54 protein-coding genes, 1 tRNA gene, 2 pseudogenes and 2 riboswitches are annotated in these 56264 nt (G+C 64.1%); of the genes and pseudogenes, 32 read left to right on the plus strand and 25 right to left on the minus strand.

What is annotated here, in order from left to right; all coding sequences use genetic code 11:
- Window positions 1-64: 64 nt before the first annotated feature.
- The 3 genes from QA639_RS27145 to QA639_RS27155 all read right to left on the minus strand — a co-directional run bounded on the left by QA639_RS27145 (window position 65) and on the right by QA639_RS27155 (window position 1405).
- On the minus strand, window positions 65-214 hold the full coding sequence (locus tag QA639_RS27145) for a hypothetical protein (RefSeq protein ID WP_167350419.1): 150 nt from the start codon (window positions 212-214) through the stop codon (window positions 65-67).
- A 208-nt stretch (window positions 215-422) separates the two neighbouring features.
- Window positions 423-935 (minus strand): hypothetical protein, encoded by a 513-nt coding sequence (locus QA639_RS27150; protein WP_028336120.1) that lies wholly within the window; start codon window positions 933-935, stop codon window positions 423-425.
- Between the two features lie 155 nt (window positions 936-1090).
- Window positions 1091-1405: a hypothetical protein gene (locus QA639_RS27155; RefSeq protein WP_028336119.1), complete on the minus strand. Its 315-nt coding sequence runs from the start codon at window positions 1403-1405 to the stop codon at window positions 1091-1093.
- Window positions 1406-1492: 87 nt separating this feature from the next.
- On the opposite strand from QA639_RS27155, the gene QA639_RS27160 reads away from it, so the two are divergent.
- A complete protein-coding gene (locus tag QA639_RS27160; RefSeq protein ID WP_018272329.1) occupies window positions 1493-1747 on the plus strand; it encodes a hypothetical protein in 255 nt (84 codons plus the stop codon).
- Between the two features lie 4 nt (window positions 1748-1751).
- Here the strand turns inward: QA639_RS27160 and QA639_RS27165 are convergent, their stop codons facing one another.
- The gene (locus QA639_RS27165; RefSeq protein ID WP_028336118.1) at window positions 1752-2282 is read right to left on the minus strand and encodes a gamma carbonic anhydrase family protein; all 531 of its coding nucleotides are present in this window, start codon (window positions 2280-2282) and stop codon (window positions 1752-1754) included.
- 192 nt (window positions 2283-2474) lie between these two features.
- Window positions 2475-2804: a DUF6949 family protein gene (locus QA639_RS27170; protein WP_283087707.1), complete on the minus strand. Its 330-nt coding sequence runs from the start codon at window positions 2802-2804 to the stop codon at window positions 2475-2477.
- A gap of 219 nt (window positions 2805-3023) precedes the next feature.
- Here QA639_RS27170 and QA639_RS27175 point away from each other — a divergent pair, with 219 nt between their 5' ends.
- The 3 genes from QA639_RS27175 (at window position 3024) to QA639_RS27185 (ending at window position 5671) form a co-directional block, all read left to right on the plus strand.
- Complete coding sequence (locus tag QA639_RS27175) at window positions 3024-3734, plus strand: hypothetical protein (RefSeq protein ID WP_028336116.1); 711 nt, start codon at window positions 3024-3026, stop codon at window positions 3732-3734.
- A 413-nt stretch (window positions 3735-4147) separates the two neighbouring features.
- A complete protein-coding gene (locus QA639_RS27180; RefSeq protein ID WP_244482344.1) occupies window positions 4148-4813 on the plus strand; it encodes a 3-keto-alpha-glucoside-1,2-lyase-like domain-containing protein in 666 nt (221 codons plus the stop codon).
- Between the two features lie 111 nt (window positions 4814-4924).
- A complete protein-coding gene (locus tag QA639_RS27185) occupies window positions 4925-5671 on the plus strand; it encodes a sulfite exporter TauE/SafE family protein (protein WP_283087708.1) in 747 nt (248 codons plus the stop codon).
- Between the two features lie 160 nt (window positions 5672-5831).
- Here QA639_RS27185 and QA639_RS27190 read toward each other — a convergent pair whose 3' ends face one another.
- Window positions 5832-6044 (minus strand): DUF3126 family protein, encoded by a 213-nt coding sequence (locus QA639_RS27190; RefSeq protein WP_021077729.1) that lies wholly within the window; start codon window positions 6042-6044, stop codon window positions 5832-5834.
- Window positions 6045-6194: 150 nt separating this feature from the next.
- Window positions 6195-7022: a serine O-acetyltransferase gene (cysE, locus tag QA639_RS27195; RefSeq protein ID WP_283087709.1), complete on the minus strand. Its 828-nt coding sequence runs from the start codon at window positions 7020-7022 to the stop codon at window positions 6195-6197.
- Window positions 7023-7205: 183 nt separating this feature from the next.
- On the opposite strand from cysE, the pseudogene QA639_RS27200 reads away from it, so the two are divergent.
- Window positions 7206-8597, plus strand: a pseudogene (locus QA639_RS27200) (hypothetical protein); the annotation flags it as partial.
- A gap of 3 nt (window positions 8598-8600) precedes the next feature.
- On the opposite strand, the gene QA639_RS27205 reads toward QA639_RS27200, so the two are convergent.
- Window positions 8601-9353: an alpha/beta fold hydrolase gene (locus QA639_RS27205; protein ID WP_283087710.1), complete on the minus strand. Its 753-nt coding sequence runs from the start codon at window positions 9351-9353 to the stop codon at window positions 8601-8603.
- Between the two features lie 57 nt (window positions 9354-9410).
- A complete protein-coding gene (locus tag QA639_RS27210) occupies window positions 9411-10544 on the minus strand; it encodes a hypothetical protein (protein ID WP_283087711.1) in 1134 nt (377 codons plus the stop codon).
- 234 nt (window positions 10545-10778) lie between these two features.
- Between QA639_RS27210 and QA639_RS27215 the strand changes: the two genes are divergently transcribed.
- Together QA639_RS27215 and QA639_RS27220 are read left to right on the plus strand one after the other, a co-directional pair.
- Window positions 10779-11024, plus strand: a complete 246-nt coding sequence (locus QA639_RS27215; RefSeq protein ID WP_283090629.1) for a zinc-finger domain-containing protein — start codon at window positions 10779-10781, stop codon at window positions 11022-11024.
- 7 nt (window positions 11025-11031) lie between these two features.
- Window positions 11032-12234, plus strand: a complete 1203-nt coding sequence (locus QA639_RS27220; protein WP_283087712.1) for an FAD-dependent monooxygenase — start codon at window positions 11032-11034, stop codon at window positions 12232-12234.
- 26 nt (window positions 12235-12260) lie between these two features.
- Here QA639_RS27220 and QA639_RS27225 read toward each other — a convergent pair whose 3' ends face one another.
- Window positions 12261-12695, minus strand: coding sequence for a hypothetical protein (locus tag QA639_RS27225; RefSeq protein WP_028336110.1), 435 nt, complete (start codon window positions 12693-12695; stop codon window positions 12261-12263).
- 224 nt (window positions 12696-12919) lie between these two features.
- Here QA639_RS27225 and QA639_RS27230 point away from each other — a divergent pair.
- The 3 genes from QA639_RS27230 to QA639_RS27240 all read left to right on the plus strand — a co-directional run bounded on the left by QA639_RS27230 (window position 12920) and on the right by QA639_RS27240 (window position 13612).
- Window positions 12920-13006: transfer RNA gene (locus QA639_RS27230), tRNA-Leu, on the plus strand.
- Between the two features lie 192 nt (window positions 13007-13198).
- Window positions 13199-13405, plus strand: coding sequence for a hypothetical protein (locus tag QA639_RS27235; RefSeq protein ID WP_283087713.1), 207 nt, complete (start codon window positions 13199-13201; stop codon window positions 13403-13405).
- Between the two features lie 57 nt (window positions 13406-13462).
- On the plus strand, window positions 13463-13612 hold the full coding sequence (locus tag QA639_RS27240) for a hypothetical protein (RefSeq protein WP_225648183.1): 150 nt from the start codon (window positions 13463-13465) through the stop codon (window positions 13610-13612).
- Between the two features lie 70 nt (window positions 13613-13682).
- On the opposite strand, the gene QA639_RS27245 is transcribed toward QA639_RS27240, so the two are convergent.
- The gene (locus tag QA639_RS27245) at window positions 13683-15302 is read right to left on the minus strand and encodes an ABC transporter substrate-binding protein (RefSeq protein WP_028336108.1); all 1620 of its coding nucleotides are present in this window, start codon (window positions 15300-15302) and stop codon (window positions 13683-13685) included.
- A gap of 265 nt (window positions 15303-15567) precedes the next feature.
- On the opposite strand from QA639_RS27245, the gene QA639_RS27250 reads away from it, so the two are divergent.
- The 10 genes from QA639_RS27250 (at window position 15568) to QA639_RS27295 (ending at window position 28287) form a co-directional block, all read left to right on the plus strand.
- Complete coding sequence (locus QA639_RS27250; RefSeq protein WP_283087714.1) at window positions 15568-16698, plus strand: M20/M25/M40 family metallo-hydrolase; 1131 nt, start codon at window positions 15568-15570, stop codon at window positions 16696-16698.
- 91 nt (window positions 16699-16789) lie between these two features.
- Window positions 16790-16896, plus strand: a riboswitch (glycine riboswitch).
- A gap of 3 nt (window positions 16897-16899) precedes the next feature.
- Window positions 16900-17014, plus strand: a riboswitch (glycine riboswitch).
- 65 nt (window positions 17015-17079) lie between these two features.
- Entirely contained in the window at window positions 17080-18438 is a 1359-nt protein-coding gene (locus QA639_RS27255) for a D-amino acid dehydrogenase (protein ID WP_283087715.1), read from the plus strand.
- A 160-nt stretch (window positions 18439-18598) separates the two neighbouring features.
- Window positions 18599-19540: an ABC transporter permease gene (locus QA639_RS27260; protein WP_028336105.1), complete on the plus strand. Its 942-nt coding sequence runs from the start codon at window positions 18599-18601 to the stop codon at window positions 19538-19540.
- A 3-nt stretch (window positions 19541-19543) separates the two neighbouring features.
- Window positions 19544-20431 carry an ABC transporter permease gene (locus QA639_RS27265; protein WP_028336104.1) on the plus strand — a complete coding sequence of 296 codons (888 nt, stop codon included), beginning with the start codon at window positions 19544-19546 and terminating at the stop codon, window positions 20429-20431.
- 157 nt (window positions 20432-20588) lie between these two features.
- The gene (locus QA639_RS27270; protein ID WP_283087716.1) at window positions 20589-22238 is read left to right on the plus strand and encodes an ABC transporter ATP-binding protein; all 1650 of its coding nucleotides are present in this window, start codon (window positions 20589-20591) and stop codon (window positions 22236-22238) included.
- Window positions 22239-22460: 222 nt separating this feature from the next.
- Window positions 22461-23981 (plus strand): M81 family metallopeptidase, encoded by a 1521-nt coding sequence (locus QA639_RS27275; RefSeq protein ID WP_283087717.1) that lies wholly within the window; start codon window positions 22461-22463, stop codon window positions 23979-23981.
- A gap of 6 nt (window positions 23982-23987) precedes the next feature.
- Window positions 23988-25160, plus strand: coding sequence for a M20 aminoacylase family protein (locus QA639_RS27280; RefSeq protein WP_028336101.1), 1173 nt, complete (start codon window positions 23988-23990; stop codon window positions 25158-25160).
- The gene (locus QA639_RS27285) at window positions 25153-26571 is read left to right on the plus strand and encodes an amidase (protein WP_028336100.1); all 1419 of its coding nucleotides are present in this window, start codon (window positions 25153-25155) and stop codon (window positions 26569-26571) included. The genes QA639_RS27280 and QA639_RS27285 overlap by 8 nt, the downstream gene beginning before the upstream one ends.
- A gap of 142 nt (window positions 26572-26713) precedes the next feature.
- Window positions 26714-27604 carry a crotonase/enoyl-CoA hydratase family protein gene (locus QA639_RS27290; RefSeq protein ID WP_018272348.1) on the plus strand — a complete coding sequence of 297 codons (891 nt, stop codon included), beginning with the start codon at window positions 26714-26716 and terminating at the stop codon, window positions 27602-27604.
- The gene (locus QA639_RS27295) at window positions 27601-28287 is read left to right on the plus strand and encodes an alpha/beta hydrolase (RefSeq protein WP_283087718.1); all 687 of its coding nucleotides are present in this window, start codon (window positions 27601-27603) and stop codon (window positions 28285-28287) included. The genes QA639_RS27290 and QA639_RS27295 overlap by 4 nt, the downstream gene beginning before the upstream one ends.
- 47 nt (window positions 28288-28334) lie before the next feature.
- Here QA639_RS27295 and QA639_RS27300 read toward each other — a convergent pair.
- Window positions 28335-28706, minus strand: a pseudogene (locus QA639_RS27300) (IS5 family transposase); the annotation flags it as partial.
- Window positions 28707-29214: 508 nt separating this feature from the next.
- Here QA639_RS27300 and QA639_RS27305 point away from each other — a divergent pair.
- Both QA639_RS27305 and QA639_RS27310 read left to right on the plus strand, forming a co-directional pair.
- Entirely contained in the window at window positions 29215-30864 is a 1650-nt protein-coding gene (locus QA639_RS27305) for an arylsulfatase (RefSeq protein WP_283090630.1), read from the plus strand.
- A 163-nt stretch (window positions 30865-31027) separates the two neighbouring features.
- Window positions 31028-32704 carry an arylsulfatase gene (locus QA639_RS27310; protein WP_283087719.1) on the plus strand — a complete coding sequence of 559 codons (1677 nt, stop codon included), beginning with the start codon at window positions 31028-31030 and terminating at the stop codon, window positions 32702-32704.
- A 256-nt stretch (window positions 32705-32960) separates the two neighbouring features.
- Here the strand turns inward: QA639_RS27310 and QA639_RS27315 are convergent, their stop codons facing one another.
- The 4 genes from QA639_RS27315 to QA639_RS27330 form a co-directional block, all read right to left on the minus strand.
- Window positions 32961-33887, minus strand: a complete 927-nt coding sequence (locus QA639_RS27315) for a ketopantoate reductase family protein (RefSeq protein ID WP_283087720.1) — start codon at window positions 33885-33887, stop codon at window positions 32961-32963.
- Between the two features lie 126 nt (window positions 33888-34013).
- Window positions 34014-34991: an NADPH:quinone oxidoreductase family protein gene (locus QA639_RS27320; RefSeq protein ID WP_283087721.1), complete on the minus strand. Its 978-nt coding sequence runs from the start codon at window positions 34989-34991 to the stop codon at window positions 34014-34016.
- A complete protein-coding gene (locus QA639_RS27325) occupies window positions 34991-35602 on the minus strand; it encodes a 2-hydroxychromene-2-carboxylate isomerase (protein WP_283087722.1) in 612 nt (203 codons plus the stop codon). The genes QA639_RS27320 and QA639_RS27325 overlap by 1 nt, the downstream gene beginning before the upstream one ends.
- 99 nt (window positions 35603-35701) lie before the next feature.
- Entirely contained in the window at window positions 35702-36406 is a 705-nt protein-coding gene (locus QA639_RS27330; RefSeq protein WP_157346379.1) for a glutathione binding-like protein, read from the minus strand.
- 707 nt (window positions 36407-37113) lie between these two features.
- On the opposite strand from QA639_RS27330, the gene QA639_RS27335 reads away from it, so the two are divergent.
- Window positions 37114-38136, plus strand: coding sequence for a methionine synthase (locus tag QA639_RS27335; RefSeq protein ID WP_157346383.1), 1023 nt, complete (start codon window positions 37114-37116; stop codon window positions 38134-38136).
- A 16-nt stretch (window positions 38137-38152) separates the two neighbouring features.
- Here QA639_RS27335 and QA639_RS27340 read toward each other — a convergent pair whose 3' ends face one another.
- The 3 genes from QA639_RS27340 to QA639_RS27350 all read right to left on the minus strand — a co-directional run bounded on the left by QA639_RS27340 (window position 38153) and on the right by QA639_RS27350 (window position 40231).
- Window positions 38153-38776 (minus strand): hypothetical protein, encoded by a 624-nt coding sequence (locus QA639_RS27340; RefSeq protein ID WP_157346385.1) that lies wholly within the window; start codon window positions 38774-38776, stop codon window positions 38153-38155.
- A 168-nt stretch (window positions 38777-38944) separates the two neighbouring features.
- A complete protein-coding gene (gene gpt, locus QA639_RS27345; RefSeq protein ID WP_028336090.1) occupies window positions 38945-39472 on the minus strand; it encodes a xanthine phosphoribosyltransferase in 528 nt (175 codons plus the stop codon).
- A gap of 6 nt (window positions 39473-39478) precedes the next feature.
- Entirely contained in the window at window positions 39479-40231 is a 753-nt protein-coding gene (locus QA639_RS27350) for a competence/damage-inducible protein A (protein ID WP_028336089.1), read from the minus strand.
- A 225-nt stretch (window positions 40232-40456) separates the two neighbouring features.
- Between QA639_RS27350 and QA639_RS27355 the strand changes: the two genes are divergently transcribed.
- The 4 genes from QA639_RS27355 to QA639_RS27370 all read left to right on the plus strand — a co-directional run bounded on the left by QA639_RS27355 (window position 40457) and on the right by QA639_RS27370 (window position 44631).
- Window positions 40457-41875: a circularly permuted type 2 ATP-grasp protein gene (locus tag QA639_RS27355; RefSeq protein ID WP_157346387.1), complete on the plus strand. Its 1419-nt coding sequence runs from the start codon at window positions 40457-40459 to the stop codon at window positions 41873-41875.
- Window positions 41876-42045: 170 nt separating this feature from the next.
- Window positions 42046-42990 carry an alpha-E domain-containing protein gene (locus tag QA639_RS27360; protein ID WP_018272359.1) on the plus strand — a complete coding sequence of 315 codons (945 nt, stop codon included), beginning with the start codon at window positions 42046-42048 and terminating at the stop codon, window positions 42988-42990.
- Window positions 42991-43175: 185 nt separating this feature from the next.
- On the plus strand, window positions 43176-44018 hold the full coding sequence (locus QA639_RS27365) for a transglutaminase family protein (protein ID WP_157343321.1): 843 nt from the start codon (window positions 43176-43178) through the stop codon (window positions 44016-44018).
- A gap of 187 nt (window positions 44019-44205) precedes the next feature.
- Window positions 44206-44631 carry a carboxymuconolactone decarboxylase family protein gene (locus QA639_RS27370; RefSeq protein ID WP_028336086.1) on the plus strand — a complete coding sequence of 142 codons (426 nt, stop codon included), beginning with the start codon at window positions 44206-44208 and terminating at the stop codon, window positions 44629-44631.
- 30 nt (window positions 44632-44661) lie between these two features.
- On the opposite strand, the gene QA639_RS27375 is transcribed toward QA639_RS27370, so the two are convergent.
- Genes QA639_RS27375 through pdhA form a run of 3 tightly spaced genes read right to left on the minus strand, consistent with a single transcriptional unit; the run spans window position 44662 to window position 47946 of the window.
- Complete coding sequence (locus QA639_RS27375) at window positions 44662-45759, minus strand: dihydrolipoamide acetyltransferase family protein (RefSeq protein WP_157343319.1); 1098 nt, start codon at window positions 45757-45759, stop codon at window positions 44662-44664.
- A 20-nt stretch (window positions 45760-45779) separates the two neighbouring features.
- A complete protein-coding gene (locus tag QA639_RS27380; RefSeq protein ID WP_157343317.1) occupies window positions 45780-46760 on the minus strand; it encodes an alpha-ketoacid dehydrogenase subunit beta in 981 nt (326 codons plus the stop codon).
- Window positions 46753-47946: a pyruvate dehydrogenase (acetyl-transferring) E1 component subunit alpha gene (pdhA, locus tag QA639_RS27385; protein WP_283087723.1), complete on the minus strand. Its 1194-nt coding sequence runs from the start codon at window positions 47944-47946 to the stop codon at window positions 46753-46755. The genes QA639_RS27380 and pdhA overlap by 8 nt, the downstream gene beginning before the upstream one ends.
- 74 nt (window positions 47947-48020) lie before the next feature.
- Here pdhA and QA639_RS27390 point away from each other — a divergent pair, with 74 nt between their 5' ends.
- Together QA639_RS27390 and QA639_RS27395 are read left to right on the plus strand one after the other, a co-directional pair.
- Window positions 48021-48239 (plus strand): hypothetical protein, encoded by a 219-nt coding sequence (locus QA639_RS27390; protein WP_028336082.1) that lies wholly within the window; start codon window positions 48021-48023, stop codon window positions 48237-48239.
- 341 nt (window positions 48240-48580) lie between these two features.
- Complete coding sequence (locus tag QA639_RS27395) at window positions 48581-48874, plus strand: GYD domain-containing protein (protein WP_244978502.1); 294 nt, start codon at window positions 48581-48583, stop codon at window positions 48872-48874.
- 187 nt (window positions 48875-49061) lie between these two features.
- Here the strand turns inward: QA639_RS27395 and QA639_RS27400 are convergent, their stop codons facing one another.
- Window positions 49062-50657 (minus strand): ABC transporter substrate-binding protein, encoded by a 1596-nt coding sequence (locus tag QA639_RS27400; RefSeq protein WP_050385902.1) that lies wholly within the window; start codon window positions 50655-50657, stop codon window positions 49062-49064.
- 293 nt (window positions 50658-50950) lie between these two features.
- On the opposite strand from QA639_RS27400, the gene QA639_RS27405 reads away from it, so the two are divergent.
- Window positions 50951-51712 (plus strand): proteasome-type protease, encoded by a 762-nt coding sequence (locus QA639_RS27405; RefSeq protein WP_157343313.1) that lies wholly within the window; start codon window positions 50951-50953, stop codon window positions 51710-51712.
- A 12-nt stretch (window positions 51713-51724) separates the two neighbouring features.
- Window positions 51725-52486, plus strand: a complete 762-nt coding sequence (locus QA639_RS27410; protein ID WP_157343310.1) for an SDR family oxidoreductase — start codon at window positions 51725-51727, stop codon at window positions 52484-52486.
- Window positions 52487-52852: 366 nt separating this feature from the next.
- Here QA639_RS27410 and QA639_RS27415 read toward each other — a convergent pair whose 3' ends face one another.
- Entirely contained in the window at window positions 52853-54076 is a 1224-nt protein-coding gene (locus QA639_RS27415; protein ID WP_283087724.1) for an MFS transporter, read from the minus strand.
- A gap of 116 nt (window positions 54077-54192) precedes the next feature.
- On the opposite strand from QA639_RS27415, the gene QA639_RS27420 reads away from it, so the two are divergent.
- Window positions 54193-55449: a NupC/NupG family nucleoside CNT transporter gene (locus QA639_RS27420; RefSeq protein WP_157343308.1), complete on the plus strand. Its 1257-nt coding sequence runs from the start codon at window positions 54193-54195 to the stop codon at window positions 55447-55449.
- A 245-nt stretch (window positions 55450-55694) separates the two neighbouring features.
- On the opposite strand, the gene QA639_RS27425 is transcribed toward QA639_RS27420, so the two are convergent.
- Complete coding sequence (locus QA639_RS27425; protein WP_157343306.1) at window positions 55695-56261, minus strand: cupin domain-containing protein; 567 nt, start codon at window positions 56259-56261, stop codon at window positions 55695-55697.
- Between the last annotated feature and the right edge of the window lie 3 nt (window positions 56262-56264).

A 56264-nucleotide genomic window follows, 5' to 3' on the forward strand; every position in this document is an offset into this window, starting at 1 on the left:
ATACGGCGTGCTCGGCTGACGACTCTGGATGCGCAGCACCACCGCGGCCACCGGAATTGCCGCGCTATTCGGTGCGATCGCGTAAGGCGCGACCACCTCGCAGTCGCAGCCGCGCAAGCTTCGGCTCGAGCTCGCGCAGCATGTAGATCAGCGCAACGGCAAGGCTCGCAACAACCACCATGAGCAGCAATGTCAGGTCAGGAATGGTCAGCATCTTTGTTGTCCTCCGGGCCCGGCCTCAATCGCAGCCGGTCCATTTGTCTTCGCGGCGCGCTCACGCACGGACTGCTGCAAGGCGGTGCAAGCTGCATACCAGTGCGGGACCCAGCGCGGCGGCCGGGCATCGAAACGCCGGCCGCGCCGATCATTGCAAGACCATCAGCATGGCGACCGAATGGACCGGCCATGCGTGAGCGAATGGCTCAATTGCAAACCTGCACCGGCCGAACGCGCCAGCCATACGGTGTCATCACGCCGCGGCGCACGACGTAACAGCCTCCGTAACCGTAGCCGTAGCCATCGTCGTAGCCGTAGCCCGCGTAGTACGGATTGCCGTAGTAGCCGTCATAGTAATCGTAGGCGCCATAGCCCAGCCCGAAGCCGACCGCTGCCGCCGCGAGCGGATAGCCCCAGCCGCCCCAGCCACGCCGATAGTAGCCACCGTTCCAGCCGCCACCACGCCAGCCTCCGCCGTGCCAGCCGCGGCCGGCCCAACCGCCGCCGCCGATCGCAGCCGACCGGAAGCCACCGCCTCCGCCCATTGCCCGGAATGCAGCGCCGCCGCCGTGGAAGCCGCCAAATCCGCCACCGCCGCGGAAGCCGCCACCACCATGAAAGCCGCCGCCACCGAAGCCACCGCGTGCCGACGCAGCATCGACGGTGAACAGACCGACCGAGGCCGTCGCCAGCAAGGCAATCATCGTTTTACGCAACATCACCCGTTACTCCTTTTTTCAAAGGCTTTGTTTTCAAGCCTCCTCCGCCGCGTCCCGCGCATGCTAACCCAATCTAGGACCGCGGCTTCCACCGCGCGCCTATGTCGCGCTCACATCTGCGCGACCCGCGTTCATCGAAGCGCGGCCGTCAGAAGTTAACAGCCGCGGCAGATACCTTTCGTACGGCGCTCGACCGCCTTGTTCTCGTCGGCGATGGCCTTGTCGACGCTCTCGGTCGTCGTTGCCGATCCGGTGGTAACGCCTCTGCCGGCGTTGGGGCCGCCGGAGGATTGCGCGGTCCCGGCGCTGTTGGTCCCGGCCGGCGGTGAAGTGGCTTGCGGCGATGTCGGGCTGGCTGACGAAGGGCTGCCGGTCCCGGCGCCGCTCCCGGTACCTTGGGCGACGGTAACCGCCGGCGCCAGCACAATCGCGATTGTCGCGAGCGCGGTGGTGACAGATAGTTTGCGCATGGCAATTCTCCTTTGCGGACGTCAACGAGTCCGCAAAACGCCGGTTCCGACAGGCGTTGGAGCAATACAGTTTGGGAGCAATGCAATTTGCGCAAGCTGATCGAGTTTGACGACGACACTTTCGACAAGCTGAAGCAGCTCGGGCGCGACCGGATGGCGACCTTGCAGGAGCTCGCGGACGAGGCTTTCGCCGACCTGCTCAAGAAGCACGGCATTCCGATCGACCTGAAGGATGCGCTGCGCAAGAGCGCAAGACTTCAGGAAGCAACGAGACCGCAGGACGCAGCGAAGCCTCGCACTACGGCAGCGAACGCCGCGCGCAAGCGCGGCCGCAAGCGCTGAGGCCTCAGCCGATTTTCTTCAGTCCCGCTTTGTATTGCGGACCCCTGATCGCGTAGGACTTCGCCGGCCGCGACAACGCCTCGGCCTGCGCAGCGTCAAGCGTACGCACCACGCGGGCCGGTGCACCGATGATCAGGGAATTTTCCGGAAACTCCTTGCCCTCGGTGATGACGGAGCCGGCACCGACCACGCTGCCGCGCCGGATCCGCGCACCGTTCATCACGATCGATCCCATCCCGATCAGCACGCCGTCTTCCAGCGTGCAACCGTGCACGATCGCATTGTGGCCGATGGTGACGTTGTTGCCGATGCTGAGGGGAAAGCCGGGATCGACGTGCAGGGTGGAATTGTCCTGGACGTTGGAGCCCTCGCCGATTTCGATCCACTCATTGTCGCCGCGCAGCACGGCGCCGAACCAGACGCTCGCGGCGGACTTGAGGCGGACCTTGCCGATCACCACGGCATTGTCGGCGATGAAGTAGCTGCCGTCGGCGGGAAGATCGGGCGCCTGCCCGTCGAGTTCGTAGATCGCCATTGAGGTCTCCCTGGAGCGTTTTCGAGCGAAGTGGACACCGGTTCGCGTGAGGAAAACGCGTCGAAACGAAAATCCAGAGCTTCGGTTTCTGATTCAATCAGAACCGAAGCCCTGATCGCAGGAGACCTTGGCACGACGGCCGACATGGTTTCAAGCAAGCGCGACCGTGATCGGCCGCGGATCACGATCGGATCAGGCCAGCACGCCCGCAGCGCGCAGCGTCATCATGAAGAACGTGCCCGACATCAGGCTCCAGAAGCCGGAGATGACGGTTGCCATCATCACGAATTCGAAGCGGCGGCGCTCGATGCGTGCCCCGCGCAGCGTGTTGCGCATGATGATGAACGGTGCGGCGAAGACGAGGAACGGGACCGCGGCGAAGGTCTTCGGCGCCGCGCCCTCCTGCAGCAGACCGAAACCGGCCGGGCGCTCCGCCATCGCCTGGTAACCGTTGGCCAGCGCGCCCGCGAGCGCGAAACCGATCAAGAGCGAGAACAGGGAATTCAAGGTATCGGGCGACATCGGAACTTCCGCTACGCAACAGGCCACCCGCCCTGCTTCGCAGAATTGGCAGCCTGCCGCCACATCATCCTTAAGGAAAGGTTAACCGGACACGTCAGACGTGGCGTTTGCGCATGGCCATTCGGTCCCGGATTCCATTGGAATCGTACGGAAATTCCCCGCCACGTGGCATATTCGGCAGATGATTCGGCCACTCCCGACCTGATCTCAGCCTCGCTCATGACGCTTCTCTCGACCGCCCAGCATCTCGCCCGCGACACCCGCCGCAACCCGCGCGCGCATCTCGTTCCGATCATCGCCTCGGCGGTGATCGCGGCCGGCGCGGTCGCGCTTGTCGCCTATCTGCTGTGGCCGACCTACACGACCATCCCGCCGAGCGATCCGTCGCGGCTGCCGGTGAGCGTCGGCGGCACGCTGTTCAACGTGCCGACGATGGCCGTGCGCATGAAGATCCAGCGCCACTCCGGGCCGCAGGAGCGCGTCGATTTGAGCTTCCTCTATCCGTCGCTGGAAGCGCCTGCCGCGCCGAAGCACTACAGCGCCGATACGGTCGAGGACAAGGTGCAGCCGATCGACAGGATCTTCGTGTCGATCGCGGCGCATCACGATTCACTCGCGCCGGACATGCGGCTGCGCACGATCTATCCGCGCTATCTCGACGAGCGCGCAAACATTGATGACGGCCTGACGGCGCGCGCGTTCCGCGACGGCACGCCCTATGGCGGCGAGGACCTGTTCACCGCGAGCGCGCCGCAGCTGACCGCGCGCTGCACGCGCGATACCTCGACGCCCGGCATGTGCCTGAGTGAGCGGCGCATCGACGGCGCCGATCTGATCTTTCGCTTTCCGCGCAGCTGGCTTGCGCAGTGGCGCGACATCGCCACCGCGATGAACCGTCTCTCCGCGCAGATGCACAGCGCGAAGGGGTAACGCCGTCAACGCGTGCCATTTGGTCGGCGCGCAGCGCCGCCGGATGACAGGCTCCGTGACGCATTCCATGGCGGTACCGGTCGGCGCGTATTGCCTTTGTCGCTTCGCTGGACTAAAACATTCGCAGGGGAATTACGGTCTCCCCTTGAGGCTTCGGTCCAAGAACTGTGCAACGCTCGACTTGTCGAGGTCATGCGCACATGGACAAGAGCAAGCCTCCAACTCTCCCTGATCAATTTGCCAAGGATTCCACATTGCATTACGCGCAATGGGAATCGCGGGACTCGACCAACTTCCCGCCCCGGCGGAGCCTCCCGTTTAAGGGTCCAGGCCCGAATGATTCAGCGCTCGGTCAGTACGCATTTCACAACACGTCCGCATGCCGGAATTCTCGACCTGACGGGAGCCGGGAAATGCCCCATCCCCAACGGCTCATGGCCATCGTCGCAGCTACACTGCTCGTCTTGGGAGTGAACGACATGTCAAGTTACGCAGTCGGTTTTGAGAGTACCCAGATCGGCGTCGCGCCCGACGGCTGGACTGCCACCGTCACGGGATCGGGCGAATCGAGATGGACGGTCGAAAACGATGCGACGGCGCCGTCGAAATCGAAGGTGCTCAAGCAATCTGGCCGAGCGACCTACCCGCTGCTGTTGAAGGACGACACCAGCATCAAGGACGGCTTCGTCGAGGTCAGGTTCAAGGCTCTCGCAGGATCCCAGGACCGCGCCGCCGGTATTGTCTGGCGAGCGAAGGACGCGAACAACTACTACGTGACCCGCGCCAACGCACTTGAGGACAATGTCGTCCTCTACAAGACTGTGAACGGCGTGCGGAGCCCGCTCGACATTGTCGGCCGCAAGGGAGGCTATGGAATCGATATCAAGGTGCCGTCCAATACCTGGCACACGCTGCGGATCGACTTCAAAGCCTCGCGCTTCATTGTATCTTTCAACGGCAAGCAACTGTTCGAGGTCGAGGATTCCACGTTCGGCGATGCGGGCAAAGTGGGGCTGTGGACCAAGGCCGACAGTGTGACACTGTTTGATCAAATCACCTACGGAGAAGCAGATAGGTAAGCCGGCGATCAGCCGGCAACAGCCGGTTAGCAAACTCGGGGATCCGCATCCTCCCCGTCAGATGGAATTGACATCCAAGTGTGCGTCACCTCGCTTTTGGGGGAGTGACCGATGGATGGAGTGGGTCTCGTTCTTTTTGTTCTCGCCTCTCTTGCCGGCGGGTTCGTCAGCGGCCTTTCGGGGTTTGCGATGGGCCTCGTGGTGTCAGGTGTGTGGCTGCACATCATCACACCGATCCAGACAGCGGCGCTGATCGCGGGCTACGGCCTGCTCACGCAGGGGTACGGCATCTTGAAATTGCGTCAGGCGCTGAATTGGCACGCCATCTGGCCGTTGTCGCTTGGCACGACGATTGGCATCCCGACTGGAGTGGTCCTGCTCACCTATCTCAGCCCGGTCCACTTACGATTTGGCGTCGGGACATTGCTGGTGCTTTATGCGATCTACAGCCTGGCACGACCGGCGTTCAGGCCGATGAAGATCGGCATCGCGCCGGACATCGCCATCGGCCTCGTCAACGGGCTGGTCGGCGGACTCACCGGACTTGGCGGCATCATCTCGACCATCTCCTGCCAATGGCGCGGCTGGACGAGGGACGCGCAGCGCGCGGTGTTCCAGCCGGTCCTGTTCGCCGCCTTCGTCGTGATCTCGATTTCGATGGGGGTCACCGGCGCCTTCACGACGGAAACCTTCAAATTGTACGGGCTGGGTCTGCCGTTTCTGCTCGCCGGCCTCTGGAGCGGTTTCAAGCTATACGGAAAGATCGACGACGAGATATTCCGCAAGGTCGTGCTTGCGTTGCTACTGCTCGCGGGCCTGTCGTTGATTGTGCCGGCATTGCTTTCACGCGGCGCCTGAGTCGCGTTCCCTGGTCGCGTTCCCTGGACCCGGCGACCGGTGCGCTTCGCCATCGCGAAGCCCCGGGCTTGTCGGACCGCTGATCCGCGCGGCGGTGCGCGAATGGCCACCGGCGCCAGCGGTCATACGACGGCTTGGCCGGCAGCGAGGCTGTTCGGCCCTATTCAGCCAGATCTTCTTCCAGGATGGCCATCTGGAACTGGAACGAGCGATCATCGTCCTCGTCGTCGACGAACAGCACGCCGATGAACTCCTCGCCAATATAGACCTCGGCCGAGTCGTCCTTCTTGGGCCGCGGCACCACGCGGATCTTGGGATTGCTGAACACGCGCTTCAGATACGCGTCGAGCTTCCTGACTTCCTGAACGTCCACGGCCGTCTCCAATCGGGTCGATGATTTTCGGGGGAGTTTTAGGACGAGACGGCCAAGATCGCCAGAGCCTTTTCAGGCTTTGGCGACGTGATGTTGCGCACACGACTCTTGTTTGGGCGCGTTTTCGCCGCGATCAGAAAGCGAATGGAATCAAAGCCCGATCGCGCTGAGCATCTGGTCCATGGTGCGCGACGGCTCGGCACAGCCGGCCTCGCCGACGATTTTCGCCGGCACGCCCGCGACCGTGACGTTGTGCGGCACCGGCTTGACCACGACCGAGCCGGCCGCGATGCGCGCGCAATGACCGATCTCGATATTGCCGAGGATCTTGGCGCCGGCGCCGATCAGCACGCCGTGGCGGATCTTCGGATGGCGATCCTCGTTCTCCTTGCCGGTACCGCCGAGCGTGACGCCATGCAGGATCGAGACATCGTCCTCGATGACCGCCGTCTCGCCGCAGACGAAACCGGTGGCATGATCGAGGAAGATGCCGCGGCCGATCCTGGCGGCAGGGTTGATGTCGGTCTGGAACACGGCCGAGGAGCGGCTCTGCAGGTAGAATGCAAAATCCTTGCGGCCCTTCTGATGCAGCCAGTGCGCGAGACGGTGGGTCTGCAGCGCGTGAAAGCCCTTGAAGTAGAGCAAGGGATCGATGAAGCGCGAGGTCGCCGGATCGCGGTCATAGACGGCGACGAGGTCGGCGCGGAACGCGTTGCCGATATCGGGCGCATCGCGCAACGCCTCGCCATAGGTCTGGCGGATCAAATCGCCCGACAGCGCGGCGTGATCGAGCCGCTCAGCAATGCGATGGACTACCGAATCTTCCAGCCGCTCATGATGCAGCACCGTCGCATAGATGAAGGATGCGAGTTCCGGCTCGCGCCGCAGGATGTCCTCCGCCTCGCCGCGGATTCGATCCCAGATCGGATCGAGCGCCGCAAGCTTGCCTCCCTGCGGATTGACCTGATGAACTGCCATAGCTGCTCTCGCAATTCGGTTGTTCTGATGTGCGTTATAGCACGATGGACCCAGCGCGTCCCGGGATGGCTCAGTACGGTAAACCCCAGCCGAACACCCCCGGGGCCGGCGTCTAGGGGAATTGGTCGGGATTTTGCCGAAATCAAGCCGTGCTTCTGCAACTATTGGCGGATTTCGTCCCCAGTGTGGTTTTGGGCATGGTCGGCCCCAATAAAAGGGGGAAACATCATCAATACCCAGAGTTTAGGTGCCCGCCTGACCGACGCACGGTCGGTCTGGATCGCGACCATTGCCATCCCCCTCCTGCTGCTCGCCCCCGCATTTTGGAACGGCTATCCGCTGCTCCAATGGGATACCGGCGGCTATCTGGCGCGCTGGTATGAGGGCTACCTGGTGCCGAGCCGGTCCACGGTATTCGGCATCTACCTCCATGTCGGCGAGACATCGGATTTCTGGCTCAACCTCGGCATCCAGACCCTGGCGACGCTGTGGATCCTGCAGCTGACGCTGCGCGTGCTCGACCTCGCCCGGCCGGTCCGGCTGATTGCGATCAGCCTCGCGCTGATCGCAACCACCGCCCTGCCCTGGCTGGCCAGCATGCTGCTGACCGACATCTTCGCCGGCCTTTCGGTGCTCGCGCTCTTCATCCTCATCCTGCACGGCGAACGGATCTCGACGCTGGAGAAGGCGGTGCTGTTCGCGTTCATCGCGTTTTCGGCCGCCACGCACAGCGCGACGCTGGCGGTGCTGCTCGGCCTGTGCTGCGTCGGCTGGATGCTGCGTCCGTGGCTCGGCCGGCGCATCCCGGTCGCGGGCTTGGTGCAAGGCAGCCTGACCACCGTCGCCGGCGCGGCGATGCTGCTGGCCGCGAACTTTGCGCTGTCCGGACAGCTGGCCTGGACGCCCGGCGGCTATGGCGTCGCCTTCGGGCGCATGCTGCAGGATGGCATCGTCGCGCAATACCTGCACGATCATTGCGCGACGGAGCAGCTGAAGCTCTGCCCCTATCGCGACGAATTGCCGCCGACCGCCGACGACTTCCTGTGGGGCAACAGCATGTTCAACACGCTCGGCCGCTTCAAGGGACTGAATGACGAGATGGGCACCATCGTGCTGCGCTCGCTGGCCGAATATCCGGAATGGCAGGCCAAGGCGGCACTGGCCGCAACCGCCGACCAGCTCGTGCATGTCGCGACCGGTGAAGGCACCAATGGCTGGATCCCGCATACCTACGGCATCATCGAGCGCTACATTCCCAAACAGGTCCGGCCGATGCGCGCGGCGCGGCAGCAACGCGGGCACCTCGACTTCACCGCGGTCAACCGCATCCACGTGCCGGTCGCCCTGGGCTCGATGCTCCTGGTCGTCATCCTGTTCGGCCGCGGCCTGTGGCAGCGGCGGCTCGACGATCTGACGTTGCTGGCGGGCACGGTCACGCTCGCCTTGCTCGGCAATGCCTTTGTCTGCGGCGTGATCTCGGGACCGCACGACCGCTACGGCGCGCGCATGGTGTGGGTCGCGACCTTCGTGGTGCTGATCGCGGCCGTGCGCGCCTTCGCCAGGGATGAAGCCGACGATCTATTTTCGCCGCGACAGGAAGTCGATGACCCCGGTCTTGTAGACCTTGTCGCCGACCGCCCGCATGTGATCGCGGTTCGGAATGTCGAGCACCTCCGAACCCGGAATGATCCGGCCGAGCGCTGACGCCGAGCCCGCGATCTCGTCCTTGCTGCCGACCGCGATCAGAACCGGCACGCGGATGCCGGCCGCCTCCTCGCGCGTCATCAGGCGGCGCGAGCCGCGCAGGCAGGCGGCGAGCGCGCGGCGGTCGGATCGGGTCTGATCGGCAAAGGCGCGGAAGGTACGGCCGACCGGGTCGGTGACATCGTCGAGCGACGGCGCCTCCAGCGCCAGCGCGACCGCCTCGCCGGGGCCGCCGCCCTCGATCAGTCCGATGCCGATCCCACCGAGGATCGCCGAGCGCACCCGATCGGATTTCTCTCGCGCCAGGATCGCCGTCATCCGCGAGCCGAGCGAATAGCCCATGATGTCGGCGCGCGCGATTCCGAGATGGTCCATCAGCGCGATCACGTCGCCGGCCATGGTCGCGATCTCGTACTGCGCGGCATCGTAGAGCTTGGCGGATTCGCCGTGGCCGCGATTGTCGAGCGCGATCACCCGACGGCCGGCCTTGACGAGATCGGACACCCAGGTCGGGTAGATCCAGTTGACGTTCTTGCTCGAGGCAAAGCCGTGCACCAGCACGATCGGTTCGCCCGCGCCTTCGTCGATATAGGCAATTTCGACATCGCCGTGATGGAAACTCGGCATCATCCATTCCGTTTGTTCTTGGGATTTGCGATTGGCGATCGACCGGCGACCGCAAGCCTAACCCTGGGCGGGCATACTCGCCAAGGTAGCCTGAGCGGCCATCTGCCGCTTCAGGCGCAGCGCCTTGCTTCGTCTGAGCCACCAGGCGGTGGCCCGTTCGGTGGTGGCCTTGATCGACGACAGGAAGCCGAACAGCGCCAGCAGGGCGCCGAACAGCCACATGGTGAGATTGAATGCCCCGGCCGCCAGCAGCAGCGCGCCGCGGCCGAGCAGCTTCAGGATCGCGCGGGTTTGTCCGCCTTTGACCTCGGCGATCCGCGCCGCCCGCGCAATCTCCTTCGGGTTCTCGGCGACCTTGAGCGTATCCCGCGCAGCGCGAACCCCGGCCGCCTCGCCGATGCGCCCGACGTCCTTGGCGACGCGCACCAGGGCGCCGGCCTTCTCGGCGCGGAAGGCCGCGCGGATCGCGGTTGCGGTTTCCACCGGCCGCAGCACCGAGCCGGATGCGACCGCCTCGCGCAGCGCCGGCTGGTCGACGACCTCGCGGGTCGAACGCCCGGCCCATTCGATCATCCCCTCGCTCAGCCGTCCCGCCTTGCGCGTATCCTTGACCAGCGTCAGCCCGGCGCGCAGCGGCCCGGCGCCGCCGACCGACACATAGGTGGCCGCGGTCACCGCGAGCTCGGCGGCGGCGAGGCCGAGCACCAGCTGGTCGGTGTCCTCGCCCATCACGAGGTGCTTGCCCTCGCGCACGACGTCCCTGACATCACCGAACACGAACAGGTCGCCGGCGACCGTGCCGGACAGGCTTGCGACATCGTCGGCATTGCCGGTCACCAGGCCGGTGGCGAACCCCTTGGCGAAATGCACGCCGGATGATTGCTCGGCGCGCGCATCATCGACGCGCTTGGTGAGATCATCACTGAGCGCGATGTTCTTCTCGCCGGCGAGTTCGACAAAGCTGGCCGCAAGGTCGGCATCGCCGGAGGCCAGCGCTGCCTCGATATTGTCGGAGATCAACGTCGGGTTGTTGCGCAGCACGGAATTGAGCCTGATGTCGGCGAGCGCAGCGGGATCGTCCCGCGCCGCCAGCACGGTGCCGGCATCACGGGCGTGCGGCCAAATAGCCGCGCCCACGGCAGCACTTGCTGCCACGCCGACCACCGCCAAGCTGACGCGCACCCGATTCATTCCGCTAAAACCTCTAGTTTTATTCGCCTTGGAGATAGTGTGCCGTTTTTGCGACACAACGGCTCCGACCAAAGGAGGGCTTCTCTGGGACGACAAGATTGTGTCGAATTTGCATGAGCAAATGAGCCATCGGGGCTCTAGGAATCAACTGTTCCCGCCAGTATGGTGCGCGGCATTTCGCGATGCCGCATGCTGTTGATTGCGTCTGCCCATCGTTGCCATCAAGGTGAGAATATGTCCGACCACGTCGTCCCGCACTTCCATAACGATGCCGGTGTCTCGGTGATCGAAATCGGATCGCAGGAGTTCATGTGCGTCGGCGCCCACCCGCCGTTCGACCACCCGCACGTGTTCCTCGACCTCGGTAACGACAACGAGATTATCTGCCCGTACTGCTCGACGCTCTATCGCTTCGCGTCCGACCTCGCGGCCGGCGAAGCGCGGCCGCCGGAATGCGTGCTGAAAGACAAGGTCGCCTGACCGCTCCGTGGCGCTGACGCGAACCGTCATCGTTGCAGGCGCCGGGATCGGAGGACTGACGGCGTCGCTGACACTGGCGGCACAGGGCTTTCGCGTCGTCGTGCTGGAGAAGGCCGAACGGCTCGAGGAAGCCGGCGCCGGCATCCAGCTCTCTCCCAATGCGAGCCGCATCCTGGTCGAGCTCGGGCTGAAGGAACCGCTTGCGCGGCGCGCGGTCACGCCTGAATCCGTCAACATCCTGAGCGCACGAGCCGGTGGCGAGATCGCACGGATGCCGCTTGGCCAGGCCGCCGAGTTCCGCGCCGGCGCACCCTATTGGGTGATCCACCGCGCCGATTTGCAGGCCGCGCTGCAGGCCGCCGCGAGCGACCATCCCGATATCGATCTGCGGCTCGGCTGCCAGTTCGAGGATGTGACCAAGCATGCGCGAGGCCTCACGGTCGTCCAACGCCGCGGCAATTCACGGCAGGAGGAATTGGCCGTTGCGCTGATCGGCGCCGACGGCATCTGGTCGTCGGTGCGCGGGCATTTGTTTCCGGATGTACAGCCACAATTCTCCGGCCTGATCGCCTGGCGCGGCACGCTGGACGCCACCGCCCTGCCGCATGAATACACCGCACCGCGCGTACAGCTCTGGATGGGACCGGACGCGCATCTCGTCGCCTACCCCATCTCGGCCGGACGCCAGATCAACGTGGTCGCGATCGTATCGGGCACCTGGAACCGGCCGGGCTGGAGCGAGCCCGGCGACATCAACGAGATCAAGGGTGCATTCGCCACCGCGCGCTGGCCCGCGACAGCGCGGATGCTGATCGGCGCGGTCGACGGCTGGCGCAAATGGGCACTGTTCACCCTGCCCGACGTCGGCCGCTGGAGCGAAGGCGCGGTGACGCTGCTCGGCGATGCCGCGCATGCGATGCTGCCGTTCGCCGCGCAAGGCGCCGGCATGGCGATCGAGGATGCGGCCGTGCTCGCCAAGGCGTTGAGGGACAGCACCGGGGAAAACACCGCAGGTATTCCCGCCGCGTTGAAGCGCTACGCACGGGTGCGGCGCGGGCGCGTGCTGAAAGTGCAGCGCCTGGCGCGGCAGCAGGGCCGCATCTATCATTTGCGCGGGCCGGCGGCGATCGCGCGCGATCTGGCGATCCGCGCCATTGGTCCGGAGCGCATGCTGGCGCGGCAGGACTGGATTTACGACTGGCGCGCCTGAGCTCGGCCAATCGCAACAACGCAGGCTTAGTGGACGAGGCCCCGTGGCGCGCGCGGGCCCTTCGCCGCCGGCGTGGGAGCAGCGGGGGCAGCGGCCGCAGGCGTGTCCGGCGGGCTTTCATGGCACTTGCCTTTGCGCCAGGCCTCATCCGCCAGCTTCTGCTGAGAGTGGATCGAGATCAGCTCGTTGCGATAGACCATCTCGGAGACGACAGTACCGCCGACGCCGGTCTCCGCCTTGGCCATCAATTTTTCCTGATCCGCCGCGCGGGTCTTGAGATTGCTGCGCTCGTTCTCGAGCTGCTTGCAATCATAAAGCTCGTACTTGGCGGGGTCGGCGAATGCCGACGGCACGGTGTCGCCGATCTGCGCGCAGCCGGAAACGCCCGCGGCCGAGGCGAGCAGCGCGATGACGGCCGCCGCGCGCGACAGCATCAGGCGGCGTGGGAAACGAACAGACATTCAGCTTTCTTAACCGGACAGTGTTGAGATTGCCTAAAGCAGCCACCGGTGTCCGGATTGAGGCTCAATCGCGGCGGCGCGCCGCTTATCCCAATGCTCGGCCTCCGAGGCAAATGGAATTGCGGGCCGCCGCTTAAGCCTTTGAAAGCTCACTTGTTAGCACCGGATAATGACAATTCCACTCCGCGCCCAAACGCGCTAGAAATCGGCGCGCCTGGCGCAACGCGGACGTGGCGGAACTGGTAGACGCAAGGGACTTAAAATCCCTCGATGGCAACGTCGTGTGGGTTCGACTCCCACCGCCCGCACCAGCCTTCGCATGCCGTGCGCGGACCCGCCACCCGGGCGGGCCAGCGTCGCGGTGCTCGCCGCGTCGTGTCTTCCGGCGGTGGCGTGGTTCACACGCCGCAATCGCTGACTGTCTTACTCTTCCCGCATTGGCAATTCCGGCCGCGCATTTCGCGGCCGTCGCATTTCGAAATCAATTTTGGTCGGAGGCGGCGATGGAGATTGCCAACTGCAATCGGATTGACGCTGCGCCCGACGACCGCGCGATCTATCGGCGATGGATCCGCGGCGCGATGATGGTGTACGGACTGCTCGCGTTTGCCGCTGAAGGGGTGATCTGGATGAACGGAACCGGCATTGGACCGACACAGCTCACGAGCCTGTCGAGCCCGAGCAGCATGAGACCAGACCACGGCGATTAGCGGTCGCCGGTTCGGAACCCGTGCACTGCGTATTCGTTGTCATGGCGCAATTGGAGCATGACGATGCCGAACGACGATCCATCCGCGCAGCGCGCAACCGACCAACCCGATCAGCGCAAGGAGCGCCCCTCCCCGCCGCAGGACGCACCACAAGGCGGGCCACCGCTCAGCGACGGACTGGAGCAGCTCCGCGACAGCCACACCTGACAAACGACGGCGCGAAAAGAAAATGGCCGGGACAAGTCCCGGCCATTTGTTTTTGCGTCAAGCCGCAAGCTTACTCGGACTTGTCGATATTCCAGAAGATCGGCGTTGCCGGGCCGTCGAGCACGCCGGTCAGCGACTTCCGCCACGCGCTCGGAATGGTGTACTGGCCGAGCGGAACGTAGATCACCTGATCATAGGCCTCGGTCTGGATTTCCGTGGCGATCTTCTTCTTTTCCTCAGCCGAGCCGGCGCGTGCGAACTTGTCACGCAGCTCCTCGATCTTCGGGTCTTCGGCCCAGCCGAACCAGCCGCCATTCTTGCCGCGACCGGTGATCGACGCGTTGACGATCGGATCGGAGACGTCGGCCGCGACCCAGTTGGTGAAGAACATGTTCCAGCCGCCTTCCTTGGGCGGCTTCTGGCTGGCGCGGCGGGTCACCACGGTCTGCCAGTCGGTGGCCTGCAGGTCGACCTTGAAGCCGGCCTCGCGCAACTGCTGCGCGGCCACGACCGGCTGGGCCTTCAACGTCGTGACGTCGCCCGGCGCCATGATCACCACGGGGGTGCCGTCATAGCCGGACGCGGCGAGCGCCTTCTTGGCTTCCGCCAGGCCGTTGCCCTTCACCAGCGTTTCGGCCCCGACGTCGGTCTCGAGCGGCGTGCCGCAGACGAAGAAGGCGCCGCAGATCTTCTGGTACTTGGCGTTGCCGACCAGCGCGTCGAGCACGTCCTTTTGGTTCATCGCCAAGAACGCAGCCCGGCGCACCTTCGGATTGTCGAACGGCGGATAGAGGAAGTTCATGCGTCCGAGGGTCTGGAAGCCGAACTTGTTCAGGACGTCGATCTTGAGATCCGGATTGGCTTCGAGCACCGGCAGCATGTCGAACGGAAGGTTCTCCATGAAATCGATGTCGCCGGATTGCAACGCGTTCACCGCGGTCTGCGCATCGGCCATCGTGACCCACTCGACGCGGTCGACCTTGACGACCTTGCCGCCCGCGGTCCAGCTCGCCGGCTCCTTGCGCGGCACGTAGTCCTTGTTCTTCTCATAGACCGCCTTCACGCCCGGCTGGAATTCCGCCTGCACGAATTTGAACGGTCCTGAGCCGATCTGTTCCGGGATCGGCTTGTCCGGCGGCGTCTCGGCAAGACGCTTCGGCATCATGAACGGCACGCGCGACGACGGCTTGCCGATCGATTCCAGCACGAGGCCGTAGGGTTCCTTCAGCTTCAGCGTGATGGTCTTGGCGTCGGTCGCCTCCAGGCTCGCGACGAAGTCCATCAGCTTCTGGCCCATGCCGTCGACCTTGCCCCAACGCTGCAGCGAGGCGACGCAGTCTTCCGCGGTGACCGGCGCGCCGTCGTGCCACTTCAGGCCGTCGCGCAGCGTGAACGTGTAGGTCAGCTTGTCGTCGGACACCTTCCAGTCCGCCATCTGCGGCTGGATCTTGAAATTGGAATCCGTCGCCAGCAGCGTGTCATAGATCATGTAGCCATGATCGCGGGTGATGTAGGCCGTGGTCATGATCGGATCGATGACGCGCAGATCCGAGTGCATCACCGCGGTGATGGTCTTGCCCGCGGCCATCGCCTGCGGCGCGAATGACAATTCCTGCGGCGCGAACGACAGCGCGAGCGCCGTCAACGCGGCCGCTAGCGTGCGGTGTTTCCAACGCGAGATAGGGAACATGCAATCTCTCCTGACGTGTAACTGGTCAAAGCCGGCTTATTCGTTATGCACGTGGTTCGTTATTTAGGCGAACTAACATGCTGTATGGCTTGTGAAATCGAGACTTGCACCAAGCGCCAAGCGCGTCAATCGGTTTCAGGCCGCATCGGACGTACACAAACGAATGAGGCCGCGCGCCAGATTTTGGCTTTACAAAATCGTCGGCTGAGATTTTCGTAACGCGCGCGCGATGCCGGCGCCGTCAGAACAACAAGAGAGAACAACGATGAACCCCGCCAATCTCCCGTTTGATTCCGAAGCGATGCTGCAGGGCCTGCGCAGCTGGGTGGAATGCGAAAGCCCGACCTGGGACGCCGCCGCGGTCGAACGCATGCTCGATCTCGCCGCCCGCGAGATGGCGATCATGGGTGCGACGATCGAGCGCATCGCCGGACGCCAGGGCTTTGCGGGCTGCGTCCGCGCCCGTTTCCCCCATCCGAAACAAGGCCAGCCCGGCATCCTGATCGCCGGCCATCTGGACACCGTTCACCCCGTCGGCACCATCGAGAAGCTGAAGTGGCGGCGCGAAGGCAACAAGTGCTTCGGGCCGGGCATCTTCGACATGAAGGGCGGCAACTACCTGTCGATCGAGGCGATCAGGCAGTTGGCGCGCGCCTCCTTCACGACTCCGCTGCCGATCACCGTGCTGTTCACCCCCGACGAAGAAGTCGGCACGCCGTCGACGCGCGACATCATCGAGGCGGAAGCCGCGCGCAACAAATACGTGCTGGTGCCGGAGCCCGGCCGTCCGAACAACGGCGTCGTCACCGGCCGCTACGCGATCGCGCGCTTCAATCTGGAAGCCACCGGCAAGCCCAGCCATGCCGGCGCGACGCTGTCTTCCGGCCGCTCCGCGATCCGCGAGATGGCGCGGCAGATCATCGCCATCGACGGCATGACCACCGAGGACTGCACCTTCTCGGTCGGCATCGTGCATGGCGGCCAGTGGGTCAATTGCGTCGCGACGACCTGCACCGGCGAAGCGCTCAGCATGGCCAAGCGCCAGGCCGATCTCGATCGTGGCGTCGAGCGCATGCTGGCACTGTCGGGCACCGCCAACGACGTGACCTTCAAGGTGACGCGCGGCGTCACCCGCCCGGTGTGGGAGCCGGATGCCGGCACCATGGCGCTCTATGAAAAGGCAAAAGGCCTTGCGGCAGCGATGGGTCTCGATCTGCCGCACGGCAGCGCCGGCGGCGGCTCGGACGGCAACTTCACCGGCGCGATGGGCATCCCCACGCTCGACGGTCTCGGCGTTCGCGGCGCCGATGCACATACGCTCAACGAGCACATCGAGGTCGACAGCCTCGCCGAACGCGGCCGCCTGATGGCGGCGCTGCTGGCGACGCTGGACTGACATCGATTGCACTGCACAACACGTTGGCACTGCCGGATCGAAATTTAGCCTTGTCCATTTTTAAGGCTTCGCCTACGGTCCGGCCGTCCAACGCGACGATGCGGGAGAGATCGGAGCAACAACATTCGTGTTGTTGCCTTCGGCGCCGACGGAGCAACCGCCCCGGAAACTCTCAGGCAAAAGGACTGTATCGTCAGGACGATCTGGAGAGAGACGAACATGGCCGCACATCAAGGGCCATGACGTCCACCGAAGGGGATAGTTCGCTTCCGGCCCCGGCCCGATGCGGATCAAGCTCTCAGGTACCGTGACAGATGGGGCGCCGATGCCGGTTTCACCGGTGGTTCGGCGACTCTAACCCACGGGAGCCTGACAACCATCATGCCACACATCGCGATCATCGGCGCCGGCATCACCGGCGTAACGACGGCCTATGCCCTGCTTGAACGCGGCTACAAGGTGACTGTCCTCGACAGGCATCGCTACGCCGCGATGGAAACCTCGTTCGCCAATGGCGGACAGCTTTCCGCCAGCAATGCCGAGGTATGGAACAGCGCCGCGACCATCCTGAAGGGGCTGCGCTGGATGCTGAGAAGCGACGCGCCGCTGCTGATGAACCCGAAGCCGAGCTGGCACAAATATTCCTGGATCGGCGAGTTCGTAGGCCACATCACGCGCTATCGCGGCAACACCATCGAGACCACAAAGCTCGCCATCGAAGCGCGCAAGCATCTGTTCTCGATCGCAGAGCGCGAGAACATCGCCTTCGATCTCGAGCGCCGCGGCATCCTGCACGTCTATCACGACAGGGCCGGCTTCGAAGCCGGCCTCAAGGTCAACACGCTGCTGCAGCAAGGCGGGCTCGACCGCCGGCCGGTGACGCCGGACGAAATCCGCGTCATCGAACCCGCGTTGCAGACGGCCTGCTATGGTGGTTTCTTCACGCCATCGGACGCGACCGGCGATATCCACAAATTCACCCGCGGCCTCGCCGACGCCTGCATCCGCCGTGGCGCGAGCTTTGTCCATGAAGCCGACGTCGACACGATCGCGCGCGGCGATGACGGCTTCCGCATCGGCTGGAACGAAGCTGCTTCACATGATGCTGCGGTCGCGACGCGACAGCAGTTGCAGGCGGACGGGATCGTGATTTGCGCCGGCGTGGCGAGCCGCCACTTCGCCGGCCTGCTCAACGATCGCGTCAATGTCTATCCGGTGAAGGGCTATTCGATCACGGTGCAGCTCGATGCACCGCAAAGCCGGAATGCCGCGCCCACCGTCAGCCTGCTCGATGAAGCTGCGAAGATCGTCACCAGCCGGCTTGGCGCCGACCGCTTCCGCGTCGCCGGCACCGCCGAGTTCAACGGCTTCAACCGCGACATTCGCGCCGATCGCATTCAACCGCTGGTGGACTGGGTGCGGCATCATTTCCCAGAGATCGATACGTCGAAAGTCGTGCCATGGGCGGGCTTGCGCCCGATGATGCCGAACATGATGCCGGTGGTTCGCGCCGGACGGATTCCGGGCGTGTTCTACAATACGGGCCACGGTCATCTCGGCTGGACACTGTCCGCCGCGACGGCGCAGATGGTGGCCCAGGCGATCGACGATTGGCGCGACCTCGACACGCCGCCGATGGCGCCGTCGATCGGTGCCGGGCTCGACGTGGATTCCAACGCGCGCAAAGCTGAAATCAATCCACCTTCCAGTGGACTGCTTCGAACTTCACCGGAGGAATAATCGCGGCCAACAGGACTGATTAGCTGCACCGCAAAAACCGCAGCACCGATGGCATGGGACTTGCTCAAGTTCTACCGTGAGTCTGCTACCATCTGTGCTACGGTCTGGTGTGCAACGGTCCCGCTGGGGACTTCACCGACCACAACCCAACGGATCAAATTTGCTCGGATATCTGCTTCGCCGCATCCTCGCCGCCATTCCCGTGATGGGCGTGGTGGCTCTGTTCGTGTTCCTGTTGCTGCGGCTGACGCCGGGCGACCCGGCCGCCATCCTCGCCGGCGACAACGCGACTCCCGAACAGCTCGAACGTATCAGGACCTCGCTTGGTCTGAACGAGCCAATCTACATCCAGTTCTACACCTGGATCGCCAAGCTGCTGCACGGCGACCTCGGCGTCTCCCTGATCTCGAACAAGCCGATCCTCGAAATGATCGTCCCGCGCCTCGAGCCCTCGATCTCGGTCGCGCTGGCCACCATCATCCTCTCGATCCTGGTGGCGGTGCCGCTCGGCGTGATCGCGGCGTGGAAGCACGGCACCTGGATCGACCGCTTCGTGATGGGGCTCTCGGTGCTCGGCTTCTCCGTTCCGGTGTTCGTGATCGGCTACGTGCTGATCCAGATCTTTGCGATCGATCTGCGCTGGGTTCCGGTACAGGGCTTCAAGAGCATCTCGGCCGGCTTCGGTCCGTTCTTCCAGCGCCTCATCCTGCCGACCTGCACGCTCTCCTTCATCTATGTCGCGCTGATCGCACGCATGACGCGGGCCTCGATGCTCGATGTGCTCGGCGAGGATTACGTGCGCACCGCGCGGGCCAAGGGCATCGGCGAGACCGGCGTGCTGTTGCGCCATGCGCTGCGCAACGCGGCCGTGCCGGTCATCACGGTGATCGGTTCCGGCTTCGCGCTGCTGATCTCCGGCGTCGTCGTCACCGAGAGCGTGTTCAACCTGCCCGGCATCGGCCGCCTCACCGTCGATGCGGTACTGGCGCGCGATTATCCGGTGATCCAGGCCATGATCCTGTTGACGTCGGGTATCTACGTCGCGGTCAATCTGTTGATCGACCTCGCCTACACCCTGCTCGATCCTCGTATCCGGTACTGAGCAATGGCGATCGAAACCCTTCCCGAATCCTCGCTTCCCGTCACCCGGCCGTTCCGCGTCAAGTTCGGCTTCCTGACGTCGACGCCGATCATCGCGGTTGCGACGATCTGCCTCGCCCTCATCATCCTGATGGCGATCTTCGCGCCGCTGCTTGCGCCGCATGATCCTCTGCTGCTGACGCCGTCGCAGCGGCTGAAGCCGTCGAGCGCGCAATATCTGCTCGGCACCGACGCCTATGGCCGCGACCTGTTGTCGCGCATCGTCTACGGCGCACGGATCTCGCTGGTGATCGGCCTCGGCGCCGCCGTCTGCTCGATCGCCATCGGCCTTCTGATCGGCCTCGTCGCCGGCTTCTTCCGCTGGGTCGATGCGGTGCTGATGCGCGTGATGGACGGCTTGATGGCGATCCCCGCCATCCTGCTCGCGATCGCCGTGGTGTCGCTGTCGGGTGCCAGCATCTGGACCGTGATGGTCGCGATCACCATCCCCGAGATCCCGCGCGTGGCGCGGCTGGTGCGCTCGGTGGTGCTGACCGCACGCGAGGAGCCTTATGTCGAGGCCGCGATCTCGCTCGGCACCAGCCTGCCGAAGATCATGTGGCGGCATTTGATGCCGAACACCATCGCGCCGCTGATCGTGCAAGGCACCTATGTCTGCGCGTCCGCGATCCTGACCGAGGCGATCCTGTCGTTCCTCGGCGCCGGCATCTCGCCGGAAACGCCGACCTGGGGCAACATCATGGCCGAGGGCCGCGCCTACTTCCAGGTCAAGCCGTCGCTGATCTTCTGGCCGGGGCTGCTGCTCTCGATCGCCATTCTCAGCGTCAACCTGATCGGCGACGCCGCGCGCGACGCGCTCGATCCCCGCATGAAGCAGCGTGAGGGCAAGTGACGGCTTCAATGCCAATTGAAGCCGTCATTCCGGGATGGTGCGTGAGCACCAGACCCGGAATCTCGAGATTCCGGGTTCGATGCTTCGCATCGCCCCGGAATGACGCAAGACGAAAAACATCGCGGTCGCTCCTCGTATTGCCGGTGGAATCAGTCCTATGACCAACCTCGTCCTCGACATCAGCAATCTCGTCGTCGGCCTCGGCCGCAAGGCGGATGCGCATCGCATCATCGACGACCTCTCGCTGCAGGTACGTGAAGGCGAGACGCTCTGCCTGGTCGGCGAAAGCGGCTCGGGCAAGTCGGTGACATCGCTCACCGTGATGGGCCTGCAGCAGAAGGGCACGCTGGTGCCGTCTGGCGGCAGCGTCAAACTGGTCGGCGAGGAACTGCTCACCGCCAGCGACCGGCGGCTGCGGCAACTCCGCGCCACACGGATGGCGATGATCTTCCAGGAGCCGATGACCGCGCTCAATCCGGTCGTGCCGGTCGGCCGCCAGATCGACGAGGTGCTGCGCGCCCACACCGATCTCGACTCCCGCGCGCGGCGTCAGAAAATCCTGGCGATGATGGAGCATGTGCGGCTGCCGGATGTGGAGCGCATCTTCTCCTCTTACCCGCATCGCCTCTCGGGCGGCCAGCGCCAGCGCATCATGATCGCGATGGCATTGGTTCTGGAGCCGAAGCTCCTGATCGCGGACGAGCCAACCACCGCGCTCGACGTCACCACGCAGAAGCAGATCCTCACCTTGATCCGCGACCTGCAACGCGATCACGGCACGGCTGTTCTGTTCATCACCCACGACATGGGCGTGGTGGCCGAAATCGCCGACCGCGTCGCGGTGATGCGACACGGCCGCCTGGTCGAAACCGGCCCGCTGCAGGACGTGCTGCGCACTCCGAAGATGGAGTACACCCGCAACCTCTTGTCCTCGGTGCCGAGCCTCGTGCCGCGCGCGCCGCGCCCGGAGACGACCGAGCCCGTGGTGCTGGAAGCCAACGAGCTCAGCAAGGTCTACCGGGAGCGGTCGCTCTACGGCAAAGCCCGCGAGGTCGCCGCCGCCAGCAACGTCACGCTCACTCTGCGCAAGGGCCGCACGCTCGGCATCGTCGGCGAAAGCGGTTCCGGCAAGTCGACGGTCGCGCGCTGCATCGTGCGCCTGATCGACCCGACCTCGGGCGGGGTACGCCTCGCCGGCCGCGAGATCTCCGACCTGTCGCGCCGGCTGTTGCAGCCGCATCGCCAGAAAATCCAGATCATCTTCCAGGATCCCTACCGCTCGCTCAATCCGCGCGTCACCGTCGGCGAGAGCATCGCGGAAGGCCCGGTCAATTACGGCATGCCGCGCAAGGATGCGCTGGCGCGCGCGCGCGAGCTGCTCGAGCTCGTCCATTTGCCGCCCGACGCGATCTCGCGCTATCCGCACCAGTTCTCCGGCGGCCAGCGCCAGCGCATCGCGATCGCGCGCGCGCTGGCGCTCGATCCCGACGTGCTCGTCGCGGATGAGGCGGTGTCCGCGCTCGACGTCTCGGTGCAGGCGCAGGTGCTGGATCTGCTTGACGAAATCCAGCGGCGGCTGGGCATCGCGCTGCTCTTCATCACGCATGATTTGCGCGTCGCCGCACAAATCTGCGACGACGTCGCCGTGATGCAACATGGCCGCGTCGTGGAACAGGGACCGGCCGCCGAGGTGCTGACCAATCCGCAGCAGGCCTATACCCGCGCGCTGCTCGATGCGGCGCCCGGACGCGGCTGGGACTTCGCCAACTTCCGCCCCGTTTCGGAAGGCATTGTGGCGACGGCCTAGGTCTTTAGCCTCAAGCCTTTCCGCCCACAGGGCATGCAAATCCGCTGGTGCTCCCCGGCTTGCGCTTGGCGCGACGACACGCTTAACGTCGCGCGCTAGAGCGTGGCTCTGAAGGCGGACACCGGTCTTCCCCGGAGATCACGCTCCAACCAACGAGGTGAGATCATGACGCGCGCCGTCATGATCGCATCATGATCGAAGAAACGTATCGAGACCGACTTGATGACCCGCATTGCCGTTGGCGGCTTCCTGCACGAGACCAATACCTTCGCACCGACGAAGGCAACCTATAACGATTTCGTGCATGGCGGCGGCTGGCCGTCGATGACGCATGGCGCCGACGTGCTCAAGGTCATGCGCAAGATCAATGTCGGCCTTGCCGGGTTTGTCGAGGCAGCGGAAGCCAATGGCTGGGAGCTGGTGCCGACGATCTTCGCCGCAGCGAGCCCGTCGGCGCATGTCAGCAAGGATGCGTATGAGCGGATCGTAACGGAGATGGTCGACGGCATCGCCGCGGCCGGACCGATCGACGCCGTCTATCTCGACCTGCACGGCGCCATGGTCACCGAGCATTATGACGATGGTGAAGGCGAAACGCTGGCCCGCGTGCGCAAGGCGATCGGCAACGACCTGCCGCTGGTGGCGAGCCTCGATCTGCATGCGAACGTCTCGCCAAAGATGATCGAGCATGCCGATGCGCTGATTGCCTACCGCACCTATCCGCATGTCGACATGGCCGAAACCGGCCGCGCCTGTGCCCGGCATCTGGCGCTGATGCTCAAGTCCAGGCAGCGCTTCGCAAAGGCATTCCGGCAATTGCCGTTCCTGATCCCGATCAGCTGGCAGTGCACCAACGACCAGCCGACCAAGGGCATCTATCAAAAGCTCGCCGCGCTCGAGAGCGACGTGGTGCCGACGCTGTCGTTTGCGCCGGGCTTCCCGGCTGCCGATTTCAGGGATTGCGGACCGAGCGTATTCGCTTACGGCCGGACCCAGGCCGATGCGGATGCCGCCGCCGACAAGGTCGTCGCCCTGGTCGAAGGCCATGAGGATGATTTCGACGGCCGGATCTATTCGCCCGACGAAGGCGTGCGGCTGGCGATGGAACTGGCGAAATCGGCCAGCAAGCCGATCATCATCGCCGACACCCAGGACAATCCCGGCGCCGGCGGCGATTCCGACACCACCGGCATGCTGCGCGCGCTGGTACGCAACAAGGCAAGTGCCGCGACCGGCGTGATCTACGACCCGCAATCCGCGAAGGCCGCGCACACCGCCGGTGTCGGGGCATCAGTCACGCTCGAGCTCGGCGGTAAGTCCGGCATTCCCGGCGACGCGCCGTACCGGGAGACTTTTGTCGTCGAGCAGCTCTCGGATGGAAAATTCGTGGCGCCCGGTCCCTATTTCGGCGGCCGCGACATGGATATGGGCCCCTCGGCCTGCCTGCGGGTCGGCGACGTCCGCGTCGTGGTCGGCTCCTACAAGGCCCAGCTTGCCGACCAGGCGATGTACCGCTATGTCGGCATCGAGCCGACGGCGCAGAAGATTTTGGTCAACAAGAGCTCGGTGCACTTCCGCGCCGATTTCGAGCCGATCGCCGAGAAATTGCTGATTTGCGCCGCCCCCGGCGCGATGCCCGCCGATACCGCCACGCTGCCGTGGAAACATTTGCGTGCCGGCATTCGTATCAAGCCGAACGGCCCTACTTTCACACCCACCTCCCCATCACGCACAAACGGATAGAGAGCCATGCCGACCATTGAGCGCATCGACAGTTTTGCCGACGAACTCACCGCCATCAGACGGGATCTGCATGCGCATCCCGAGATCGGCTTCGAGGAGGTCCGCACCTCGGGCATCGTCGCCGACAAGCTGACGAGCTGGGGCATCGAGGTGCATCGCGGCCTCGGCGGCACCGGCGTGGTCGGTGTGCTCAAGGGCAAGGGCAACGGCACCAAGAAGATCGGCCTGCGCGCCGACATGGACGCGCTGCCGATGGAGGAGAACACCAATCTGAAGTGGCGTTCGACCATCCCCGGCCGCTTCCACGGCTGCGGCCATGACGGCCACACCACGATGCTGCTCGGCTCGGCACGCTATCTCGCCGAGACCCGCAACTTCGACGGCACCGTGCATTTCATCTTCCAGCCGGCCGAGGAAGGCCTCGGCGGCGCCCGCGCCATGATCAAGGACGGCCTGTTCAAGCAGTTCCCCTGCGACGAGGTCTACGGCTTGCACAACGCGCCCGACCTCAACCATGGCGAGATCGCGATCCTGCCGGGCCCGGCAATGGCCGCAGCCGACTTCTTCGACATCAGGATCCAGGGCTACGGCGCGCATGGCGCGATGCCGGAGCGCTCCAAGGACGCGGTCGTGATCGCAATGACGCTCGGACAGGCGTTGCAGTCGATCGTCAGCCGCAACGTCGATCCGCTGCAGGCTGCGGTGCTGTCGATCACGCAGATCCATTCCGGGTCGGCCTACAACGTGATTCCCGGCGAAGCCTGGATGTGCGGCACGGTGCGCTGCTTCTCCGACGAGATTCGTGAGCTGATCCGCAAGCGCATGCGCGAAATCTCCGCCGGCTTTGCGGCGGCATATGACGCCGAAATCTCGGTCGAGATCCGCGACGGCTTCAGCGTGCTGGTGAACCAGGAAGAGCAGTCCCGCGTCGTCGAGGAAGTTGCGCGCACCGTCGTCGATCCGGCCAAGGTTATCACCCGCTCGACGCCCAAGATGGGCAGCGAGGATTTCGCAGACATGATGCAGGCCATTCCCGGCGCGTATTTCTGGGTCGGCCATGACGGCTCCGTGCCCGTTCACAATCCCGGTTACGTTCTCGACGACAAGATCCTGCCGATCGGCGCCAGCATGTTCGCCCGCATCATCGAAAAACGCATGCCGGCAGGTGCGCATGCATAAGCCCAAAGGGGACGCCATCACGTCGCTGCACGATCTCTCCGCCGTCGACCTGCTCGCCGGCTATCGTGCCAAGCAGTTCTCGCCGTCCGAGGTGTTGGAGGAAATCATCTCCCAGGTCGCAACCTGGGAGCCGCACATCAAGGCGCTATATCTGTACGACCCGGAAGGGGCGCGGAAGGTCGCCAGGACCTCGACCGAGCGCTGGCAGCAAGCCGAGCCGGCCGGCACGCTGGATGGCGTTCCCGCCACCATCAAGGACAATGTCGCAACCAAGGGGCAGCCGGTGCCGCTGGGCGCGGCGAGCGTGAAGCTGGCGCCCGCGGAGAAGGATGCACCGCCCGCGGCGCGGCTGCGCGAGGCCGGCTGCGTGATCTTCTCCAAGACCACGATGCCGGACTACGGCATGCTGTCGTCGGGCCTGTCGTCGTTCCATCCCCTGACCCGCAATCCCTGGGATGTCAGCAAGAACCCCGGCGGCTCGAGCGCCGGCGCGGGCGCGGCAGGCGCTGCCGGCTACGGTCCCTTGCATCTCGGCACCGATATCGGCGGCTCGGTGCGGCTGCCGGCCAACTGGTGCGGCCTCGTCGCATTGAAGCCGAGCCTCGGCCGCGTGCCGATCGACCCGCCCTATGTCGGCCGCATCGCCGGTCCGATGACCCGCACCGTCGACGACGCCGCGCTGATGATGAGCGTATTGTCGCGTCCCGATCGCCGCGACGGCATGAGCCTGCCGGCGCTCGAGGTGAACTGGAAGGCGCTGGAGAAGTCGCCGCGCAAGCTGCGCATCGGGCTGATGCTCGACGCCGGTTCCGGCCAGAAGGTCGAGAAGGAGGTTCGCGAGGTCGTCGTGAAGGCCGCGAAGGCGTTCGAGTCCGCCGGCGCCGTCATCACCGAGATCGACGGCATCCTGACGCCCGAGATGCTCGAAGGGCTCGACAATTTCTGGCGCGCCCGGACCTGGGATGAGCTGTCGAAACTGTCGCAGGCCGACCGCGGCAAGACCCTGCCCTACATCCTCAACTGGGCCGAGGCCGGCGCAAAGCTCTCCGGCGTCGATGTGGTGCGCGGCTTCAACATGACGATGGCGATCCGCGCGGCCGCCGCGAAATTGTTCTGCGAGGTCGACTACGTGATCTCGCCGGTATCGCCGGTGGTGAACTTCCCGGCCGAGTTCGCAGCGCCGCTCAACGATCCGGCAAAGCCGTTCGAGCACATCTGCTTTACCGTGCCGTGGAATATGTCGGAGAACCCGGCGCTGTCGATCAACGGCGGCTACGACAAGAAGGGCTTTCCGATCGGCGTCCAGATCATCGGCCGCCGCTTCGACGACATCGGCGTGCTCGGCATGGGCAAGGCGTTCGAAAGCCTGCGCGACCCGCAGAAGCCGTGGCCCGCGCCGCCGAAGAAGTGAAGCAGCGCCTCAACGCAAGTCAGGATGCGCGGGGCCAAGCCTGCGCATCCCTCTTCTTCACAAGGGATGATTGCCGGGTTAACTGGATGGAGACGCGCGCCAGCGCCGTTCATTCAAAGAAAACCGAGAGGAAATCATCCCCATGGCGTATGAGACGATCAAGTACGAGGTCGCCGAGCAGATCCTGACCATCACGCTGAACCGGCCCGACAAGCTCAACGCCTTCAACGCCACGATGCAGCAGGAGCTGATCGACGCGTTCGACAAAGCCGACAAGGACGACGACGTCAGGGCCATCATCGTGACCGGTGCGGGCCGCGGCTTCTGCGCCGGCGCCGATCTTTCATCCGGCGCCAACACGTTCGACCGCGATGCGCGGCGCGGTCCGGTCAAGCGCAATGCCGACGGCAGTGTCGACTACAGCGATCCGCAGGTGCGCGACGGCGGCGGGCAAGTGACGCTGCGCATCTTCAAGTGCCTGAAGCCGGTGATCGCCGCGGTGAACGGCCCGGCGGTCGGCATCGGCGTCACCATGCAGCTTGCGATGGATATCCGCATCGCCTCCGACGCTGCGCGCTTCGGCTTCGTGTTCTCCCAGCGCGGCATCGTGCCGGAAGCCGCATCGAGCTGGTTCCTGCCGCGCATCGTCGGCATCTCGCAGGCGCTGGAATGGTGCTATTCCGGCCGCGTCTTCCCGGCGCAGGAAGCGCTCGCCGGCCGGCTCGTCAGCAAGGTGGTGCCGCCCGACGATCTGTTGCCGACCGCGCGTGCGCTCGCCAAGGAGTTCGCGGCCAAGACCGCGCCGGTGTCGGTGGCGCTCATCCGCCAGATGATGTGGCGCATGATGGGCGCCGACGACCCGATGGAGGCGCACAAGGTCGACAGCCGCGGCATCTATGCCCGCGGCCGGTCCGACGACGTCAAGGAAGGCGTGGTGTCGTTCCTGGAAAAGCGCCCCGCGCAGTTCAAGAACAAGGTGTCGTCGGACATGCCCGACTATTTCCCGTGGTGGCAAGAGCGCGACTATAAGTGAGCGAACGGCGCCCCGCGGCGTCCACACGTGACGGCGTCGTCCTGTTGCATGGCATCAGCAGGACGGCGCGCTCGTTTCGCAGGATGGAGCTGGCGCTGCGGGCGGCCGGCTTTGCCACCCTGAATCTCGACTATGACAGCCGGCGCAAGCCACTCGACGCGCTGGCCGAGGACATCCACTCCTCGCTCGATCGGTTCGCACGGAGCCTCGACGGCTCCGTGCATGTCGTCTGCCATTCCATGGGCGGTCTTCTGGCACGCGTCTATCTGGCAAGGCATCGCCCGGCGCGGCTCGGCCGCGTCGTGATGCTGGGCACACCGAACGGCGGCAGCGAGATCGCCGACCGCCTGAAGAACCTCGCGGCCTATCGCGCCTATTTCGGTCCGGCCGGCCAGCAGCTCGTCACCCGCCGCGGTGCCGCGACCAGCGCGCTGCTGCCGCCGATCGATTATCCCGCCGGCATCATCGCCGGCAACCGCTCGGTCTATCCGATCACCTCCATGGGCCTGCCGCGGCCGCATGACGGACGGGTGTCGGTCGCCAACACCAGGCTCGACGGCATGACCGATCACATCGTGATCCGCACCTCGCATCCCTGGCTGGTGCGCAACGCCGAAGCGATCGCGCAGACCATCGCGTTCCTGCAAGACGGGAAATTCAGCACAAATCGTCAGGTGGACTAGGACGCGGACTCATTAAGGCGCCGCCATAACCTGATTGACGCGAGTTGAATTTTGCTCGTTAAGCCGCAGCGTGACCTCCCCATCGATTGGCGCTGGTTTCGTGTGATGCAGGCTCCATGCTGATGGACACGGACAATGGAGGTGTCGATCATCTGGACAGCGGCGGCGTGGGCAACGGCAAGTGCGTCTATGATGTGGCCCCAGACACCAGCCCGCCGCCAGCGGACGAAACGGTTATAGCAGGTCGTGTTGGGGCAAAAATGATCCGGCAAATCGCGCCAAGGTGCCTTGGATCGCAGGACCCAGAAGATGCCGTTGAGGACACGCCGGTCGTTTACCCGAGGAACGCCACGCGGCTTGTTCGGCAGCATGGGCTTGATGGCCACCCATTCATAGTCGGCGAGTTCGTAGCGTATCATTCGCCCCCCAGTTTGGGAGTTTGAATCACAGGGTCCGTCCAAGCGCAACGCTTCCGGCCCGGCCCCGGTTCGGCGCTCACGGGGTAGAAGCGGACATCAACCTGCCGACAACCCCGCTGAATCCGTCGAAAATGACCCGAGCCGGACATCGGGTGGGAGACTTTGGATGTCAGCTCCGACAATTGTCAGGTCGAAAACGACGGATGAGCGAAATGCCCTTCAACGTCAGCATCACTGACGGAAGCGCGAACACCGCGTCGCAACCTGCATTCTGTGGTTGTTCGGCTTGATCTGGATCAAGAGCAGAAACTTTCGAGAACTAGAAGTTTGCTTCCGGTGGATGACGTGCACTGCAACCGGGAGAGTGACCATGTTTGATTGCATTCTCAAGAACAAGTCACGAGCTAAAGCGAACGTGCCGAAGACGACTGGTTGGCACAAGCGGGCCACCACTACATTCCTTGGAGTGACGACGCTGGTGTCATTGTCGTTGACGGGGCTGACGAGTATGCCCGCTGCGGCACAGCAGCAGCAGCAGAAGCCCAACATCCTTTTCATCATGGGTGACGATATCGGGTGGATGCAGCCAAGCATCTACCACCGCGGATTGATGGTCGGAGAGACGCCGAACATCGACCGCATCGCCAATGAAGGCGCGATGTTCACGAACTATTACGCCGAACAGAGCTGCACGGCAGGGCGTACAGCCTTCATCACCGGCATGCAGCCGGTTCGCGTCGGCATGGTTTTGCCAGAAATTCCCGGCAGTCCATCTTATCTGCGGACGGGGACGCCGACGCTTCCCAAGTTCCTGCTCGATCTCGGCTACACCACCGGCGAATTCGGCAAGAACCATCTCGGCGACCACACCGAGTCGCTGCCGACCGCGCAAGGCTTCCAGGAGTACTGGGGCTATCTCTATCACCTCGACGCCATGCAAGGTGTGAGCTTCCCGGACATCAACAAAACCCCGACCCTGCAGACCCTTGCCCCGCCATGCCAGAACACACCGATCCCGGGCGTCGCCGAGGTCCCTGGCGCTGTGGATCCGAAGACCACGATCTGCCTGACGCCGCCGCGGCCAATGCTGGCGTGCAAGTCCTCCGACGGCACTGCAAAAAACATGATGTGCAAGGATGAGGGCCCGCTGACCCTCGAGCGGTCGAAGACCGTGGATGAGGAAATCTCGGCGAAGGTCGTAGACTTCCTCGATCGCAATGACCCGAAGAAGACCAACAAGCCTTTCTTCGTCTGGTACAACCCGGCGCGCATGCACATCACGACCGTGCTGCCGGACAAGTACCTGGCGATGGTGGGCGAGCCCGGCGGCAAGGATTGGGGCGTCAACGAAGCCGGCATGAAGCAGATGGATGACAACATCGGCGTCGTGCTGAAGAAGCTCGAAGACATGGGCCAACTCAACAACACGATCGTCGTATTCACCACCGACAACGGCGCCGAGACCATCACCTTCCCGGACGGCGGCACCACGCCGTTCAAGGGCGGTAAGCTCAGCACCTGGGAAGGCGGCATGCGCGCTCCGATGGTGGTCCGTTGGCCTGGCGTCATCAAGCCCGGCACGATCAAGAACGATATGTTTTCCGCCCTCGACTGGCTCCCGACTTTCGTCGAGATCTGCGGCGGGCCCAAAGGCGACGCACTGAAGCAACAGGTCGAGGCCGGCTATCCCAATATGGTCAAGACCACCCTCGACGGTATTAATCAGACCGATTACCTAAGCGGCAAGTCCGACAAGTCGCCTCGCGACCACTTCTTGTATTACTCCGGCAAGGAGCCGTCGGCGGTCCGCTACAAGAACTGGAAGATGTACTTCGCGATGGTCTCCGACGCACCGTCGGGCTTCATCAATGGTGTGCGGCCCTACTCTTGGACCCAGGTCGTCAACATCAAGCGTGATCCCTTCGAGACCTCCGTTGGCGAACAGCAGAAGACGCTGTTCGGCATGGCCGGGGCGATCGCGTCTCCGTCAACCGCCTATGTCTATGACTGGAACATGCTGCCCATCGGGCAGCAGTTGTGGTTGAGGCACCTTGAGACTTTCATCAAATTCCCGCCGCTGCAGGACCCTGCCAGCTACAACCTGGAACAGGTCATGCAGCGAGTAAAGGACATGAGGACGGCCGGCGCCAGCGACTAGTCGCATGCCCGCACCGCGATCCGAGATCGCCAGAGCAAGCGGCCAGCCTAAGGACCGGCCGCTTGTCCCAGAGTATCGCACAAACTCTCCAACGAATTTGGACGGGCAGGCCGACGTCGCTTTTCTGCCCGCCGTCAAGCGCTAGGTTAAACGGAGGATTCCTATGAAGATCGGACTCACGTTATGTAGTGGTCTGTTTGTGGGCGTCGCTGCGGCAACGATGGTTACCATGCCGGCCACCGCGCAACAGCAAAAACGGCCCAATATCGTCATGCTGATGACTGACGACACTGGTTGGAACGATTTCGGCGCCTATAGTGGCGGCGGCTCTGCACTTGGCCATCCGACGCCGAACATCGATCGCATCGCAAAGGAAGGCGCGACGTTCACCAGTTGGTACGGTCAAGCAAGCTGCACCGCAGGGCGCGCCTCGTTCATGACTGGGCGGATTCCGATTCGCACCGCGCTGTCGATCGTGGTCGTCCCGGGCGACGAAAATGCGCTTAAGAAGGAGACGCCAACCATCGCCGAGTTCTTCAGTAGGAATGGCTACTCGACTTACTTTTCCGGCAAATGGCATCTCGGCGACAAACCTGAGGCTTATCCGATTGAGCATGGCTTCGATGAGATGAAGGCTTTCGCGGCATATTATCCAGGCGTCTACACTTATGCCGATACCTCGAAGTGGTTTCATCCGTGGTTCCCCTCCTACAACCCGGAGTTCGCAAAAGAATATTTTGAGATTGTGAACATGTACGAATGGGAGGGAGCGGCGGGGCAGCCAGCGAAGCGAGACGAATACATCACATATGACCGTCTTGCCGACTTCGATGTCCGCCAGGCCGACTATGCAATCGACTATATCAAGAAACACGCCAAGGACTCCAAGCCGTTCTTCATGGATGTAAACTTCATGAAGATGCACAATCCGACCAATGCTTCAGCGAAATTTGCTGGCAAGTCGCATCTTGGCGACTACTCGGATTCGCTCCTTGAACTTGATGATAATATCGGGCGGATAATGGATGCGATCCGTGCCGAAGCGCCTGACACCATCGTCATCGTGACAGCAGATAACGGCGCGTGGCAGGATGCCTATCCCGACGCCGGCACCACCCCTTTCCGCGGCGAAAAAGGTACTGCATTTGAAGGCGGTTGGCGGGTACCCGGGTTGATGTGGTGGCCCGCACACATCCCGGCGGGCGCGCAGTACCATGAAATGATGTCGCATATCGACTGCTGGGCGACGCTCGCCAAAATGGTCGGCCTGACCGCGCCGCCGCACGGCGCCTGGACCGACAACAACGGCAAGCCCATTTACTTTGATAGCATCGACAACAGCGAGTACATCCTCGGTCGATCGAAGCACTCAGCACGACGGTCGTGGGTTTATATCGACGGCGAGAACTTTATGGGAGCACGTACCGACATCGCCGGTGATCCAACCAATCCAGACCTCAGCATCGCGTGGAAGTATCTGTGGACTGCAAAGGATACATGGTTGGGACCGGAACAAAACCTCGGCTCAATTGGAGCAGCCTACAATTTGACCATGGATCCGTTCGAGAAGTACGATATGGTGTTTAATGGTGCTGTACCGTCGCGTCTGCCTCAGACCTCACCGGGCAGATATGCTGGACAGGACAACAGCTGGCTCGGGGCGCTAATCGTGCCAGTCGTGATGGAGTTCAACAAGTCCATCGTTGACTATCCCAGCATGAAGCGTGCTCCCGGCGGCGGCTCGAACGATTGGAGGCCCAATCTCCAACGCCCAGACAATCCAGTGCCGTTGCTGGATATGAAAAAACCCCAGCGAGTTAAAGCGATCGGAGCTGACTAGTTCGCCACTCGTTCAGAGTGGAGGCTGCATCAAACGGCCGACGGATTGCCTGTAAGCGATGGCGGGTCATTAGCTCGACTCGCCACGCGCCGTTCCCTGTGTCCCACGGACTGGTGTGCCACTGAAACGTTCGAAACCACGAGTCAGCTTCTGGCCCATCGCAACGTATTGCGCTGCCGCACGAACCCGGTCGCTGCAGGGGCAAAGCGGACATTGCGTTCGTCGCATCACGTCGCTGGGTTTATGGGTACACGGCCTAGGCGTGGGCGTTACCCATCCTGTGCAGCTTGAGCATGGCATAGACGGCATTGTTGGCTGGCGTAGGAATGCCAAGCGGGCGGGCGAACTCCACGACCTTTCCGGCGAGCCAGTCGAGTTCGAGCCGGTTGCCGCGTTCGAGATCGTGCAGCATGGAAGCCTTGAAGGTGGGCGGCGAGGCTTCCGCGAATTTCATTCGATCCTCGGCAAAATCCTCCGGAATCGGAACGCCCCTGGCACGGCCGACCGCGACCACCTCGCTCATCAGGCTGTAAAAGAACGCTCGCGTATCAGGGTCGGCCAGGATCGGCCCCAGCGGCTGGCGGGTCGTTGCGGTCGCGCCTGATAGTCCGACGAGGAATACAAATTTCTGCCAGCGCTCCCGGTCAATCCCGTCGGACACCGAGATATCGATGCCGGCCGCATGAGCGGCGTCGGCAAAGGCCTTGAGGCCCTCATCGGGCTTACCGTCGGTTCTGCCGCAGACCATGCGCGCGAACTGGCTCGTGTGGGTGACGACGCCAGGCGCGGACAGCACCGTTGCAATGTAGGCACTTCCGGCGACCACGTTGTCGGCGCCGAGAATCGGGGCAATCCTCTCCGCGCTATCGACACCGTTCTGCAACGGGATCACCCGGGTGCGGGGTCCGATCAGAGGCAGAGACAACCTGGCTGCCGTCTCGCTGTCCCAAAGCTTGACCGCGAACAGCACGATATCGACCGGGCCGACCGTGGCAGGATCATTGGTCACGTTGGGTTCGGGCAAATGAAGATTGCCAAGCACACTCTCGACCTTGAGACCGTTTTTTCTGATCGCCTCGAGGTTGGAGCCGCGTGCGATAAAGAACACGTCGTGTCCTGCCGCGGCCATACGTGCTCCGAAATAACCGCCGAGGGCACCGGCCGCCATCACAGCGATACGCATGTCATCCTCCCCCTGTAGCGACGTTCAGCCGGCAGAGGATATCACGCGACGGACCCGGGTTCGATTCCCTGAACGCCGGGCCCTTCGCGTCATTTGGCTGCACCGCTGAATTTGGGCGCTGTGGTTTCACGGCCTCGTCAGCAGCGCTACGCGCCCGATCGCCTTGCGCTCGATCAACAGCCGCATCGCCTTCGCATAGTCTTCCAGCGGCAGCCGGTGCGAGATATTCGGCCGCACCCGGCCGGCCTCGGCCCATTCGCTCAGCGCCTTGAACCTGACCTCGCCGAGCGCGGGATCCTTGCGCACCGCCTCGCCGGCACGGACGCCGAGCACGCTCGCGCCCTTGATCATCAACAGATTGGTGCGGGCAAGACCGATGCCGCCGGTGAAGCCGACGACGAGAATCCGCGCGCCCCAGTTGATGCAGCGCATCGAATTCTCGAACACCTCGCCGCCGACGGGATCGAACACGACATCGGCGCCGCGGCCGTCGGTGAGCCGCTTGACCGCATCGCGGAACGGCTCGCGCGCGTAGAGCACGAGATGATCCGCGCCGCGCGCCTTGGCGATTGCAAGCTTCTCTTCGCTCGAAGCCGCGGCGATCACGGTGGCGCCGAGCAGCTTGCCGATCTCGACCGCGGCAAGCCCGACGCCGCCGCCGGCGCCATGCACCAGCAGCACCTCGCCCGGCTTGATCTGCCCGCGATCGATCAGCGCGTGATACGCGGTGCCGTGCGCGGCCAAGAAGGTCGCGCCTTCCGCGTAGTCGAAGGTCGACGGTACCGGCACGAGCTGCGACGGCGTTGCAACCGTCTCGTCGCAATAGGCGCCGAAGCGCATCTTGACGATCACCTTGTCGCCGAAGGCGACACCGGATGCTGCATTGACCTCAACGACATCGCCGGCGGCTTCCGAACCCGGCGTGAACGGCAGCGGGGGCTTGAGCTGATACTCGCCGGCGGCCATCAGGATGTCGGGGAAGTTGATCCCGGCGGCCCGGATCGCAACCCGCACCTGGCCCGGCTTCAAAGGCACCGAGGCAAAGTTCTCGAGCTGTAGGCGCTCGGGCGGGCCGAGTTCGCGGCAAACGACGGCTTTCGGCATCAGGCGGCCCGCGCCTTGAGGCGTGCCAGCGCCTCGCGGATCAACGGCAGGCGATCGTTGCCGAAATACATGTCGGTCTTGTCGAGATAGATCGTCGGCGAACCGAAGCCGCCGCGCGCCATCACCTCCTCGGTGTTGGCCTTGAGCTGATCCTTGATCGCCTGGTCGCCGATGCCGGCAAGGAATTGCGCCGGATCGATCCCGAGCTTGCTGCAGATCTCGCTCAGCACCGCATCCTGCGAGATGTCCTTGTCGTCACCCCAATAGGCCTCGAACACCGCGCGCGCGAACGGCACCATCTTCTCGTTGCCGAGAAGGATGCAGCCGCGCATCGCCTTGACGCTGTTCACGGGGAATACGGTCGGCGGCATCTTGATCGCAAGGCCTGCCGAGTGCGCCCAGTCGGCGAGGTCCTTCTTCATGTAGCGCGCCTTCAGCGGCACCGGCTTCTCGCGCTGCGCGTAGACCGACGGATTGACGGTGTTGAAGATTCCGCCGACCAGGATCGGCCGCCAGGTGATCGGCGTGTCGAACTCCTTCGCGATCGGCTGGATGTTGTGCCAGGCGAGATAGGTCCACGGGCTGGAGCAGTCGAAGAAGAATTCGATCATTGGCGTTTCCTTTGTCTTTTCCACGTTCATTCTCGTCATTCCGGGATGCGCCGCAAGGCGCAGGGCTCGCGACCGTGTCGCGCCGCGGAATAACGGGCATCATTTCTTCTCGACCAGCTCCTTCGCACGCTGGCCGAACATGTTCTTGCGCGATTCCTCGTCAAACGGCTCCTTGACGAATTTTCCGATCGCAAGGCCCGCCTGCACCTGCGGCCGGGCGCGCACGGTGGCGTACCAGCGCTTGATATTCGGAAAATCGTCGAGGGTGAAACCCTGCGCCTTGTGGGTCATGGTCCAGGGGAAGCAGGCGATGTCGGCGATCGAATAGTCGTCGCCGGCGATGTAGGTGCCGGTCCTGCCGAGCTGGCGGTCGAGCACGCCGTAGAGCCGCGCGGTCTCGTCGCGGTAGCGCTCGATCGCGTAGGGAATCTTCTCGGCCGCATAGAGCGCGAAATGGCCGTACTGGCCGAGCATCGGCCCGAGACCGCCCATCTGCCACATCACCCACTGGATGACGTTCGACCGCGCGCGCAACTCCCGCGACAGGAAACGGCCGGTCTTGTCGGCGAGATAGATCAGGATCGCGCCGGTCTCGAACACCGAGAACGGCCCGCCGCCGTCGGCCGGTTCATGATCGACGATGGCGGGGATCCGGTTGTTCGGGCTGATCGCCAGGAATTCGGGCCGAAACTGCTCGCCGGCGCGGATGTTTACCGGGATCACCCTGTAAGGCAGCCTCAGTTCCTCCAGCATGATCGAGATCTTCCAGCCGTTCGGCGTCGGCGCGTAGTGCAGATCGATCATGAACAACTCGGCTGTCAGCTTGGCTAAGGTCTGATATCTTGCGGACTGATCGTGTGATCAGACCGAGCCGCATATTATGACCGACATCGAAATCGACAAGGTAATTTCGGGGCTCGAATCTGTCGGCGATCATCAATATGGGTGGGACACACTGTTTCGTGACCCAAAGACACGAAAATTCTGGGAGCTTGTGTATCCTCCGGACGGCGGACCGCGTGTACTCAGGCCAATTGCGGCTCGCGATGCACGAACGGTATATCATGCGGCATTTCATCAAATACGCGACCAATCCACGACTACTGGCTGGACGGCGAAACTCTCGAGAGCGTCACGTTCGTCGCTGACTACTGGCAACTTCACTTCGGCCGTACCACGATTTCACCCCTGACAAAGGTTGAAGTACGGGTGGATGGGATGACGAGCTGCAATGGAGACGAGCAATTCCGGAATCGTCTTTGCGAGCAGATCGGCAAAGCCGTCGAGAAATTTGATCTCACGCCGTCAGCGGCCTGCATCATTTCGTTCGAAGATCAGTCGGCGATCTGGATCTCCCTCGATCCGTGCGACTACCGCGGACCCGAGGCGCTGATGATATCAGGGACCGGCCATTGGCTTTCGATGTGAAAGCTGCTGCGTTTCGTTGTTCTGTACGCCGACCTTAAGACATGGCACACAGGCCCTCAATCAGAACCCAACGGGAGGCACCCATGCTGTTTCCAACCACGATCGCAGGCTCGCTGCCGAAGCCGGAATGGCTGGCGGAGCCGAACATGCTGTGGGCACCCTGGAAGTCGGAGGGCGCCGAGCTCGCCCGCGCCAAGCGCGATGCCACGGTGCTCGCGGTCAAGCTGCAGGAGGATGCCGGCGTCGACATCGTCACCGAGGGCGAGCAGGCGCGCCAGCATTTCGTGCACGGCTTCCTCGAGCGGATCGAGGGCATCGATTTCGCCCACAAGGTCGAGATGGGCATCCGCAAGGACCGCTATAAGGCGATGGTGCCGCAGGTGGTCGCGCCGTTGCAGCTCAAGGGGCGCGTCCATGAAGGCGAAGCGCGTGCGGCGCGCGCCCACACCAAGAACAAACTGAAGTTCACCCTGCCCGGGCCGATGACCATCATCGACACCATCGCCGACAAGTATTACGGCGACCGCGTGAAGATGGCCTTCGCTTTCGCCGAGCTGTTGAACCAGGAAGCCAAGGCGCTCGAAGCCGACGGCGTCGACATGATCCAGTTCGACGAACCCGCCTTCAACGTCTACATGGACCAGGTGCGCGACTGGGGCATCAAGGCGCTGGAGCGCGCCGCCGAAGGCCTGAGCTGCGCCACCGCCGTGCACATCTGCTACGGCTACGGCATCAAGGCCAACACCGACTGGAAGCAGACGCTTGGCGGCGAGTGGCGGCAATATGAGGAGACCTTCCCCGTCATCGACAAGAGCACGATCCAGCAGGTCGCGATCGAATGCCGCAACTCGAAGGTACCGATCGAACTGCTCGCGGCGCTCCCCGGCAAGATCGTGCAGGCCGGCGTGATCGACGTCGCCAGCGACGAGATCGAGACCGCTGAGGACGTCGTCAAGGTGATCGAGGCGGTCGCGAAGCACGTGCCGAAGGGCAACATCATCGCGACCACCAATTGCGGCATGGCGCCGATGCGGCGGGACATCGCGGAAGCCAAGCTGATCGCGCTGGGCGCCGGGGCCAAGCTGGCGCGGCAGCGGCTGGCGTAAGGACTCCGCCGGTAGATCAACCCAGAACGGCCATCGCGCTCGGATGCAACACGGGCCGGTAGCCGGCCTGGAAGGCGCGCACCGTCGATGGCGGCGTCAGCAGCATGGCCGGCTCGGGTACGTCGGCCCGGCTGTAACCGGCGAACGACCAGCGCAGCGTGGCGCCGTCGGCGACGAGGTAGCTGTCCCCGCTCGCCTGCACCATCGTCCCGTCGGGCAAGTCGCGCAATCGCGTCGGCGGCGGATGCAGCCGCTTCTTGCCGCGGTCGAGCCGCTCGGCGTGCAGCACCGCATCCATCGCCTTGGCGCTGAGATCGCTTACACCGTTGCCCTGCTCCCAGCAGCCGCGAAACCGCTTGGCATCGTCGCGCCGGCAGTAGAAGCACGGCCGGTGTCCGGCCGCGAACGCGGTGGCCTCATCGAGGAAGAACAGCTCGGTCCAGCTCTGCCGGCTCATCACCTCGCGCCGCCGTCCCCTGAACTCGCAGACGCAGGTGAGCCACGCCGGCGACGACCAGCGCTTGTTCAGAAGCCTGCGCGTCGCGGGATCGTGGATGATGCCGCGATTGCCGGTGAAGGTGCCGCGACGGTCTGAGGCGACGATGTCGCCTGATGGAGTGACGCGATTTTGCAGGGGCATGTTTCTTACTTCCCCCTCGCCCCGCTCTTGCGGGGAGAGGGTGGGGTGAGGGGCTGCTCCACAAAGATAGTGAGAGACGAGCTCGCGGTGAGTCCCCCTCACCCGGATCGCATTGCGCTTCGCTCCATGCAATCCGACCTCTCCCCGCAAGCGGGGCGAGGTGACGATCTACGCCGCCCCGTCGCGGATCGGCGGCTGGAACGACAGCGCGGTGTCCCAGGGAAAGTAGATCCAGGTGTCCTGCGACACCTCGGTGATGTACGTGTCGACCAGCGGCCGGCCCTTCGGCTTGGCGTACACGGTCGCGAAATGCGCATCGGGCAGCAATTGGCGCACCAGCCTGCCGGTCTTGCCGGTATCGACGAGGTCGTCGACGATCAACAGCCCCTTGCCGGTGCCGCCGCCGAGCTTGGCGGTCTGCTCCGAAATGCCCTTGAGCACTTTCAGATCGCCCTGCTTGTCATGGTCGTAGCTGGCGACGCAGACGGTATCGATGATCCGCAAGCCGAGCTCGCGCGCCACGATTGCCGCCGGCACCAGCCCACCGCGGGTGATCGCGATCACCGCATGGAACGGGCCGACCTCGTTGAGCCGCCAGGTCAGCGCCCGGCAGTCCCGGTGGAATTGATCCCACGAGACCGGGAACGGCCTGCCGGCTCGCTCCTGTGCACTCGGTTCGGAATTTCGTTCAACCATATCGTCTCAACCCGCCGGCTTCTTCTGCGCGGCCTGCACTTGCTTCAGCATCTCCTTCACCGCAGCCATTGCGGCTGCGAGCTTTTCCGGATCGCGCGAGCGGACCACGAGATTGGTGTTCGGCTTCTGATTCTCGTCCTGGAACGGATAGCTGCCGATGATGGTGTCGGGATTGGCTTCCGCGATCGCCCGCAGCGGGCCGCCGATGTCGCCCTCCCTTGCGTCGGCCCTGACCGAGTCCGACAGCATCCGCACGCCGGATTTCAGGGTCGGCGCCACGATGTCCATCATCGCCTGCATGATGGTGGGGATGCCGGCCATCACGATGACATTGCCGAGCTTGAAGCCCGGCGCCAGGATGGTCGCGCTCTGAATCAGTTCGGCGCCGTCAGGCACCCGGGCCATGCGCAGCCGCGCTTCGTTGAGGTCCTGCTCGCTCCAGCGCTCCCTGAACCGCGCCACCACCTCGGGGTGATGGTGGATATCGACCCCGAACGCCTTCGCCACGCTGTCGGCGGTGATGTCGTCATGGGTCGGCCCGATGCCGCCGGTGGTGAACACGTAGGTGTACCTATGCCGCAGCGCATCAAGGGCGGAGACGATGTCGGCCTCGTCATCGGCGACGACGCGGACCTCCTTCAGGTCGATGCCGATGTTGGTCAGGTATTCGGCGATGAAGCCGATGTTCTTGTCCTTGGTCCGGCCGGACAGGATCTCGTCGCCGATCACCAATATCCCCGCCGTGACGATCTCGCTCATGGTCTCATTCCCTAACTTGATCCCCGGACATTGCCGATCCAATGCCTTGATGTCACGGGGTTTTGCCGCCGAATTAAGCAGACCTCAGCCGGTTTTTCGGGCAGGCCTTCCACCTCACCCATAGCAAATGCCGCAAGCCAATGCATATCGCGCTGGCCCGCCCCTTGCTACCATCCCATCAAGTCATGCACTGTGTCACATGGCTTTGGAGGGCAGTCGGGCTATATGGCAGTCGCGTTCGATGAGATGAACGGCCTCGGCGAGGATCTCCGCCCGGCCTACCAGGAGCTCTCCCGCTGGCTCAAAGAGACGCCGCCGGATGCGCTCGAATATCGACGCCAGGAAGCGGAGCTGCTGTTCCGCCGGATCGGCATCACCTTCGCGGTCTATGGCGATGCCGAGGCCCAGGAGCGGCTGATCCCGTTCGACGTGATCCCCCGCATCATGTCGGCGACCGAGTGGACGCTGCTGGAGAAGGGCCTCAAGCAGCGCGTGCTCGCGCTCAACATGTTCTTGAAGGACATCTATCACGGCCGCGACATCTTGCGCGCCAACGTCATCCCCGAGGACCTGATCTTCCAGAACCCGGTGTTCCGGCCGGAGATGAACGGCCAGGACGTGCCGCACGACATCTACGTCCACATCGCCGGCATCGACATCATCCGCACCGATCCCGACAATTTCATCGTGCTGGAGGACAATGCGCGCACGCCATCCGGCGTGTCCTACATGCTGGAAAACCGCGAGATCATGATGCGGTTGTTTCCGGACCTGTTCGCGCGGCACCGCGTCGCGCCCGTGGAGCGTTATCCGGACGAGCTGCTGTCGGCGCTACGGTCGGTGGCGCCGCACAGCGCCTCCGCCGAGCCAACGGTCGCGCTGATGACGCCGGGCGTCTACAACTCGGCCTATTACGAGCACTCCTTCCTCGCCGACAAGCTCGGCATCGAGCTGGTCGAGGGGCGCGACCTCATCGTCAAGAACGACGAGGTGTTCATGCGCACCACCGAGGGGCTGAAGCGGGTCGACGTGATCTACCGCCGCGTCGACGACGATTTTCTCGATCCCCTCACCTTCCGGCCGGACTCCGCGCTCGGCGTCCCCGGACTGATGTCGGCCTACGCCGCCGGCAACATCACGCTCGCCAATGCGGTCGGCACCGGCATCGCCGACGACAAGGCGATCTATTCCTACATGCCTGATATCGTGAAGTTCTACCTCAGCGAGGAGCCGATCCTGAAGAACGTGCAGACCTGGCGCTGCCGCGAAGCGCAGGATCTGTCCTATGTGCTCGACAACCTCGCCGACCTCGTCGTCAAGGAGGTGCACGGCTCGGGCGGCTACGGCATGCTGATCGGCCCCGCCGCCACCAAGGCGACCATCGAGGCGTTCCGCGACAAGCTCAAGCGCGAGCCGGAAAGCTTCATCGCCCAGCCGACGCTGGCGCTGTCGACTTGCCCGACCTGCACCGACAAGGGGCTGGCGCCGCGCCATGTCGACCTGCGCCCGTTCGTGCTGACCGGCTCCAGCCACACCACCATCGTGCCCGGCGGGCTGACCCGCGTCGCGCTGAAGGAAGGCTCGCTCGTCGTCAATTCGAGCCAGGGCGGCGGCACCAAAGACACCTGGATACTGAGTGAGTGATTTGAAGCCAAACGCGCTGCGCGAGCCCTCCCTCCCCCTGCAAGGGGGAGGGTCGGGGTGGGGGTCGGCCGCATACGCCGAATGGAGAGAAGACCCCCACCCGCCGCTGCGCGTCGACCTCCCCCTTTCAGGGGGAGGTGAAACACGTTTCGTCTTGTAGGGACTATCGCATGCTGTCGCGCACCGCCGAAAACCTGTTCTGGCTGGCCCGTTATGTCGAACGCGCCGAATATCTGGCGCGCACCATCGATGCGACGTTGCGCGTCACCGCGCTGCCCGCGGCCTATGTCGGCAAGACCAATGAGTGGGATTCCGCGCTGCTCACCGCCGGCGTCGGCGCGAGCTTCTACGATCACTATGAGGAAGCCAACGAGCGGAACGTCATCGAATATCTGTCCTTCTCGTCGGAAAATCCGTCCTCGATCAAGAACTGCATCGAGGCGGCGCGGCTCAATTCACGCTCGGTGCGCACCGCGCTGACGTCGGAGATGTGGGACACCATCAATTCGGCCTGGATCGAACTGCAGGCGGTCTGGAACAAGGGTCCCGCCAACCGCGAGGAGCTGGCCAAATTCCTGCGCTTCGTGCAGGAGACCTCGCTGCGCTTCGACGGCTCGGCCTACCGCACCATGCTGCGCAACGACGCCTACTGGTTCTCGCGGCTCGGGGTCCATCTCGAGCGCGCCGACAACACCGCGCGGATTCTCGACGTGAAGTATCACATGCTGTTACCCGAGGAGGAGCATGTCGGCGGCCCGCTGGATTACTATCAGTGGACCTCGATCCTGCGCTCGGTGTCGGCGACAACAGCCTATCACTGGGTCTACCGGGAAACCTTAAAACCCTGGCTGATCGCCGACCTCCTGATCCTCAACGATACGCTGCCGCGCTCGCTTGCCAGCTGCTACAGCAACCTCGTGCGCAACCTCGACCAGATCGGCGTCGCCTATGGCCGCCAGGGCGCCTCGCAACGCCATGCCCGCGGCATCAGGAACCGGCTCGAGCACAGCAACATGGACGATATCTTCCAGCACGGCGTGCACGAATTCATCCAGGAGTTCATCGCGGACAACTCACGGCTGGGCGAGATCATCACCAAGCAGTATCTGATCTGACCGGTTTTGAGGCAAAATCTCGTCATGGCCGGGCAAAAGCGCGAAGCGCGTCTTTCGTAACATAGGTGACCCGGCCATCCACATCTTGCTTTCGCGGCCGATTAGGAAGAAAGACGTGGGTGCCCGGGAAGGGTCCGGGCATGACAGTCCTGTCCTGAAAAAACCGATTGAACACCGGTTGAGCCATGCGCCTGCGGATAGCCCATACCACCACCTATCGCTACGAGCCGGCGGCCTCGGGCGTGATCCAGATTCTGCGGATGACGCCCGGCAGCCATGACGGCCAGTATGTCGCGGATTGGCAGATCGACGTCTCGACCGACTCCCGGCTCGACACTCATGAGGACGCCTTCGGCAACGTCACCCATGTGCTGACGCATGGTTCGATCAGTGACCTCACGATCCATTGCGAAGGCCTGGTCGAGACCCACGACACCGGCGGCGTACTGAAGGGCACCGACGAGCGGTTTCCGCCGAGCCTGTTCCTGCGCACCACACCGCTGACCGACCTCAACCCGGCGATGACGGCCATCGTGCGCGAGCTGCGCACCGAGGCCGGCGGCGACGTGCTCGGCTTCCTGCACGCGCTGATGGTGCAGATCTACGAGCACATGACCTTCGACGAGGACCCGACCAACAGCGCCACCTCGGCCGCCGAGGCGTTCGCGCTGAAGCGCGGCGTCTGCCAGGACTACGCGCATATCCTGATCGCCTGCGCGCGCGCCGGCGGCGTTCCGGCGCGGTTCGTCTCCGGCCACTTCTTGCGCTCCGACGGCATGGTCAACCAGCAGGCCGGCCACGCCTGGGCCGAGGCCTTCGTGCCCGATCTCGGCTGGATCGGCTTCGATGCCGCCAACGGCATCTGCACCACCGACGCCCATGCCCGCGTCGCGATCGGCCTCGACTATCTCGGCGCCGCCCCGGTCCGCGGCACCCGCTATGGCGGCGGCAACGAGACGCTGACGGTCGCGGTCAAGGTCGACCAGGCCGGCCGTCCCGGCCAGTGGCAGAGCCAGACGCAGTCGTAGAGCTGGTCCCTCTCCGCGTCCGTCATTGCGAGCCAACGGGTCGCGCGAACGCGCGCCCGATGACAGGCTCCGCGAAGCAATCCATCTGACCGCTTGCGGAGGCTCGGATTGCTTCGTCGTTTCGCTCCTCGAAATGACGGCAGGGGTGCTATGATCGCTGCTGCAAACCGAACCAGCGAGACAAGCCATGGCCACCGTAAAACTGCTTTCCGACGACGAACTCTCGGCGGAGGCACGCGCCGTCTTCGACGACATCCGCAAGACGCGGAACTCGGACTTCGTCAACAATTTCTGGCGCGCGCTGGCGCATGATCCGAAGACCCTGCGGCGGACCTGGGAGAGCATCAAGGAGGTGATGGCACCCGGTGCGCTCGAACCGAAGGTCAAGGAGATGCTCTACGTCGCCGTCTCGGTGGCCCACGGCTGCAGCTACTGCATTCACTCACACACCGCGAGCGCCCGCGCCAAGGGCATGACCGACGCCGAATATCAGGAAATGCTGGCAATCGTCGGCATGGCCGCCGAAACCAACCGGCTGGTTACAGCGCTCGGCGTGCCCGTCGACGAGGCCTTCCTCGTCGATGCACCTGCGGGACGAAGCCAGGAGCCGTGACGCTCCTGCCTGTCTCGCGAATGAGTGATGTCACGAAATGCGCTCAACGTCGGATTTGAGGACAACTAGGAAACGGGCAGCTTCGCCGCCCGTCACCACCCGATGATCGAAGGTCAGCGATAGCGGCAGCGTGCGTCGGACCGCAACCTGCCCCCGAAGCGCGACCACGCGCTCCGAAATCCGCCCGGCGCCGACGATCGCCGTCTGCGGCGGCACGATGATGAGATTAGCAAACCGGCCTCCGATCATGCCGAAGTTCGACAATGTGATCGTCGCACCGCGCAGTTCCTCCGGGGGTATCGCGCGCGCGATTGCGTCGGCTCGCAGACGGTCGAGTCCGGCCCGCAGGTCCGATACGCTCCGCTCCGCGACATTGCGCAGCACGGGAACGATCAGGCCGCCGCCCGTGTCGACGGCGATGCCGAGATCGATGCGCCCGATCAGGCGCCGTTCTCCCGTACCGGAATGATACCAGGCATTGAGCGCGGGCTCTGCCTTGCAAGCAGCGGCGATCGCCCGCGCCAGGCGGATTGTCACGTCCTCGCCCTGCCGCCAATCGTCGATGTCGGCTTCATCGGTGACCGTCGCGGGGACGATTTCCGCATGCGCTGCCGCCATGCGTTGGGCCATCGCGCGGCGCAAGCCGCGCAGCGGCTCGGCAGGTCCGCTGTGAGACATCCGCTTCGCCGCCCTCTCGACATCGGCCCGCGTGATGGTGCCGCCGGGCCCGGTCGCCTCGACGAGATCGAGCGCGACGTCAAGCTTGCGCGCAAGGGCACGCACTGCCGGAAACACTTGGGCTCCCCGCCCGCTGGGCGGCGAAGCCGTTGCTGGCGCCGGCCGCTGCTCGCCGGTGTCGAGTTCGCCCACGATCGTGCCGGTGTCCTGCCCGGCGTCCTCGGCAAACTCGACGAGCGGCGCGCCGACCTTCACGATATCGCCCTTGGCACCGAACAGGCGCGCGATGCGTCCGCTCGACGGCGCCGGTATCTCGACCACCGCCTTGTCGGTCTCGACCGAAACGAGCGGCTGATCGGTCACGACGTGATCGCCCTCGTTGACGTACCAGGTGACGATCTCGGCTTCTTCAAGACCTTCACCAAGGTCCGGCAACGTGAACTGGCGCATGGCACAAGGTCCGTTGGTGGTCAGTTGTACTGGTGCGCCTTCCGGGCTGCGATCACGATGCGTTCGACCGACGGCATGTAGCGTTGCTCAAGGCGGGCCATCGGGATAATCGTGTCGTAGCCGGTGACGCGGGTCACGGGTGCGAGCAGCGAGGATAGTCCGCGCTCGGCGATTATGGCTGCGATCTCCGCGCCAAATCCGCCGGTGTGCGCGGCCTCGTGCACGATGACGCAGCGCCCGGTCTTTGCGACCGACCTGAGCACGGTGTTTTCATCGTAGGGCTTGAGCGTGGCGAGGTCGATAACCTCGGCAGCGATGCTCTCGTCGGCGAGCGCGTCCGCTGCGGCCATCGTTTCCTTTAGCATCGCACCCCAGCTGATCAGCGTGACGTCGCGACCTTCCCTCTCGACAAAGGCGCGATCCATCGGCAAGGCTTCGCCGTTGTCCTCGACCTCACCTTTCACGGCGCGGTACAACCGCGTCGGCTCCAGGAACACCACCGGATCGGGATCGCGGATCGCGGCGAGGAGAAGTCCATAGGCGCGCTCCGGCGACGAAGGTATCACGACACGCAAGCCCGGAATGTGGGCCAGCATCGCCTCAGTGCTCTCGGAATGATGCTCGGGTGCGCGAATGCCGGCGCCATGCGGCGTGCGCAGAACCATCGGACAAGTGAGCCGTCCCTGGGTACGGTTGCGCATCCGTGATGCGTGGTTCACGAGCTGATCGAGACAGGGATAGATAAATCCCATGAACTGGATTTCGCCGACCGGCTTCAGTCCCTGCGCGGCCATGCCGACGCAAAGCCCGCTGATCAGGAGTTCGGCAAGCGGCGTATCGAGGACGCGCTCCGGACCGAAGCGCTCCTGCAAGCCGACGGTCGCGCGGAAGACGCCACCATTGACGCCGACATCCTCGCCGAGCACGACCACATCGGGATCATCCGCCATCGCGCGGCCGAGCGCCCGATTGATGGCTTCGACCAACGTGACTTCAGGCATCGTCCTCTCCCGCGAGTTCGCGACGCTGCGCGGCGTACGCCTCGGGCAGATCGGCATAGAGGTTGTCGAACATGGTTTCTGCTCGGCGTGGCGGTGTCTTCAGATAGCGCTCCACCGCCGCCTCGATGCGCTCATGGCACTCGGCGGCAAGCCGCTCCTCGTCCGCCTTGGTCCACATCTTCTGACCCACAAGATAGGACCTGAGGCGCGCGATCGGCTCTTCCTTCCAATGCGCCTGGACTTCTTCGGCCGAACGATAGCGCAATGCATCATCTGACGTCGTGTGATCGCCGAGCCGATAGGTGACCGCTTCGATGAAGTGAGGGCCCTTGCCGTCGCGGGCAGCGGCGATGGCCTCCTCGGCCGCGGCGCGCATCGCCACCACGTCACTCCCGTCCACCTGCTCGCCGCTGAACCCGGCGCCGATGGCCTTCTGCGCTAGCGTCTCGGAACCCGTCTGCAGACGCAACGGCACCGATATGGCCCATTGATTGTTGGTGGCGACGAACACGAGCGGCAATTTGTGAACGCCGGCGAAATTCATTGCCTCGTAGACATCGCCTTTCGAGGTGGCGCCGTCGCCGAACATGCAGACGGCCACGCGCGGCTCCTTGCGCAACTTCAGGGCGTAGGCAACGCCGGCGGCATGCGGCGCCTGTGATCCGACGGGAACGCAGAACGGGAAATCGTGCACCGGACCGGAGAATTGATTGCCGCGTTCATCGCCGCCCCAGAACAGCAGGATCTCCTCCAGCGCGACGCCACGCCAGAGCAACGCGCCGTTGTCGCGATAGGAGGGCAACAGAACGTCATCCTCCCGCATCGCACTCGCGATGCCGACCGACACCGCCTCCTGGCCGAGCGAAATGGCATAGGTTCCCAGCCGACCAGTGCGCTGCAATGCAACAGCCTTTCGGTCGAACAGACGCAACAGCACCATCGACCGGTAGAGTTCGACCAGCAGCTTGGCATCGGTGGCGAAGGCAGGAAGCGGCCGTTCTATCGAGCCGTCGGGCGCGAGGTAATTGCGGCGGCGCACCTCAAAGCGCGCAATGACGGGGAGCTCTTCGTTCGCTCTTTTGCTGGCCACGCGCTCACTCCAGGAGCGGTTCTGCCTCCCACGTTCAACTATTTGGTGTTCGGGCCGCGACGATGCAATACCGTGGCAGCATCGCTCTTGGCGCACGCGCCAGCGGCCGGGCCGTGAGGATCGATCGACAGTATCCGTGGAACAGCGCCGCGACTGCTGTATAAGAGAGCATGGCACATGGTCAGGTTGTCCTCGTAACAACTGCGCCGTTGGACGGCGGCCCGCCGGTTCGCTCGGTCTTCTTCGTGGCCGAAGGAGACGCGGCAAAGGCCACGGCGATCATTGCGGACATGATGGCCCCGAATGAAACGGTCGAAGCGTTGGGGCCGCTTCCCGAAGCGGCTGTCAAGGCGCTCGGGTTGAAACCCGGTGACTACACCCACACCTGACTTGCATCGGATAGCTGTCCGGCGCGCGAAGGTCCGCGGCCACATCCTTGCGCAGAGGGTGTGATCTTGACGCGGCGCCCTCGCTTACGCGGTCCCGATCACAACGCGGGGAGCCCTCTTTCTCAAGCAAGGGACATGGCGTAATCTGCGGCAAGTTGCCCTTAGACGGGACGGGCCGACGTCGCCGTTTGAAGGAACGGGCAGCGGTCAGGCCGTCGGCAGGCATCGCAATCTGAAAGCAGCGCCTGCCTTATGTGGCGCTCCCTCAACTTCAACATGAAGCAGGTTGGCCTGCCGCACGCGCGGCAGACAAGGGCAGTGCTTAACCCTTGGAGGACGACATGGCGACATTCATAGTGAGGATCGACTGGACCGACCAGGGAATTCGAAGTGTCAAGGACGCTCCCAAGCGCAGCCGAGCAGCGAAAGAACTCGCCAAGACGCTCGGTGTCGAGATCAAGGAGGTCTATCTCACCTCCGGCGAGCATGACATCCTTCTCCTCGCCGAAGCGCCTCTTGGCGACAACATCACGAAACTCGCGCTTGCCCTCAGTTCTCAGGGAAACATACGGACCTGCACATCACGGGCCTGGCCCGAGGCCGAGTGGACCAAGCTGATATCCGAGCTTCCGTAGCGGCTTCGGGACGTCCCTATGGATCTCTGCGCGGTCTGACTGACGGGCGCCGTCGATCTTGATACCCTGCGATCGGCGCCAGCGTGTGTGCGCAGGAACCGAGACTGCTCCTCGTCGTGTGAACGAGTAAAGTACGAGGCGCACGAGGGCGACGGCGGACGTCGTCGCCGGCGGGGCCGCACATGCCCTATTTATCCAGCCAGACATCCTCGAAACGCAGATTGTTGTACTGGCTGTTGTCGTGCGGGTGGAAATTCTTCACGTAAGGCTGCCAGCAATTGCCGGCCGATGAGTGCAGGATGACCGGCCGCGCGGCGTCGTCGACCAGCAGGTGCTCGATGTCGAACACGATCTTGCGGCGCTTGTCCTTGTCGACCTCGCGCGACTGTGCCGCCAGCAGCTTGTCGACCTCGGCGTTGCAATACTGGGTGTAGTTGCGCTCGGAGTTGCAGGAATAGTTCTCGACCAGATTGCCGTCGGGATCGTCGACGCTGACGCCGGTGACGTTGAGGCCGATGGTGTAGTCCTTGCGCTGCAGCCGCGAGTACCAGCGCGGCGTGTCCAGGATGTCGAGCTCGGCTGTGATGTAGATCTTCTTGAGCTGGTCGGCGAGGATCACCGCCGGGTCGCGATAGGTCGGCAGATTGCGGGTCTGGATCTTGATCGACAGCGGCTTGGCGTCACTGTAGCCGAGCTTCTGCATGATCGCCTGCGCCTCGGCGAGGTTCTTCCCGGTATCGGGGCCGTACCCCATCAGCGTCGACAGGATCTCCGGCGGCATGCCCCACTCGCCTTCGGGCTTCGCCTGCATCGCGCCGCCGAGCCGCCCGCTGCCCTCGAACAGGATGCTGTTGAAGGCCTTGCGATCCAGCGCCAGCGACATCGCCTTGCGGATATCCGGATTGTCGAACGGCGGATTGACGCGGTTGACCAGGAGATTGATCTGCAGATTGGTCGAGGTCATCTCGCAGATCGCGTTCGGCGCCCGCGCCTTGACGTCCTTCATCAGGGGAATGCTGACGTCGGACGGAAAGGTGATGTCATAGTCGCCGGTCGCGAATGCCAGCATCCGCGTGGCGCGGCTGTCGATCGAGCGCACCGTGATCTCGTCGAGATACGGCCGGTCCTTCTTGAAGTAATCGGGGTTACGGACCAGACGGATCGAGTCACCGCGCCTAAACTCGACGAACTTGAACGGCCCGGTGCCGACCGGCTTGGTGCGCATCACCTGCTGCGGAACGTGGCAGGGATAAACCACGGAGAAGGCGCTCGCGAGCAGCGCCAGCAGGCCGGGCTGCGGCTCGGTCAGCTCGAAGGTCGCCTCATCGTCGCCATTGATGCCGACATCCTTGAGCTTCGAGTACCAGACCTTGCGCGGGTTGCGCTTGAAGTCCTGGGTCTCGCTCTTGCCGATCAGCATCCGCCAGGTGCACTGCACGTCCTTAGCCGTGAACGGCTGCCCGTCATGCCACTTCACGCCGTGCCGCAGCTTGAAAGTGAGCTTTGTATTGGTCTGATCCCAGGACCAGCTCTCGGCGAGATCGGGGATCACGGTGTCGATGCTTTCGTGCACCTTGGCCGGATCGAACACCACGAGGTTGTTGAAGACGGCCGCGAACGGCATCACCGAGGCGATGGTGGATTCCTCGAGCAGCGAGGTCGAGGGCGGATTGTCGTTGTGATAGAGCCGCAGGGTGCCGCCCTTCTTCTGCGCCGATGCAGGGCTCGCGGCCGTCGCCGCGATACCCAATGCCACAATGCACGCGGCCAGTTTGAACGACATTCCCGCCTCCCGAAATTTCTTGTTGTCGTCGGTTGCAGGCAGTCGAGCACAACACCCCGCCCCCCGCAACGACGCGAGGCCAAGATCATTGCCGGCTGCGCGCAACGCAGAGCGAGACCGGGATGCGCCCCGCAACCTGGACGGCTGGAACAGGCGCCCGGCCATCGCTCGGTCGTCCCGCCCCTCTTTGACGGGCCACTGCATCTCCCGTCACGGGGAATTGGGGTTGGATGCATCCTCGAAATTGGCTACTAGTTTCCCGCCGAGAAACTCGGACCGTCTGAGGGCTTTAAATGACCTATTGCTGCGGAATTCTGGTGCGCGACGGGCTCGTCATGATCGCCGATACCCGCACCAATGCCGGCCTCGACAACGTCTCGACCTTCCGCAAGCTGCACATCTTCGAAAAGCCCGGCGACCGCATCATGGCGATCGCCAGCGCGGGGAATCTCGCGATCAGCCAGTCGGTGCTGTCGACCCTGACCGAGGGCATGGAAGATCCGCACAGCGGCGAGCTCGAGACGCTGATGAACGCCCCGACCATGTTCCAGGCGGCGCAGCGGATCGGCCGCGCCATCCGCTCGGTGCACGCCACCGAGGGCGAGGCGCTGCGCGCCGAGGATATCTCCTTCGACGTCTCATTCCTGTTCGGCGGCCAGATCAAGGGCTCGCGGATGCGCCTGTTCATGGTCTACACCGCCGGCAACTTCATCGAATGCACCATCGACACGCCATACCTGCAGATCGGCGAGCACAAATACGGCAAGCCGGTGCTCGACCGCGCCATGCATTACGACGTCGAGCTCTACGAGGCGCTGAAGACCGGGTTGATCTCGATGGATTCAACGATGCGCTCCAACCTCGGCGTCGGCCTCCCGATCGACGTGCTGGTGGTGCGCACCGACGCCTGCGAGGCCGATCTCAACCACCGCATCGAGGCCGGCGAGCCCTATTTCCACGACCTGCGCTCGCGCTGGTCGGCGGCCCTCCGCGCGGCGCACCAGAACATTCCACGCCCACCCTACAAGAACGAAACCGAAGCAAAAACCAAGTAAGAGGAAACTCGGATGACTGAGACAACCAGCAAGATCGCCCTCGTGACCGGCGCCGGCACCGGTGTCGGACGCGCCGCGTCGCTCGCTTTGATGGACAAGGGCTACACCGTGGTGCTCGCCGGGCGCCGCATGGAGATGCTGGAGGAAACCGCCAAACTCGGCCCCGCCGGCAAGAGCCTGTGCGTGTCGGCCGACATGGCCAATCCGGCCGCGATCGCCGCGCTGTTCGACAAGGTGAACGCGACCTATGGCCGGCTCGATGTGCTGTTCAACAATGCCGGCATGGGCGCGCCGCCGGTGAACTTCGAGGATCTGCCGCTTGAGCAATGGCAGGCGGTGGTCAACACAAACCTGACCGCGCCGTTCCTGTGCACCCAGCACGCCTTCCGCATCATGAAGGACCAGACGCCGCGCGGCGGCCGCATCATCAACAACGGCTCGATCTCGGCGCATGCGCCGCGGCCGTTCTCCGCCGCCTACACCTCGACCAAGCACGCCATCACCGGCCTCACCAAGTCGTCCAACCTCGACGGCCGCATGTATGACATCGCGGTCGGCCAGGTCGATATCGGCAATGCCGCGACCCCGATGACCGACCGCATGGTCAACGGCCCCGGCGTGCTGCAGCCGGACGGCACCACCAAGCACGAGCCGCGCATGGACGCCAAGGCGGTCGGCGACGCCGTGGCCTACATGGCCGGCCTGCCGCTCGACGCCAACGTGCTGTTCATGACCGTGATGGCGACCAAGATGCCGTTCGTCGGCCGCGGCTGATCCTCCCTTCTCGCCGCTTGCGACAGGGCTATCTCGACGGCATGGACGGGCTTGTCCCGGGCATGCCGTCACAGGGGCGCACCGTCAAAATATCGAAAACAACCCCATGCAAAGGAGCCGGCGGCTGCCGGCGTCCGACACGGCAACTTGACACGTCGGGCAAATCAGCTGTACTTTTCCATTATCCCGAAATCATGAAAGCTTGCCCCGGGGCTGATCTTCCCCTTCTCCCCGCGCGCAAGGAGAAGGTCGGGATGAAGGGGAGTCTCCGCGAGGACGGTGAGAGACAAACTCGCGGAAAGTCTCCCTCACCCGCCGCTGCGCGGCGACCTCTCCCCACAAGCGGGGCGAGGTAAGGGAAGCGCCCTACTCCAGCTTCTCGACGTCCCGCAGCGTCGGGAACAGCTTCATCCAGAGCAGCGCGACCGCAACGGTGGCGACGCCGCCGAGCACGGCCGACGGCACGGTGCCGAGCAGCGCCGCGGTGACGCCGCTCTCGAACTGGCCGAGCTGGTTGGAGGCGTTGATGAACAGGAAATTCACCGCGCCGACACGGCCGCGCATCTCGTCGGGGGTGGCGAGCTGCACCAGCGAGAAGCGGATCACGACGCTGATCGTATCCGCGGCGCCGAGCACCGCGAGCGCCAGCGCCGACAGCCACATCCAGTGCGACAGCGCGAACACCACCGTCGCGACGCCGAACACGATCACCGCCTGGAACATGCGCATGCCGACGCGGCGGTTGATGGTGTGCCGCGCCAGCACCATCGTCATCAACAGCGCACCGACCGCGGGCGCGGCGCGCAGGACGCCGAGGCCGAGCGGGCCGGCTTGCAGGATATCGCGCGCATAGATCGGCAGCAGCGCGGTGACGCCGCCGAACAGCACCGCGAACAGATCGAGCGAGATGGTGCCGAGGATCGCCGGATTGCTGCGAACGAAGGTGACGCCGGCAAACAGATCGTCCGACGACCCGCCGTTCTTCACCGGCGCCTGCTGCAGCCGGCCGATGCCGCCGGTCAGGAGGGCGCCGAACAGCCAGAACACCATCATGATGCCGTAGGGCGCGCTCGGCATCAGGGCATAGGCGAAGCCGCCAAGCGCCGGTCCGGTGATGGTCGCAACCTGCGCCGCGCCGCTCGAGATCGCGGTCGCCCGCTGCAGCGAGCCTTGCGGCGCGATCAGCGGCAACAGCGCGGCGGTCGCCGGACTCTCGAACGCGCCGGCGATCCCGAGCACGAAGGTCGCGACGAATATCTGGATTTCGGAGATGGTGCCGGCAAAAGTGCTTCCGGCGAGAAACAATGCGGTCAGCGCCTCCGCGATCTGGCAGGCCTGCACCACGCGCTTGCGCTCGAAGCGGTCGGCGGCGTGGCCGGCGACGAACACCAAGAGCGCCGTCGGCAGAAACTGCACCAGTCCGACCATGCCGAGGTCGAACGCGCTGCCGGTCAGATCGTAGATCTGCCAGCCGATCGCCACCGCGCCAATCTGGCTGGAGAAGCGCGACAGGCTGCGCGACGACAAGAAGAACAGGAACGGTCTGTGGCCGAGCAGATCGCGGGCGCCGGCCGGCGTGGCGGAGGACATGGATGATTGCGTGGCCGAGCGCCTGCAACTTGTCAATGGATACGAGATGAACGCGCAACAGCATTGCGCTGCGAGGGGCCCCTGCCCATAATCCCGCGAGAGTTCTTGGGGGCGTGATGCTGCAGTTGCAATCGGCGTTCGGCGTGGTGGCGTTGCTTGTGATCGCCTGGGCGCTGAGCGAGAATCGCCTGAAGGTGTCGCTGCGCCAGGCGGCGATCGGGCTCGTCGTCACGATCGCGACCGCGCTGGTGCTGATCAAGGTGCCGCTGGTGACGCAGGCCTTCGGCGCGATCAATGACGCGGTCGGCACCATTGCCGCCGCGACCCGCGCCGGCACCGCCTTCGTGTTCGGCTATGTCGGCGGCGGCCCGGCGCCGTTCGATCCCAAGGCGCCGGGCTCGGATTTCATCCTCGCCTTCCAGGCGCTGCCGATCGTCCTGGTCATGAGCGTGCTGACGACGCTGTTGTTCTATTGGCGCGTGCTGCCGCCTGTTGTGCGCGGCATGGCCTGGCTGCTCGAGCGCACGCTCGGCGTCGGCGGCGCGGTCGGGCTCTCGACCGCGGCCAATATCTTCCTCGGCATGGTCGAAGCGCCGCTGTTCATCCGCCCCTATCTGGCGCAGCTCACCCGCAGCGAATTGTTTCTGGTGATGACCGGCGGCATGGCCGGGATCGCCGGCACGGTGCTGGTGCTGTATGCGACGCTGCTGGCCCCGCTGATCCCGGATGCGGCCGCGCATTTCGTCATCGCCTCGGTGCTCGGCGCGCCGGCCGCAATTTTAGTGAGCCTGATCATGGTGCCGGAAACGTCGGACAAGCGCACCGGCGGATCGCTCGACAACCCCGATATCCAGGTGTCGTCGACGATGGACGCGATCGTGAAGGGCACGGCGGCCGGGCTCGAGCTCTTGATGAACATCATCGCGATGCTGCTGGTGCTGGTCGCGCTGGTGTATCTGGCGAACGCGATCATCGGCCTGCTGCCGGAGATCGGCGGCGCAAAGATCTCGCTGCAGCGCCTGCTTGGTTACGTCATGGCGCCGGTGTGCTGGCTGATGGGCCTGCCCTGGCCGCAGGCGATCACGGCGGGAAGCCTGATGGGCACCAAGACCGTGCTGAACGAACTGATCGCCTATGTCGACCTGTCGAAGCTCGGCCCCGACGCGCTCGATCCGCGCTCGCGGCTGATCATGCTCTACGCGATGTGCGGCTTTGCCAACTTCGCGAGCCTCGGCATCATGATCGGCGGCCTCGGCATCATGGCGCCCGAGCGACGCGACGAGATCAACGCGCTCGGGCTGAAGTCGATCGTCTCGGGCACGCTGACGACCTGCCTGATGGGCGCGATCGTGGGGATGCTGACGCAGCCGTAGCCGCAGTAGCCCGGATGCGGCGCAGCGCAATCCGGGACGGTTCGGCCCGCGTATGGAAGCCCCGGATTTCGCTTCGCTGCATCCGGGCTACGTAATTTCGACCAGGTCGTCATGCCCGGGCATAACCGTCCGAAGGACGGCGTCGCTTCCGCTTGCCTATGACCCGGGCATCCATCGGCCAAGGAGAATCTTTCGAAGCAGGATGGATGGCCGGTTCAAGCCCGGCCATGACGGCCGCGAAAAGCCTACGCCTTCAGCTCCACCGTCTTGAACTCGGCCGGCAGGATCACCTCCAGCAGTTCGACGTCGTCGGAGTAGTCCAGGATCATGTGCCGGATGCGCGGCGGCTGGGTCCAGGCGCTGCCTTGCTGCATCAGCGTCTCGCCCTCGCCTTCCATGTAGGTCTTCACCCAGCCCTTGAGCACATAGACCATCTGGAAGTCGACGTCGTGGAAGTGCAACTTCGACACTTCATCGGGATTGCACGGTCCCTGCAGCCGGATGACGTGCGCCTGCGCGAGGCCATGCGAGGCGGCGGCGATGCCGAGGTCGCGGTACTTGGCGTAGGCGCGCAGCCCGTCGGCCTTGAAGTCCTCTTCGCGGTGATGGCTGATCGCGACGCGCTGTTTCGGCCGCGCCTTGGCTGCAGTTTTCGGCGCACTCTTTTTGGCCGCCGGGACGCGGCCTTTCGACTTGATGGTCTTGCGCGCGGACGATTTCGCGGACGTCTTCTTGGTGCCGGCGCCGAGCCCCGACCATTTCTTCTTCACCGCGGTCTTGGCTGCCGATCTTGATGCCGTCTTCTTGGCCATTGT

The organism is Bradyrhizobium pachyrhizi, from assembly GCF_029714545.1.
Taxonomy (GTDB): domain Bacteria; phylum Pseudomonadota; class Alphaproteobacteria; order Rhizobiales; family Xanthobacteraceae; genus Bradyrhizobium; species Bradyrhizobium pachyrhizi.

Bases quoted from the DNA above. Each gene is read 5' to 3' on its own strand.
- QA639_RS27335 (WP_157346383.1), top strand. From the start codon at position 37,114: ATGCTGTTTCCAACCACGATCGCAGGCTCGCTGCCGAAGCCGGAATGG.
- QA639_RS27425 (WP_157343306.1), bottom strand. From the start codon at position 56,261: ATGGCCAAGAAGACGGCATCAAGATCGGCAGCCAAGACCGCGGTGAAG.
- QA639_RS27320 (WP_283087721.1), bottom strand. From the start codon at position 34,991: ATGCCGAAAGCCGTCGTTTGCCGCGAACTCGGCCCGCCCGAGCGCCTA.
- QA639_RS27330 (WP_157346379.1), bottom strand. From the start codon at position 36,406: ATGATCGATCTGCACTACGCGCCGACGCCGAACGGCTGGAAGATCTCG.
- cysE (WP_283087709.1), bottom strand. From the start codon at position 7,022: ATGGCAGTTCATCAGGTCAATCCGCAGGGAGGCAAGCTTGCGGCGCTC.
- QA639_RS27365 (WP_157343321.1), top strand. From the start codon at position 43,176: ATGCGCCTGCGGATAGCCCATACCACCACCTATCGCTACGAGCCGGCG.
- QA639_RS27185 (WP_283087708.1), top strand. From the start codon at position 4,925: ATGGATGGAGTGGGTCTCGTTCTTTTTGTTCTCGCCTCTCTTGCCGGC.
- QA639_RS27355 (WP_157346387.1), top strand. From the start codon at position 40,457: ATGGCAGTCGCGTTCGATGAGATGAACGGCCTCGGCGAGGATCTCCGC.
- QA639_RS27375 (WP_157343319.1), bottom strand. From the start codon at position 45,759: ATGCGCCAGTTCACGTTGCCGGACCTTGGTGAAGGTCTTGAAGAAGCC.
- QA639_RS27405 (WP_157343313.1), top strand. From the start codon at position 50,951: ATGACCTATTGCTGCGGAATTCTGGTGCGCGACGGGCTCGTCATGATC.
- QA639_RS27175 (WP_028336116.1), top strand. From the start codon at position 3,024: ATGACGCTTCTCTCGACCGCCCAGCATCTCGCCCGCGACACCCGCCGC.
- QA639_RS27215 (WP_283090629.1), top strand. From the start codon at position 10,779: ATGTCCGACCACGTCGTCCCGCACTTCCATAACGATGCCGGTGTCTCG.
- QA639_RS27310 (WP_283087719.1), top strand. From the start codon at position 31,028: ATGAAGATCGGACTCACGTTATGTAGTGGTCTGTTTGTGGGCGTCGCT.
- QA639_RS27370 (WP_028336086.1), top strand. From the start codon at position 44,206: ATGGCCACCGTAAAACTGCTTTCCGACGACGAACTCTCGGCGGAGGCA.
- QA639_RS27390 (WP_028336082.1), top strand. From the start codon at position 48,021: ATGGCACATGGTCAGGTTGTCCTCGTAACAACTGCGCCGTTGGACGGC.
- QA639_RS27410 (WP_157343310.1), top strand. From the start codon at position 51,725: ATGACTGAGACAACCAGCAAGATCGCCCTCGTGACCGGCGCCGGCACC.
- QA639_RS27150 (WP_028336120.1), bottom strand. From the start codon at position 935: ATGTTGCGTAAAACGATGATTGCCTTGCTGGCGACGGCCTCGGTCGGT.
- QA639_RS27340 (WP_157346385.1), bottom strand. From the start codon at position 38,776: ATGCCCCTGCAAAATCGCGTCACTCCATCAGGCGACATCGTCGCCTCA.
- QA639_RS27360 (WP_018272359.1), top strand. From the start codon at position 42,046: ATGCTGTCGCGCACCGCCGAAAACCTGTTCTGGCTGGCCCGTTATGTC.
- QA639_RS27395 (WP_244978502.1), top strand. From the start codon at position 48,581: ATGGCGACATTCATAGTGAGGATCGACTGGACCGACCAGGGAATTCGA.
- QA639_RS27250 (WP_283087714.1), top strand. From the start codon at position 15,568: ATGAACCCCGCCAATCTCCCGTTTGATTCCGAAGCGATGCTGCAGGGC.
- QA639_RS27280 (WP_028336101.1), top strand. From the start codon at position 23,988: ATGCCGACCATTGAGCGCATCGACAGTTTTGCCGACGAACTCACCGCC.
- QA639_RS27290 (WP_018272348.1), top strand. From the start codon at position 26,714: ATGGCGTATGAGACGATCAAGTACGAGGTCGCCGAGCAGATCCTGACC.
- QA639_RS27275 (WP_283087717.1), top strand. From the start codon at position 22,461: ATGACCCGCATTGCCGTTGGCGGCTTCCTGCACGAGACCAATACCTTC.
- QA639_RS27240 (WP_225648183.1), top strand. From the start codon at position 13,463: ATGACGATGCCGAACGACGATCCATCCGCGCAGCGCGCAACCGACCAA.
- QA639_RS27235 (WP_283087713.1), top strand. From the start codon at position 13,199: ATGGAGATTGCCAACTGCAATCGGATTGACGCTGCGCCCGACGACCGC.
- QA639_RS27170 (WP_283087707.1), bottom strand. From the start codon at position 2,804: ATGTCGCCCGATACCTTGAATTCCCTGTTCTCGCTCTTGATCGGTTTC.
- QA639_RS27415 (WP_283087724.1), bottom strand. From the start codon at position 54,076: ATGTCCTCCGCCACGCCGGCCGGCGCCCGCGATCTGCTCGGCCACAGA.
- QA639_RS27210 (WP_283087711.1), bottom strand. From the start codon at position 10,544: ATGAATCGGGTGCGCGTCAGCTTGGCGGTGGTCGGCGTGGCAGCAAGT.
- QA639_RS27400 (WP_050385902.1), bottom strand. From the start codon at position 50,657: ATGTCGTTCAAACTGGCCGCGTGCATTGTGGCATTGGGTATCGCGGCG.
- QA639_RS27145 (WP_167350419.1), bottom strand. From the start codon at position 214: ATGCTGACCATTCCTGACCTGACATTGCTGCTCATGGTGGTTGTTGCG.
- QA639_RS27155 (WP_028336119.1), bottom strand. From the start codon at position 1,405: ATGCGCAAACTATCTGTCACCACCGCGCTCGCGACAATCGCGATTGTG.
- gpt (WP_028336090.1), bottom strand. From the start codon at position 39,472: ATGGTTGAACGAAATTCCGAACCGAGTGCACAGGAGCGAGCCGGCAGG.
- QA639_RS27315 (WP_283087720.1), bottom strand. From the start codon at position 33,887: ATGCGTATCGCTGTGATGGCGGCCGGTGCCCTCGGCGGTTATTTCGGA.
- QA639_RS27245 (WP_028336108.1), bottom strand. From the start codon at position 15,302: ATGTTCCCTATCTCGCGTTGGAAACACCGCACGCTAGCGGCCGCGTTG.
- QA639_RS27180 (WP_244482344.1), top strand. From the start codon at position 4,148: ATGCCCCATCCCCAACGGCTCATGGCCATCGTCGCAGCTACACTGCTC.
- QA639_RS27350 (WP_028336089.1), bottom strand. From the start codon at position 40,231: ATGAGCGAGATCGTCACGGCGGGGATATTGGTGATCGGCGACGAGATC.
- QA639_RS27285 (WP_028336100.1), top strand. From the start codon at position 25,153: ATGCATAAGCCCAAAGGGGACGCCATCACGTCGCTGCACGATCTCTCC.
- QA639_RS27420 (WP_157343308.1), top strand. From the start codon at position 54,193: ATGCTGCAGTTGCAATCGGCGTTCGGCGTGGTGGCGTTGCTTGTGATC.
- QA639_RS27165 (WP_028336118.1), bottom strand. From the start codon at position 2,282: ATGGCGATCTACGAACTCGACGGGCAGGCGCCCGATCTTCCCGCCGAC.
- QA639_RS27380 (WP_157343317.1), bottom strand. From the start codon at position 46,760: ATGCCTGAAGTCACGTTGGTCGAAGCCATCAATCGGGCGCTCGGCCGC.
- QA639_RS27305 (WP_283090630.1), top strand. From the start codon at position 29,215: ATGCCCGCTGCGGCACAGCAGCAGCAGCAGAAGCCCAACATCCTTTTC.
- QA639_RS27270 (WP_283087716.1), top strand. From the start codon at position 20,589: ATGACCAACCTCGTCCTCGACATCAGCAATCTCGTCGTCGGCCTCGGC.
- QA639_RS27225 (WP_028336110.1), bottom strand. From the start codon at position 12,695: ATGTCTGTTCGTTTCCCACGCCGCCTGATGCTGTCGCGCGCGGCGGCC.
- QA639_RS27325 (WP_283087722.1), bottom strand. From the start codon at position 35,602: ATGATCGAATTCTTCTTCGACTGCTCCAGCCCGTGGACCTATCTCGCC.
- QA639_RS27205 (WP_283087710.1), bottom strand. From the start codon at position 9,353: ATGCCGAGTTTCCATCACGGCGATGTCGAAATTGCCTATATCGACGAA.
- QA639_RS27265 (WP_028336104.1), top strand. From the start codon at position 19,544: ATGGCGATCGAAACCCTTCCCGAATCCTCGCTTCCCGTCACCCGGCCG.
- QA639_RS27255 (WP_283087715.1), top strand. From the start codon at position 17,080: ATGCCACACATCGCGATCATCGGCGCCGGCATCACCGGCGTAACGACG.